Here is a 44504-nt window from a genome sequence, read left to right on the forward strand (position 1 = left end):
CGGCGCAAGATCCTCCGAATAGAGGAAGTTGCGGTCTTCCACGCCCCGCGTGAACTGCAGGTAGATGAGGCCTTCCACGAGATCGTTCTCGGCGATCAGGCGCTTTTCGATGGCGACGATCTCATCGGTCGAGACCGGAAGCCGGCCGCCGATCTCGCCGACGCTGCGTTCCAGCCGCGCCATGTGCAAAGGGCTGTCGATCAGCTTGCCGTCGAGTACGGCGGTCACCTCGTAAATGCCGTCGCCGAACAGGAAGCCACGGTCGAAGATGGAAAGATGCGCCTCGTTTTCGGGCAGGAAGGCACCGTTCAGATAGACGGTGCGGATCGTCTGGGTCGACATGGGATGCTCCGGACAGGAATGACAGGGGAAGGGATCAGCGGCCCGCAAGCGCCGTGCGGGAAATCGCGCGGATCGTCGCGGGCTTGCCGTTTGCGGCATTGAAGCCGGTCATGTTGGTGGCCATGGTGAGCGAATTCAGGATGGCTTCCTCGGTCGCCTCGATCGCCGCTTCGAAGAGGGGCGAGACGAGATCGTTCGGAAGGGTGGGCGTTGCGGCAAGGGCTGCGCGCCGGGCCGGGGTTCGTCGTACGACCTCGGCCGTGGAAAAGGCGAGCGCATAATCGCCCGAGCCGTTGCTGAGGGCAGCACCGGTGCGGGCGAGGCCACCGAAGCAGCGCTCCGCCAGCCGCGTCAGATTGCGCGACGAAAGCGGTGCATCCGTTGCAACGACGATGACGATCGAGCCGTCGCGGTCATGCTCCAGCAGTTGATCATAGGGGCGACCCGCAATGGTCAGGCGGCCGCCATAGTTGGACTGCACGAGAACGCCCAGCCGATAGGTTTCGCCATCCACAGGCACGAGACGCGAACTGGTGCCGATGCCACCCTTCAGCCCGAAGGCGACGGTTCCGGTGCCTGCACCGACGCAGCCTTCCACCACGGCGCCACCCTTTGCGGCCTCGAGCGCGGCCACCATCTCCTCGACGGAAGGGCGGGCGGCACGGATATCGTTGAGTCGGGAATCATTGGTTTCGCCGACCACGGCATTCAGCGAAACGACCCGTTCGTTGCCGGTTCGGGAGAGGGTGAAGCGGTTGATCGCCTCGATGGCGCGGCCCACGGCAAGCGTATTGGTGAGCAGGATCGGAGTCTCGATCTCGCCGAGTTCGTTAATCTGGGTGGCGCCCGCGAACTTGCCGAACCCGTTCAGCACGGCAAGTCCAGCCGGCACCTTGTCCTGAAACAGGTTGCCCGCATGCGGCAGGATGGCGGTTGCGCCGGTGCGGGTCCGGTCGCCCTCGATCAGCGTTACATGGCCGACCGCCACACCCTCCACATCGGTCATTGCGTTGAGCGGCCCGGTCTGGAAACGGCCGAGGCTGATGCCGAAATCGCGCAGGCGGGCGGGAGGTGTGTCAGTCATGGCAAAGCGGTCCGTGGCCTTCAGGTGGAGCCACTCTTAGCGCCTCGACCGCCCCAACGGCATCAGAAAAACGGAATAGTTTCAGACCGGTTTTGCAAGGCGGGCGGACGCTCGCCTCAGCCTTGGCGAGCGACCGCTGCGATCGGCGCTGTATCGGCAGCGCCGTTCTGCTTCAGCGCGTGGCCCTCATCGGCAATGTCGAGGAAGAGGCCGGTCATCAGGCGCATGCCCTCTTTCGCGATGGAAAGAAGCGCATGCTCGTTCGGGCCATGCTGGCCGCATTCGGCGTGGGAATGCGGGATCCAGATGGTGGGCAGGCCGAGAATGTCGGTAAAGGCGTCGTTGGGCAGCGAGCCGGCGAGGTTCGGCAACACATGCGGCTTGCGGCCGGCCGTGCGGCTCAGCGACTGTTCCACGAAGCGCACCCAGGGGTGATCGGGTGAGAAGCGCGTGGCCTTGAAGGGTTCACCTGCCGCGCGAACCTCCACCATCGAAAATCCCTTTGCATCCAGATGGCGCCGCAGCGCCGGGAGGATCGCGTCGATCTGCGTGCCGACGACGAAGCGCAGCTGGCAGGTGGCGCGTGCAGAGCCCTGAATGGCGTTTTGCGGCGCGGCAATATTTCCAGCAGAGATCGCCAGCACCGCCAGCGAATTCCAGCCGAACACGCGCTCCGACGGTGTCAGATCCGCCTGGCCCCAGTCTGCATCGTGGCGACGCGGCGGCAGATCCTTGAGTGCAGCGCGCACATCCGGCGTCAGACTGTCGGGCAGCCATTCGGGAAGCAGGATCTGGCCTCGCGCATCGACGATCGAGGCGATGGCATGCGAGAGCAGGATCACCGGATCGGCCAGCAGGCCGCCGAAATTGCCGGAATGGTGATCGCTGTCGCGCAATGCGACGATCAGGTCGAAAGAGAGGCCACCGCGCGAGCCCATGAACATGGTCGGCGTATCGGCGGCGAGGCGTGGTCCGTCCGAGGCGATCAGGACATCGGCATCGAGCGCGGCGCGCTGCTGCTCGAAGAATTCCCGCAGGCCGCGCGAACCGGTTTCCTCGGCCATTTCGAGAATGATGCGCGCATTGAAGCCGAGGCGTCCCCGGGCGCGGATCACCTGTTCCAGCGCCTTCAGGTTGATGAGATGCTGCACCTTGTTGTCGGCCGTGCCGCGGCCATAGAGGCGGTCGCCCTCGCGCACCAGCGTGAACGGAGAGAGCCCCTCGCGCCAGCGATGTGCCTCCCCATTGCATACGTCGCCATGGCCGTAGACGAGGATGGTCGGCAGGCTTTCGTCCTCGATCCGTGAGGCGATCATCAGCGGCGCGCCGCCCGGGCGCGGATTGTCGAAAAGGGTGCAGGTAAAGCCAAGTCCGGTCAGCATCGGACGCATGTCCTCGGCGAGGTAGGCCAGCAGGTCCTCCGGGCGACCTTCGGACTGGCTGACGGAAGCGCGTGCCACCAGCCGCGCCAGATCCCGCTCCAGCCCGCCGCCGGTGACATAGCCGGATGCCTGATCCAGAATGCGCTCTCTGTCCATGCCGAAGGCCTCCATGCAGTGATGGTGCTAGCGCTGTCACGAAGCGCAACACAGGTCAATTCTCATGGGTGAATTCTGTGCAGATTTTTCGACTGCACAAAATCTGGCGGCTTGGTCCATCGGCGCGATAGATGCCTCGGTCCGGCGATGCTCAGGCGACGCGGGTTCCGGCGCGCCAGACGGAGCGGACCACCGGCACGCCGGACTGGCGTCGGACGCGGACCAGGTCGGCGCGCAGGCCCGTCTCGATGCGGCCGCGGTCGTCAAGACCGACGGTGCGGGCGGGCGTTGCCGTGACCATGGCGAGTGCCTGCGGCAGCGAGACGCCGTCCACCTCGTCGGCGAGAACGAAAGGCGCATGCAGCAGGCTGAGCGGAACATAGTCCGACGACATCACGTCAAGAACGCCCCTGGCGGCGAGATCGCGCGCGGCGATGTTGCCGGAATGGGATTTGCCGCGCACCACGTTCGGCGCCCCCATCAGGACGCTCATGCCGGCCTTGTGCGAGGCTACGGCGGCCTCGACACTGGTCGGGAATTCCGCGAGCTTCACGCCGTGGCCGACCGCTTCCTCGACATGGTCAAGCGTCGCATCGTCATGGCTGGCAACCGTGATGCCGCGGCGCCGGCACAGCGCTGCCAGATGCTCGCGATGCGGGCCGGCATAGCGGGCCGAGGCTTCCTGCCTGCGTTCCACGAAGATGCGGAATGCGTCTTCCGAGAGGCCGCGCTTGGTTTTGTAGTAAAGCGTGTAGTGCTCCATCGTCTGGAACTGCCGCTGGCCGGGTGCATGGTCCATCAGCGAGACGAGCCGTACGGCCTCGTCCTCTTCGAAGGCTGCCACATGCTCCAGCATGTCGGGCGCCGAGACTTCGCAGCGCAGATGCAGCAGGTGATCCGCCCGCAGCCTCTCTTCGGTCTCGGCGAGCGCGATGGCATCGGCCATCTCGCGCATTTCGCCCGGCTTGAAGCCGCCATCCTCGTCGGAGCCCATGCGCAGGCAATCGAAGACGGTGGTGATGCCGGAGGTGACCACCTGCGCATCATGCGCCTGGATGGCCGAGATCATGTTCCAGCGCACGCCGGGGCGCGGCGAATAATGGCTTTCCAGATGGTCGGTATGCAGTTCCACGAGGCCGGGGATCAGGTAATCGCCACCGAAATCCTCGCCCACCGTGCTGTGGCCCTCGGAAATGTCGGCGATCCGGCCGTCCAGGATCTGCACGGAGCCCTGCAGGATCCTGTCCTCAAGGACGATGCGGGCATTGGAGAGAATGAGTTCGGGCGTCATGTTTTGTGGCCATTCCAAAAGTGCCGTGCGGCAGGAAGGGCACCGCGTGCCCCGATTGCAAGGCCGCGCAACCGGAGGTCATGCGCGGCGATAAGGATGGGGTCTCAGCCGCTGCGGTCGCCGATCAGGCGCGAGCGCAGCGCACTGGACGCCATGTCGAACAGGAAGACGACGATCAGGATCAGGAGCACCATGTAGCAGACATTCGCCCAGTTGGCGTTGGTGCGCATGGCCTCCCACAGCTTCAGGCCGATACCGCCGGCGCCGACCGCGCCGATGATCGTCGCGCCGCGCACATTGGATTCCCACTGGTAGAGCGTCTGGCCGACAATGACCGGCATCACCTGCGGCATGACGCCGTAACGATGGGTGAGAACGGTGGAGGCACCGGTCGACTGGATGCCCTCGCGCGGCTTGTTGTCGATGTTTTCCAGGCCTTCCGCATAAAGCTTGCCGAGCGTACCCCATTCGGTGAGGAAGATCGCGCCGCTGCCGGCCAGCGGTCCCGGGCCGAAGGCGCGGGTGAGGAACAGCGCCCAGATCAGCATGTCCACCGAGCGCAGGAAGTCGAAGAAGCGCTTCATCGCCTGATTGACGAGATGGCTCGAGGTCATGTTGCGTGCCGCCAGAAACGCGGCGGGGAAGGCAAATACGGCGCCGAGCAGCGTGCCGAGGAAGGCCATCACGATGGTCTGGAACAGCTTCACCCAGATATCGCCATGCTGCCACGCGGAATTGTTCCAGAAGTTTTCGAAGGCGAGCGACAGGTTCGACTGGCTCTTGTCCAGCCGCTCTCCGGAGACGATCAGGCGCAGCACTTCGCCGGCCGGTTTGTCGAAGAAGGGCGACTGGGTGTCGAAGATGAAGTTCGGCCAGCCGAGGAAGCGCTTGCGCACCTTCACCTGATCGCCGGAAATGCTGACATCGCCGGCAAAGCCGAGATCGACGCTGATGGTGTCTTCATAGGCGGTCATCCAGCCTGGCAGGGGGCCGTCCACCTTGGCGTTTTCCCCCTCGAGGCGCACCGGCGTCGTCACGCCATAGGCGGTGACATCCACCTGCTTGCGCGCGACATGCACCGTTTTGCTGCCCGAGACCTGAACGGTGACGCTGCCATCGGGATTGGCGCGGACCCAGTCGGGATGCGGATCGTCGCCCAGCGGGTTGAAGCGCGGATAGCGGGTGGCGATCGTGCCATCGGAGCCGATGCGGAATACCGGCTGCACGTCATAGCTGATCCACTGGCGCAGATAGATGCCGAGGCGCTCCCAGTGGCCTTCCGCCACCAGCTTCGGCAGGTCGAAGAACCAGGCGGAGTAGAGGCAATAGAGCAGGATGCCGCACAGCATCATCAGCCCGCCGAAACGCTGGCGGAAGGAGCGGTGCAGAAGATGGGCGTGGCGGCTTTCCAGATCGCGGAGGGCGCTTGCGTCGAGAACGGTCATGGTCTTGGCCTCAATGAACCGGAACGAAGGCGGCTTCGCCGACGAGACGACGGCGCAGCGCCGCCGAAACCTGGTCGACGACCACGATGGTGACGAACAGCAACAGCACCAGCGCCATGGTCTTGGCGCCGAAGCCGCGGGAGATGGAAAGCTTCAGCGCTTCCCCGATGCCACCGCCGCCGACGGCGCCGATGATGGTGGAGGCGCGCACGTTGATTTCGAGGCGCAGCAGGGCATAGGAGGTGAAATTCGGCAGTACCTGCGGCAGCGCGCCGAAGCGTACGCGCTCCAGCCAGTTGCCGCCGACCGCCGTCATGCCCTCGTCCGGCTTCATGTCGATGTTCTCGATCACCTCGAAGAACAGTTTGCCGACGGCGCCGATGGTGTGCAGCGTAATCGCGATGATCGCGGCGGCCGGACCGATGGACAGCACCGCCGAAAACAGGCCGGCAATGACGATTTCGGGAAAGGCGCGCAGGAATTCCATCAGCCGCTTCACGAGGATGCGCAGCGGGTTGGACGGAGCGAGGTTGCGGGCCGCGAAGAAGCTCAGCGGAACCGCGACGACGAAGCCGACCAGCGTCGAGATCAGGGCGATGTTGATGGTGACGATCATCAACTCGATGTAGTTCGGAATGTAGAAGCCGCCCCAGAGCGGCACGCGGCCAACGGTGAAGTTATGCTCTTCCCCGCCCTGATCGTTGGGGCTCGCGATGCCGAGAAGGGCCCGCCAGACATCGTTCCAGTCCTTCGGGATCAGCCAGCTCAGGAAATCGAAGAGATGCGGCAGGCGATCGAAGAAGTGGCCCGCATTGCTGTCGTCGGCGAAACGGACGGAGGCCACGAAGGCGGCAAACAGAATGGCAAGGCCAAGGATGGTGTAGAAGCGGCGCCGCGCAGCCAGCTTTTCCCAGGCATCCACAATGGCCACGGTGGAGGCAGTGTCCGCTTTGCTCTGGAGGCTCATGTTCCCGTCCGGTTCGAAGAAGGGCCTGTTGCGGGCATCCTGCCCTTTCGGCCGTCGGCCCTGGCTCTGAGGCCATGCCAACCCGTTGAATGGAAAGGGGCGACCGCGAAGGTCGCCCCGACCGTGATCGATGGGTGAAGGATCAGCCGCCGATGGCCTTCTTGCGAACGTCGATGATGGCCTGGTAGAATTCGTGCTTGACCGGAACGTAGCCGACGTAATCGCCGCCTTCGACAGCCGCGAAGCACTTGGCGTCGGTCTTCGGCAGCTTGGTGAAGAAGTCGGCGAGCTTGGTCTGCCACTCGTTGCCGAGGGCGGTGCGAACGACGAGCGGGCCGTTCGGGATCAGCGGCGAGCGCCAGACTTCAACCAGCTTGTTCGGGTCGACGGAACCCTTGGCGACGACCTTGTGGAAGGTGCCGGAGGTGAAGCCGTCCTTGAAATCGCCGATGCCCGAGGAGTCGTCCACAGCGATGTCGACCTTGCCGTCATAGGCGGCGAGCAGGTTGTTCTCGTGGCCGCCGTTGAACTGGGTCTTGGCGAAGAACTGGTCGTTCGGAACGCCGGTGGTCTTCGGGATCTGCGTCAGCGGAACGAGGTAACCCGAGGTCGAGTCCGGATCGGCGTAGCCGAGCGTCTTGCCCTTGGCGTCGGCAATCGACTTGATGCCGGAATCCTTGCGGGCGAGACCGATCGAGTAGTAGCCGGTCGAGCCGTCCTTCTGCTGTGTCGTCAGGATCGGCGTCACGGCCTTCGGATCCTTGAGGTAGGTTGCCGCGTAGCCGGAAGCGCCGAGTTCTGCGAAATCGAGCGTGCCGCCGAGGAGACCCTGGATGACGCCGTCATAGTCGGCGGCCGGGAACAGGGAGACCTTCTCGAAACCGAATTCCTTCTTCAGGTTGTCGGCGAGGCAGGCATAGTTGCGCAGACGGTCGGCTTCGTTTTCGCCGCCGAGGATGCCGATGCGGAATTCCTTCATGTCGGCAGCAGAGGCGATGTTCGATAGCGACATGACAGCCGCTGCGGCAAGCAAGATCTTCTTGAGCATGTGGGTCTCCTGGGTTTTCCGGATCATCCGGAAGGGGCCTTGGGGTGTTTCGCCTTCAGGGCGATCTCGTGGACGGCGTCTGTCTCAGGCGGGAGCCAGCGACAGATTGCCGGCGGGATGGGGATCGGCCGACATCTCTGTCGCGCCGGAGGTCGAAATCGCGGTCGACGTCATGGTCTCGTCGAACTGGGATGCGTGCTCGACGCCGTAGATCGAATGGATGGCGTCGGAGGTCAGCTCGTCCGGCGTTCCGTCGAAGACGACGCGGCCCTGCGACATGCCGATGATGCGTTCGCAATAGCTGCGGGCCGTATCCAGCGTGTGCAGATTGGTCAGCACCGTGATGCCCTCGTTGCGATTGATGTCGCGTAGCGAATCCATCACGATCTTGGCGTTCAGCGGGTCCAGCGAGGCGATCGGCTCGTCGGCGAGAAGCATCTTCGGACGCTGCATCAGGGCGCGGGCGATGGCCACGCGCTGCTGCTGGCCGCCGGAGAGCGTGCCGGCCGCCTGCAGCGCCGTCTGCTCGATGCCGAGCCGTTCGAGTGCCGCGATCGCCATCAGGCGCTCCTCGCGGGTGAAGAGGTTCAGCAGGCTGGACAGGGTGGAGCGATGGTCGAGGCGACCGAGCAGCACATTGGTCATCACGTCGAGGCGCGGCACCAGGTTGAACTGCTGGAAGATCATCGCGCAATCGCGGCGCCAGTGACGCAGCGCGCTGCCGCGCAGGCCAGAGACCTCCACATCCCCGAAATGGATGCTGCCGGCGGTCGGATCCGCCAGCCGGTTGATCATGCGCAGCAGCGTGGACTTGCCTGCACCCGAACGTCCGATCACGCCGACCATCTGGCCCGAGGGAATATCGACCGAAACGGCATCCACTGCCGTCTTCTTGCCAAACTGTCGGGTCAGGTCTTGCAACTTGAGACGCATCGCGGTCCCTCTGCTGTTATTCTTGTCGTTTCGCCGACGAGCTACACAGCCATTGTGAAGCACCGATGTAGGATTTGTTTAAGATTTGTGAAACGTTATAACGTACTGTTTCTTCTTGGCTATTTCCCGTATTTCCGGAGAAATGCGTCAGCCTCCAGCTCCCTGAAATCCAGGAGGGCGTCAAACAGGCGATCGTGATCCCAGTCCCACCAGGCAAGCTCTGTCATCCGCTCTGCGGTTTCGGCCGGAAAGCGTTCGCGGATCAGTTTTGCCGGCACGCCGCCGACGATGGTATAGGGCGCCACGTCCTTCGACACGACGGCGCCGGCGCCGATCACCGCACCATTGCCGATGGTGACACCCGGCAGCACGGTGGCCCCATGGCCGATCCACACATCATGGCCGATCGTGACCCGGTTCTCGCGACGCCAGGCGAAGAAATCCGTATCGTTTTCGGCGCCCTCGAAATAGTCGGCGGCGCGATAGGTAAAGTGGTGCAGGGTGGCGCGCCAGGTCGGGTGGTTCGGCGCGTTGATCCGCACCGCCGCCGCGATATTGGCGAACTTGCCGATCGTGGCGCACCAGGCGGAGCCATCCTGCATGATGTAGGAATAGTCGCCCATCTCGACCTCTTGCAGCCGGCAGCGCTCGGAGACTTCCGTATAGCGGCCAAGCGTGCAGTCGACGATGCTGGCGCTCTCGTGGATGAAGGGTTCGATCCCCAGCTTGCGGCTCATGCGGCGCTCCTTCGCGGTGAAAAGGCGGTGACATCGAGGATGCGGTCGGCGACGGCCTCGCGCACTTCCTCGTCATGGAAGATGCCGAGCAGGGCGACGCCCGCCATCTTCTTGGCCTCGATCATGGCGATCACCACGCGCCGGTTTGTGGCATCGAGCGAGGCGGTCGGCTCGTCGAGCAGCAGCACGGCGTGGTCGGTGATGAAGCCGCGGGCGATGTTGACGCGCTGCTGCTCGCCGCCGGAAAAGGTGGCGGGCGGCAATTGCCAGAGGTCGCGCGGCAGGTTGAGGCGGGAGAGAAGTTCCGCGGCCCGTTCGTGCGCTTCCTCGGGCGCAGTGCCGCGCGAGATCAGCGGCTCTGCCACCACGTCGAGGGCGGCGACACGCGGCACGGTGCGCAGGAACTGGCTGACATAGCCGAGCGCGCTGCGGCGGATCTCCAGCACGGTGCGCGGATCGGCGCTCGCCACGTCCACCGTGCGGCCGGCATGGCTGACGAGGATCTGGCCGGCATCCACGGCATAATTGCCGTAGAGCATTTTCAGGATGGAGCTCTTGCCGATGCCGGAGGGGCCGCCGAGCACCACGCATTCGCCGCTCGCAACCGCAAAGGAGACATTGGCGACGACCGGCAGGACGAGCCCGCCGCGCAGGTGCATGGTGAAGCTTTTGGCGACATCGGAGACGACGAGGGGAGTGGCCATGATGTTCTCCGTCAGACCTGCAGGATGGAGGAAACGAGCAGCTGGGTGTAGGGCTCGCGCGGGTCGTCCAGCACCCGGTCGGTCAGCCCGTGCTCGATCACATGGCCGCCCTTCATCACCATCATCCGGTGCGACAGCAGGCGGGCAACGGCGAGGTCATGGGTGACCACGATGGCGGAGAGGCCGAGATCGCTGACAAGGCCGCGCACCAGATCGAGCAGGCGGGCCTGCACGGACACGTCAAGGCCGCCGGTCGGCTCGTCCATGAACACGAGGCGCGGCGAGGTGACGAGGTTGCGGGCGATCTGCAGGCGCTGGCGCATGCCGCCGGAAAAGGCACGCGGCTGGTCGTCGATGCGGTCGGTGTCGATCTCGACGCGCGACAGCCATTCGGAGGCGGTGGCGCGGATGCGGCCATAATGGCGGTCACCAACCGCCATCAGCCGTTCACCGACATTGGCGCCGGCCGAAACCGTCATGCGCAGCCCGTCTGCCGGGTTCTGGTGCACGAAACCCCAGTCGGTGCGCATCAGCACGCGCCGTTCCGCCTCGCTCATCCGAAAGAGATCGCGATAATCGCCGTCGCGCATCCGGTACTGCACGTCGCCGGTCGAGGGCATCAGCCGCGTCGACAGGCAGTTGAGCAGCGTGGTCTTGCCGGAGCCGGATTCGCCGACGATGGCCAGCACTTCGCCCGGCCACAGATCGAAGCTCACATCATGGCAGCCGATGCGGTTGCCGTAGAACTTCGACAGGCTGCGCACCTTGAGGAGAGGCATGTCGCTCATTCCGCGGCCTCCCGATCCGTAGCCGTGGTGGCCAGCATCTCGCCCACATGGCCCTCGGCCTGGCGCGTCTCGCAGTAATCGGTATCGGAGCAGACGAACATGCGGCCTCCCCGGTCGTCCAGAACGACCTCGTCGAGATAGACATGGGTTGCCCCGCACAGCGCGCAGGGCCTGTCGAACTGCTGCACCTCGAAGGGATGGTCCTCGAAGTCCAGGCTCACCACGTCGGTATGCGGCGGCACGGCATAGATCCGCTTCTCGCGGCCTGCGCCGAACAGTTGCAGCGCCTCGGAGCGGTGCATTTTCGGATTGTCGAATTTCGGCGTCGGCGAGGGGTCCATCACATAGCGGCCATGCACCTTCACCGGATAGGCATAGGTCGTGGCGATGCGGCCGTGGCGGGCGATGTCCTCGTAAAGCTTCACATGCATCAGGCCGTATTCTTCCAGCGCATGCATCTTGCGGGTTTCGGTCTCTCGCGGTTCGAGGAAGCGCAGGGGTTCCGGGATCGGCACCTGATAGACCAGCACCTGGCCTGCCTGCAGCGTATGTTCCGGAATGCGGTGACGCGTCTGGATGATGGTGGCGTCCGCGGTATGCGTGGTGGCCCGGACGGCCGCGACCTTCTGGAAGAAGGCGCGGATGGAGACGGCATTGGTGGTGTCGTCGGCGCCCTGATCGATGACCTTCAGAACGTCCTCGGGGCCAATGATCGCTGCCGTCACCTGCACGCCGCCGGTGCCCCAGCCATAGGGCATCGGCATTTCGCGGCTGGCGAACGGCACCTGATAGCCGGGAATGGCGATCGCCTTCAGGATGGCGCGGCGGATCATCCGCTTGGTCTGTTCGTCCAGATAGGCGAAGTTGTAGGCGGCGAGTTCGGTCTCGCCGGCGCTGTCCTGTCCAGGGGCAGGTCGGGTGTCTGGCGCGCTCATTCTGCGGCCTCCTCGTGCTCGGTCGTCTCTTCGGCGGGCTTGTGGCGGGCGCGCATGCGCCGCACCAGGTCGAGTTCGGCCTGGAAGTCCACGTAGTGGGGCAGCTTCAGGTGCTCGACGAAACCGGTCGCCTGCACGTTGTCGCAATGGGAAATGACGAATTCCTCGTCCTGGGCGGGGGCTGTCACATCCTCGCCGAATTCGCTGGTGCGCAGCGCCCGGTCGACCAGCGACATGGACATGGCCTTGCGCTCGCTCTGGCCGAACACCAGTCCGTAGCCGCGGGTAAACTGCGGCGGCGCCTTGGCCGATCCCTTGAACTGGTTGACCATCTGGCATTCGGTGATGCGGATCTCACCGAGCGACAGGGTGAGGCCGAGTTCCGGTACCTCGAACTCCACCTCGACGAGGCCCATGCGGATCTCTCCGACGAAGGGATGCGTGCGGCCATAGCCGCGCTGGGTGGAATAGCCGAGCGCCAGCAGAAAACCCTCGTCGCTGCGGGCCAGCGCCTGCAGGCGCAGGTCGCGCGGCATCGGAAATTCCATCGGCTCGCGCGTCAGGTCGCCGGGGACATGGTCGTCCGGCATCTCGCCGTCCGGCTCGATCAGGCCCTCGCCGTCGAGGATGTCGGAGACGCGCATGACGGTTTCCGCCTCGCCGGCGCGGCGGGCGGGGGCCTCGACGTCTGCCGTCTCGTCAAGAAGGTCCGGATCAAGCAGGCGGTGGGTATAGTCGAAGGTCGGGCCCAGCAGCTGGCCGCCCGGCAGGTCCTTGTAGGTGGCCGAAACGCGACGCTCCACCTGCATGCGGCCGATCTCCAGCGGCACGGACGTTCCGAAGCGCGGCAGCGTGGTGCGATAGGCGCGCAGCAGGAAGATCGCCTCGATCATGTCGCCGCGCGCCTGCTTGAGGGCAAGGGCTGCAAGCGATGGATCGTAGAGCGAGGCTTCGGCCATCACCCGGTCGACCGCAAGGCCGAGTTGGGCGATGATCTGTGCAATGGTGAGGCCCGGCAGCGACCGGTCGCCGCGGCGACGGTCGGCCAGCAGGCGGTGGGCGTTGGCGATGGCCTTTTCGCCACCCTTGACGGCAACATACATGGATCAGCCCTCCGATGCCGGTGTCTCGGCCACGGCTGCGGCCGTGATCTTGCAGGTGCGCGGCAGGGCGACGAGCTGGCGGCCGGCCGTCAGCACCACGTCGACGCCGCGTGGAAACAGCGCGCCGTTCTCGTTCCACTGGCGCAGGAAGTCTGCCGGCAGTCCGCCTGGGGCGATCCCGGCGGTGTCGCGAATGCCGGGGCCGCGCAGCAAGAGCGGCTGTCCGTCCTTCAGGCTTGCCACCTCGATGATCAGCGTGGTGGAGCGGTCCGGGTACTCCTGTGTGCCGAGCGCAAAGGCGCCCAGCGCGGGGAGGGGAGCCTTTGTCTCGAAAAACGCGAAACGGGCGTCATGCCGTTCGGGGGTGACCGGTGCGCCGCCATGAAAGGCGAGCCAGCCCGGCACGGGCGATTGCGAGAGCTTCGGGCTCAGCCAGACGGGCGTGTCGTGGTCGCAGAGCGTCAGCATCACGGCGCCGGCAGCAATGCCGAGCGGGGCCGGTGGTGAGAGGGAAAGCGCCACCTCGCCGATCTCGCCCGGGCGCGCCATGCAGTCCATCAGCATGCGGAACGCCGTCTGGGCGTCGAAGACGGGATCGGCAAAGCCGCCGCAAAAGGTTTCGGTCCGGCTCAGCATCAGTCTTCTCCTCGCACCATGGTGAAGAAATCCACCTTCGTTGCCGCGGTTTCTTCCGCGCGGCCGGCGGCCTCGGCAGCCAGTCGTTCGGCAAGCGGCGTGAGAAGGCGGTCCGCGATCACCGCGCGGCGGCCGTCGTCGCGTGCCAGCGCATCGATGATGGCGGCCAGTTCGGCGGCGCGGCGGTCGGTGCCGAGGCGATAGGCATGGCCGACGGCCCCATCGGCGAGCTGGACGCTGGCGCGGCTGACGGTCGCCTCTCCGAGGTTGAAGGGTGCGCCGCCGCCGCCGATGCGGCCGCGCACCATCACCAGGCCGGTTTCCGGGCCGCGCAGCCGCGTATGCGCCGGCTTGTCATCAAGCCCGTTCCAGAGGTCTTCGAGTTCGGTCCGGCTGGCACGGGCCAGAAGATCAAGATCGCGCTTGCGGCGCGCCTCCTCTTCACCTCCACCGGCCGGCCCGGCGTGACCCGGATCTGCAAAAGCTGTGTTCATCCTGCACCTCATATTGTCTAGTAATATAGACAACCATACAATTTGCATTATGGATAGAGGCAAAGCATGACGCCGTTGTGACAGGAGGCCCAATGATTCAGCGCCAAAAGGGTGTCGCCGTGTGGCGGCAGATCGCCGACCGCATCCGCGCGCAGATTGCTGCCGGCGCCTATGATGCGACCGGCCGCGTGCCGCCCGAGACCGCACTTGCGGAAGAATTCGGCGTGAACCGCCATACCGTGCGGGCGGCGCTTTCGGCGCTTTCGCAGGAGGGCATCGTGCGCGCGGTGCAGGGCAGCGGCACGCTGATCGAGCGGCGCGACCGCTTCGACTTCCCGATCGGCCGCCGCACCCGTTTCACGGAAGGGATCGGCACACAGGCGCGCGACATCAAGGGCGTTCTGCTCTCCTCCTGCGAGGAAGTCGTGACGGCCGACCTTGCCGAACGGCTGGACCTTCCATCCGGCGCGCGCGTGCTCAGGCTGGATGCGCTGCGCACCGCCGACGGACGCGCCCTCTCCCGCTCGACCACCTGGTTTCCGGCCGAACGCTTTGCCGGCATCGATGAAGCCTTTCGCAAGACGCAGTCGATCACACGGGCGCTGGCCCTTCTCGGCGTGGCCGATTACCTGCGCGCCGTCACGGAAATTTCGGCGATCCATGCCGAACCCGACGATGTGGCCGATCTTGGCCTGGCGCCCGGCGCCATCGTGCTGGTCACCAAGGCGCTGAACACCGATCTGGCCGGCCTGCCGATCCAGTATGCGATCACCCGCTTCCCCGCCGACCGGGTTCAGTTTACCATCCGCAATGCCTGACGGCGGCGGCCGGATGCGTCCGTCAAACTCCTATGAGGACTTGCGCTTCACCGGTCTGGGGTGAGGGGCGGCGGGACTGTGTCCGGCTTCTGCAGCACGTGCGAGAGCGCTTGCCAAGGTCGTATTATAACTGTAGCAATGACGCCGCTGACCTGTCATATCTGTTGGCGTCTGACGCTGGAATGAAGACAGGTTCCGGACATCCGGTGCGGCCTCGCGCACCGGTCGCGGGCGGAGGCAGATCTCCGGCCCCGGACACAAGGAGGCACCGTTGCGCATCGGTATCATGCGTCCGCATGCCGGGAGAACGGAGGCTCCCGCGTGACGGTTCATGCCAGACTGAAGGAGGAGGATGTCATGGCGAAGATCGATTTCAGGTGTTTTCTGCCACGGCCCGACCATGCGGTCGGTGCGGTGGCGTTGCCGGCCATGACCCTTGATGTCTCGCCCGCTCAGGCCGGCGGGGCGGCCCCCCCCGGCCGACGCCGCGTTGCGGCCGCGCGCCGCTGAGCGCTCATGCCGGCGGGCGTTTGCCCACCCGCCGGGATCGACGGTGAATCCTCATAAAGGCCGTGTCATGAAACGCTTCATTGCCCGCAATGCGCCAGGTTACATTTTTCTGCTGCCCTGGCTGGTCGGCTTCTTCCTGCTGGCGCTGGGGCCGATCCTCGCCTCGCTCTACCTGTCCTTCACCCGCTATGACATGGTGAGCGCGCCGCGCTGGATCGGGTTCGGCAATTACGAATACATGTTCACCCGCGACCGGCGCTTCTGGAAGGCGCTGGAGGTGACCTTCCATTATGTCGTGCTGGCGGTGCCGGCGCGCCTTGCCATGGCGCTCGCGGTTGCCATGCTGCTCGACAAGGGGCTGCGCAGCATCGGCCTCTACCGGGCGATCTTCTATCTGCCCTCGCTGCTCGGCGCCTCGATTGCCATCGCCATCCTCTGGCGCCAGCTGTTCGATGCGCATGGCGTGGTCAATCAGGCGCTTGCCTATATCGGTATCCGTGGTCCGGAATGGCTGACCAATCCGGAAACCTCGATCTATGCGCTGGTGGCGCTCGCCATGTGGCAGTTCGGCTCGCCCATGCTGATCTTCCTGGCCGGCCTGCGCGGCATTCCGCGCGATCTCTACGAGGCGGCCGAGATCGACGGCACGCCGCGCTGGCGCCAGTTCACCCGCATCACCCTTCCGCTTCTGGCGCCGGTGATCTTCTTCAATTTGGTGCTGCAGACCATCGAGGCCTTCAAGACCTTCTCCAGCGCCTTCATCATTTCCAACGGCACGGGCGCCCCCGCCGACAGCATGCTGTTCTACACGGTCTACCTGTTCAACGAGGCCTTCAAGTTCTTTCGCATGGGCTATGCCTCGGCGCTGGCCTGGGTGCTGCTCATCATCATCGCGATCTTCACCGCCACCGCCTTCCTGACCTCGAAATACTGGGTGCATTATGAGAACGAGCGCGATTGAGCCGGAGGCCACACTGGGCCTCGACGAAGCGACGCGGATCGCCCACGAATTCAAGCTTCGCCGTCTGAAACGGGAACGCAATGGCCGCCTGCTGAAGCACGCCTTCCTGATCGGCGTCTCCTTCATCATGCTCTATCCGCTGTTCTGGCTGCTGTCGGCCTCGCTGAAGCCGGAGAACGAGATCTTTGGCAATGTCGACTTGTGGCCGAGCGTGTTCATGGTGGAGAACTATACCAAGGGATGGCACGCGCTGCCGGAATCCTTCACCGTCTTCTACGTGAACTCGGCAATCGTCACGGTGCTGTCGGTCATCGGCAACCTCCTGTCCTGTTCCTTTGCGGCCTATGCCTTTGCACGGTTGCGGTTTACAGGGCGCAATTTCTTCTTCGCGCTGATGATGATGACGCTGATGATCCCCTATCACGTGGTCCTCATCCCGCAATATGTGCAGTTCCTGCAGCTCGGCTGGGTGGATACCTATCTGCCGCTCGTCGTGCCGCGCTTCCTCGCCTCCGACACCTTCTTCATCTTCCTGATGGTGCAGTTCTTCCGGCAATTGCCGCGCGAACTGGACGAGGCGGCGATGATCGACGGCTGCTCGCCCTTCAAGATCTACTGGGCGATCGTCCTGCCGCTGTCGCTGCCGGCCATGGGCACGGCGGCCATCTTCTCCTTCATCTGGGTCTGGGAGGATTTCCTGGCACCCCTCATCTATCTGAACGACATCAAGAGCTACACGGTGCCGCTGGCACTGCGTCTCTTCCTCGATCAGGACGGCCAGTCCGCCTATGGGCAGATGTTTGCCATGTCGGTGCTGTCGCTGGTGCCCGTCGTCATCTTCTTCGTTCTGTTCCAGAAGCTCATCGTGCGCGGCATCGCCACGTCCGGCATGAAGTAAGGAAAGCAAAATGGCTGGTTTGACACTTCGCAATGTCGGCAAGAGCTACGGCGCGCTGCAGATCATGCAGGGCCTCAATCTCGATATACATGACGGCGAGTTCCTGGTGCTCGTCGGTCCCTCCGGCTGCGGCAAGTCCACGCTGCTGCGGATGATCGCCGGGCTGGAGGACATTACGGATGGCACCGTCGCCATTGGCGGCAAGGTGGTCAACGATCTGCCCGCCTCGAAGCGCGAACTGTCGATGGTGTTCCAGAGCTATGCGCTCTATCCGCACATGACGGTTGCCAAGAACCTCGCCTTCGGCCTGCAGAATTTCCGCATGCCGAAGGCGGAGGTGGAGCGGCGTGTGGCGGAGGCCGCGCGCATCCTGCAGATCGAGCCGTTGATGGCGCGCAAGCCGCGCCAGCTCTCCGGTGGCCAGAAGCAGCGCGTGGCGATCGGCCGCGCCATCGTGCGCGAGCCGAAGCTCTTCCTGTTCGACGAGCCGCTCTCCAACCTCGATGCGGAACTGCGCGTGCAGATGCGCGCCGAACTTGCCTCGCTCTATGCCCGTCTCGGCACCACCATGATCTATGTGACGCATGACCAGGTGGAGGCCATGACCATGGCCAGCCGCATCGTCGTGCTGCGCGCCGGCAAGATCGAGCAGGTCGGCACGCCACAGGAGCTTTATACGCGCCCGCAGAACCTGTTCGTCGCGGGCTTCATCGGTTCGCCGAAGATCAACATGCTGGCCGCCGAGGTGCGCGCGGAAGGTGGCCGTCCGGTCGCGCGGGTGGCGGGCTTTGCCGATTTCGCCCTGCCGGATCTTTCGACCCGCGACACCCGCCTGACGCTCTGCGTGCGCCCCGGCGCGCTGCATGTCGGCGAGGGCGAGGTGATGAGCGAGGGAACCATCCGGCTTGTCGAATATCTCGGCAACGAGACGCTGCTGCATGTGGCGCTTGCCTCCGGCCAGGTGGTGCTGCTGAGCGTGGTCGGTCCCGCGCCCTATCGCGCCGGCCAGACCATCCCGATCGGCTTTGACCTGGCCGACCTCCACTACTTCGATGCCGAAGGACGCCGCCTGGAACCGGCCTTGCCGGCACAGCCGCAGGCGGCCTTCGCCTGAGATTTCGAACTGCCAGCCGGGCGGCTCCGTCTCACTCCCGGGCGGGACGCCCCTTCATGAGGTGCCTCTACCGTGAAAATAGCCATTGTTGGATGTGGATCGCGTCACCAGATGTTTCGGGACGCGGTCCTTGAGGATTATGCCGATCGGCATGAGATCGTCGCGCTCTGCGATAGCAATCCCCACCGCCTCAACGAGGCGGCAAAAATCGTCTCGCAGCCCGGTACGAACGGGGTGGCGACCTATCTCGCCGCTGATTTCGACCGGCTGATCGCCGAGCAGAAGCCCGATACGGTGGTGGTGGCCACGCCCGATTTCCTGCATGCCGGTTACATCGTGCGTGCCTTCGAGGCGGGATGCGACGTCATCTGCGAGAAGCCGCTGACCATCGACCTTTCGCGGCTGAAGATGATCGTCGACGCGCAGGCCCGCACCGGCCGCCAGGTGAAGGTCACCTTCAACTACCGCTATTCGCCGGCCCGCACCCAGATCAAGGAGCTGATCTCCGCCGGCACCATCGGCACGATCACCGCCGTCGATTTCCGCTGGCATCTCGACCGGGTGCATGGCGCCGATTACTTCCGCCGCTGGCACCGCCAGAAGGAAAATTCCGGCGGTCTTCTGGTGCACAAGTCCACCCATCACTTCGATCTGTTGAACTGGTGGCTGGCCTCGGTGCCGCAGGAGGTTCTGGCGTCCGGCCGTCGCGTCTTCTACCGGCCGGAGACGGCGGTCGAGATGGGGCTTCAGGATCATGGGCCGCGCTGTGCCGACTGTCCCGTCGCCTCCTCCTGCCTGTTCCGGCTGGATCTGGCGGCCGACGAAAACCTGAAACGCCTCTACCGCGAGGCCGAGCATGAGGATGGCTACTATCGGGACCTCTGCGTCTTCGACGCGGAGATCGGCATTGAGGACACCATGCAGGCGCATATCCGCTATGCCTCCGGTGCCACCGCCAATTATACGCTGACCGCCTATTCCCCGTGGGAGGGGCTGGAGATCACCTTCCAGGGTACCAAGGGCGAGATCACCCATCGCCACGTGGAGGTACACGGCGTGTTCGGCGGCGTGCGCGCCCATGCGGATGAGGATGCGATCACCACCACGCTGCATCTGGCCGGGGAAGCGCCCCGCCAGCTGGAGGTGCCGAAGGCCGAGGGAAGCCATGGCGGGGCCGATCCGGTGATGCTCGGCTACATCTTCAACCCCGAGGGCATGGAGCCGGATCGCTATGGCCGCGCCTCCGACCATGTGGCGGGCGCCTGGTCGATCCTGACCGGCATCGCGGCCAATGCCTCGATCGAGAGCGGCTCGCTCGTGCATATTCCGTCCATGCTGAAGGCCCGCGGCATCCGGATCTGATGCGTTCGTCGGCAGGGGCGTTTATCCCCTGCCGACACGCCTGCCCTTGCTCCGAGTTCGTTTTCTTTTAAAGTGAAGAAAAAGCGAAAAGGAGGGGCGCATGCTGTTGTCCTCGCGTCAGACGGAAATCCTGGCCATTGCCAAGGAGCAGGGGCGGGTGCTGGTGGAGGAACTGGCGCAGCGCTTTTCCGTCACGCCGCAGACGATCCGCAAGGATCTCAACGATCTCTGCGATGCCCGCGTGCTGAACCGCATCCATGGCGGTGCCGTACTGCCGGCCGGCAAGGAGAATGTGAAATACGAGGCGCGGCGGTCGATGGCGGCTGCCGAAAAGCAGGCGATCGGCCGGGCCGCCGCCGCGCTCATTCCCGACAACGCCTCGCTCTTCATCAATATCGGCACGACCACGGAGGCTGTTGGCGAAGCGCTGACGGATCACCGTGAGTTGATGGTCATCACCAACAACATCAATGTCGCCAACCGCTTGCGCATCTTCCCCTCGATCGAGGTGGTGATTGCTGGCGGCGTCGTGCGCGGCGCGGACGGCGGCATCGTCGGCGAGGCGGCAGTGGATTTCATCCGCCAGTTCAAGGTGGATTTCGCCGTGATCGGCGTTTCCGCCATTGATCAGGATGGCGCCTTGCTCGATTTCGATTTCCGCGAGGTGAAGGTGGCGCAGGCGATCATTGCCAATGCCCGCCATGTGATCCTCGTCTCCGATTCCTCGAAGTTTGAGCGTACGGCGCCCGTGCGGATCGGGCATATCTCGCAGGTTCATACCTTCATTACGGATCATTGCCCCATCGCCCGTCTACGGACGATCTGCCAGGAGCGGGATGTGCGACTGATCGAAACCGCACCTGTCGCCGACAGGTCCGGTGTGGTCGCGGATTGACTTCGTTTGACATTCGTTTTGCTTTCACTTAAAACAAACGAAGTTTCGTAATTGTCTCACATGTGATGCGCGGCCCGGTCGCGCCCAGGAGAAGCCGATGTCCGACGCCCCCGTATTTGATCTTTTCGTTATTGGCGGTGGTATCAACGGATGCGGCATCGCGCGTGATGCGGCAGGGCGCGGCTATCGGGTTGCCCTGGCGGAAATGAACGATTTTGCTTCCGGCACCTCGTCCGGCGCGACGAAGCTCATCCATGGCGGCCTGCGGTACCTGGAATACTACGAGTTCCGTCTGGTGCGCGAGGCGCTGATGGAGCGTGAGGTGCTGTGGGCCATGGCGCCGCATGTCATCTGGCCGCTGCGCTTCGTGCTGCCGATCCAGAAGGGCGGCGTTCGTCCCGCCTGGCTGGTGCGGCTTGGCCTGTTCCTTTACGACAATCTCGGGGGGCGCAAGCTGCTGCCGGCCACGAAGACGCTGAACCTGATGCGTGACGAGGCTGGGCACTCGCTGAAGCCGGAATTTCGCCGGGCTTTCGAATATTCCGATGGCTGGGTGGATGATGCGCGCATGGTGGTGCTGAACGCCCGTGATGCCGAACAGCGCGGTGCAACCATCCTCAGCCGCCGCAAGGTGGTGTCCGCCAAGCGCGAAGGCGGCGTGTGGGAAATCACCACACGCGCCCAGCAGGATGGCCGCCTCGAAACCCATCGCGCCCGCATGGTGGTGAATGCCGCCGGTCCCTGGGTGGATCAGGTGCTGGCCGGCGCTATGGGTCGCAACAATGCGCACAATGTCCGCCTCGTGCAGGGCAGCCACATCATCGTGCGCAAGAAGTTCAACCATTCCAGGGCCTATTTCTTCCAGAACCCGGACAACCGCATCATCTTCGCCATCCCCTACGAAGGCGATTTCACGCTGATCGGCACCACCGACCGGGACTTCAAGGAAGACCCGAAGGACGTGCGCATCACCCAGCAGGAAGTCGATTATCTCTGCAATGCGGCGAGCGAATATTTCAAGGAGCCAGTGCGGCCGGATGACATCGTCTGGAGCTATTCGGCGGTGCGTCCGCTGTTCGACGACGGTGCCTCCAAGGCGCAGGAAGCGACGCGCGATTACGTGTTGAAGGTGGAATCGCCGGATGGTGCCGCGCCGCTGCTCAACGTGTTCGGCGGCAAGCTCACCACCTATCGTCGTCTGGCCGAGCATGCGCTGGAGAAGATTGGCGAGGCGATCGGCGCCAAGGGCCAGCCCTGGACGGCCGGCAGCCATCTGCCCGGCGGCGATTTTGCCGTGACCGAGGTGAAGGAGATGGTCGACAGCCTTGTGGCCTGGGCACCCTTCCTCGACCGGCGCCATGCGGAACGTCTGATCCGCTGCTACGGCAGCGATGCCCGCGCCGTTCTTGGCCGGGTGTGCAAGGCGGATGATCTCGGCCGCCACTTCGGCGGTACGCTCTATGAGGCGGAAGTGTCCTGGCTCATCGAGAAGGAATGGGCGGTGAGCGCCGAGGATATCCTGTGGCGTCGCACCAAGCAGGGTCTGTTCCTGAGCCGCGAGCAGGCCGCTGATCTGGACGCCTATCTGACCGAGCGATTCGCGGCCGTGGCCTGACCTTCATCCGATGGGGAGCCAGGCCTGACGCGGCGGCGGCAGGCTTTTCCCGTTTCATTTGTCTGCCAGATGGGCAGTTCAAGCCTGCGCCAGCCCCCCTCGATCTGTATCCCGCTGCGTGATCCGCTTGCCATGAGCGCCGGCTGACTTCCCCGTTCAGGTTGCACACTCATACGCGGTATCTACATTAATTATTGCGAAAATTATATTTTGCTTATGTCGAAACTCTTCATGGTTGCAGGTCGTCCGCCTTGTGATGATGTCAATAACCTCCGCAAGAGAGACGCAATAACCCCTCACTTCTGAGTGACTTTACTCATTTTGACGATGTTATTCTGAGAATATGTCGTCTTTTGCCTACGTTATGCCGCATAGCTGTTTAAACTTTGAGTTAAGAACCTTCTTGCTTACTATTTGATAAACTGACTATAGAAGTGACTGGAAATGAACATGCCGCAGGCATTGAAAGTGTGAAGCTTGATGAACGCATCCCCGAATTACGAGAAGATCGGTCTGCTCGTCGTGGCAGGCGCTTTTGTGGTCTATTTCCTGCTGTCCGGCGGTATTCTCTAAGGCATATATGAAACCGCCACGGCATGCGACACGTGCTGGCGCGCGGATCATGGCGGCAACGGCACCAAATGGAGCGTTGCCGGCGAAAGCAGGATCGCCCGATACGCGTTATCCTTTTGTTGTCAGGCAATTCCGGACGCAAAACTGGTTCCCGCTTTTGCGGGAATTGCTGCAAACCTCGGTTGAGGCGAGAGAGAGGCGGTTTCGCCGGGCTGCTGCTGGGACGCTGACAGCGGCTTGTCAGCCGTTGTGATCGTCCATCGATCGAATTTCCTCGACACCCTTCATGGCATCCCCGTTGCCGACCTCCGCCAGCACACGGAAGATCTGCAGGGCACTCGCCGTATCCCCCAGCGCGCGATAGGCATTGGCGCGCAGGATCATCAGGTCCGTCGTTTCGGCCTTCAGCGCTGCTCGCTGGTCAAGATAGATCAGCGTTTCCCGGTAGCGTTGGGCCGAGAATGCCGCAAGCGCCCGGTTTGCCAGGATGGCCACCTGCAGTTCGGCGGCACGCGCTGGCCGCAATGGTGATTTTGTCGCGGCGACGGCGGCGCTGTCGGTCAGGCCGAGCCGGAGGTAGGCAAGCGACTGGCCGTAGGCGGCATCTTCACGAATGGCGACAGTCGGGCTCTTCAGGGCTGCCTCGAAGGCCTCTGCCGCTTCAAGCGGACGCTGAAGATCCATCAGGCACCAGCCCTGCATCAGTTGCTGCTGCGCCGTGGCGGGTGCAGCATTGATGGCGGTTGCCTGGCAGGCCGACTGGCGCGCGGGTCTGCGTGGTTCCGAAGCCGTCCGCACCGTCTGGCTCGCGGGCCTTGGCGGCATGGGCTGGCGGGTCGCTTCCTCCCGTTCGACCCTTTCAACAGGTGCCGGGGCTCTGGCCATGCGGGGCTCCCGCGGCACGGTCGCGGTGGCCACACCTTCGAAGTAGGCGGCAATGCGCGGCGACTTGTCTACCCAGTTGCGCTGGATCTCCGCAACGCCCGGGCGATCATTGAGCGAGTCCCGTGCGATCAGAAGGCCATAGGCGGAGGGCTCGTCTTGCGGATCCCATCGCAGGGCCGTTTCGAACCAGCGCGCCGCCACCTGCGGCTGCTTGAAGGCTTGCGCATACCAGCCAAGCTGCTGCGCGCCGGGCACGTATTTGGCATTGAGGATTTCGCTCGCCATCCGTGTCAGGATTTCCGGCGCAATGACGGGTGCGGGCGTCAACGCAAGGAAATTCGTGGCGGAGGCCAGATAGGTCGCCTGGGCATCGTCCGAATCGGCGCGCCAGGGGAATATCACGGCCTCGGCCTCGCCGGGCCTGCCGCGGGCAACCAGAATGAGGGCCAGCCCCTGCGCCGCCGAGGCCGAAGGTTCGCGGTCGATTGCCTTGCGAAACCAGGGCTCGGCGCGGTCGAGATCGCCCTTGCCCCTCAGGTACCAGCCGAGCAGCAGCATGTCGGCGACATCATTCCCGCTTGTGGCCAGCGCCTCCAGCCGGTCGACATCGGCCGGGTCGACGTCCGTTCGCTTCGCCTTGTTGGCTTCCGCAACGGCGCGCCGTGCCAGTCCGTCACGCAACGAGGCAAATTCCGGCTGTCCGTCAGGCAGGGTCCGCTCAAGGGCGAGAAGCGGCTTCACATCCGCCAGCGGCAGCAGATCGAGCGCCTTCTGTGCGGTCGCCAGCCGTTCCTGCGGATTGTCGCAATGCTGTAGGATGTAGCGATAGGCATCGACGCCGCGCTGCCTGCGCTCGGTGCGCACGAAGGATTCGGCAATCCGCCAGAGCACGTCGACATCGCTGCAGTTGAGCAGGTTCGGATTGCTGGCACCCAGTTCGATGACGGTCGCATACTGCTTCTGGTCCGAGGCATTGATGAGGCGCGTGCGTGCTTCCCCAAGCGCCAGGCGGTTCAGAAGATCGGCTGGCGGCGTCCAGCCCGGCTCACGGGTCTGCCGGTCAGTGATCGCAGCCCTTACCTCGGCATAGCGCCCCTCGGAATAGAGCTGCCAGAGTTGCTCCAGTTGCCGGTCGACATTCTGCGGGACGGCGAGAGGATCGGCCGGCGGCGTCCAGTTCGGATAAAGGGCGCGAAGGCGTGCGATCTCGGCCTGCAGGCGCGCGGTATCGCCGCGGCTTGCGAAGTAACGCAAGGCGCTGAGATCGGGTTCGCCGCTCGGGGCGGCGACCGGCTGTGGCTGGGTGGTGGGCGTATCCTGCACCGTGCGGACCTGCGCCACGCGGCTGCCGGTCGCGCTGCGTGCGTCGTTGGCGACGGCGTCATCGATCGCGCGGAGCCTGCCCTGTCGCTCAAGCGAGAGCAGAGGCGTCGATCCCGCATGGGTGTCCTGCGCGGCGGAAAGATCCGGCACGGCGGCGAGAAGGCCGATGGCAAGCGGCACAGCGGCGAGCGCCGCCTTCCTGTGCGTCATAGACATGCCGCATGCTCCTCACGCAGGAAGGACAGCGCCAGCAGTTGCAGGGTTGCCGGGAAATAGAGATTTGGCTGGAACTGCTGCAGGGTTTCCGGCACCTTCGTTCCATCCGTCAGGCAGTCGAGCAGGCTGAGGATGATCATGTAACCCTTGTCCGTCAGCGGTTGCAGCCGCTTGCCGGTGGTGAGGTCGATGGTTGCCATTGGCTGGTCATCCGAGGCAAGCGACTGCCGCAGGCGGCCGAGCATCGAGGCTTCGGCAACGCCGGAGCGGGCGAGGTAGAGGGGAATGCGGACGGAGTTGTAGCCGAAGATGCGTTCAAAGCCGGGGGCGGGGCGGGGCGCAGTGCGCAGGCTTACCCATTCTGCCGGAAGCTTGGCCGGTCCGAACTGCAGCGACTTCATGAAGTAAAGCCCGTCGGTGGTCAGAAGCTCCCAGGCATCGGACGGTGCGAGCGCATTCATCACCGGAAAGGCTTCGAAGATCCAGTAGGACGGATTGATGATCGGCCCGTCCTCGCGGTCCCTGGCGGAAAAACCGTTGGCGCCCGGCAGAAGAATGGTGCGACCCGCATGCTTGACAACCGCTTCCTGGAGGATTGCCTTGGCGATCCGCGTGGCTGCGGCCACATATTCCTTGTTGTTCCAGGACGCGCCGGCAAGCGCAAGCGCATAGGCGATCAGCATGTCGCCGTCGGTGGCGCTGTTGATGTCGGTCACGTGCGGGCGCGCCTCCGGATCCCATTTCCAGGCAGCCAGCCCGTCGTCACGCAGCAGAAGCTCGGTGCGCGTGAAGTGCCAGATGAGTTCGAAATCCGAACGGTTGTCCGCGAGATAGGCGAGCAGCAGGCCGTAACCCTGGCCTTCGCTGTGGCTGATGCCATGATTGCCATTGTCGATGATCCGGCCGCCGCGATCCAGGAACCGTGTCTTGTACTGCGTCCACTCCTCCTCATTGATCGAGGCGTCGGCATGGGCCAACGACGCCTGCACGAGGATAACGAGTGTCATGATGATCGACAGCCAAGGCTTCACGTACGGCGTCCCATTTTCGAGAGCATAAGGGTTGTCGCCACACCCAGAATCGCGCAGAGGACGACAACCACAATAGCATATATTAGAATATTGCTGGACAACCAATTGGTAGCAATCAGACGCATATTTGCCAGCGAAAAGGGAAGCGTCTGGGTGAACTTCACATCCGTGGCCGGGCGTACGATCACTTCGTCGGTCTTGGCCCGATAGACCGTCTGTCGACCTGCCAGATAGCGCCACTTCTCCTGTTCCGTCAGTCCGACCACGCCGTCGCGCAGGTCGGTGGAGGTCGAGGCGATGGCTGCTGTCCAGCGAGCGCCGCCGCCGGGGCTCAGCGTCTGGCTGATGAGGACGGTGTCGTGGACGCTCGGCTCCATCAGCCCGACGCGCCGGTGCAGGATGTCGAAGGATTCAAGCGATAGATCGAAGCTGCGGCGCAGCCACCGCTCGAGGGCGGCAAGCCTGTCACCGAACAGGGATCCGCTTACCTGTGAGCGCCATTTGCTCATGCTGGCGGGGGTGTCCTCCTTGGGTGTGGAAATGCCGCCCACCTGCGGATGCCAGGTGGTGATTGCGACCGGATCGATGCCGAACTGCGTCAGCAGCTTCGGCGGGATCTGCGAGACCGTTCCGACGAACAGCGTCTCGCGCTCGGCCGTCGGTTGCGAGGTGGTCCCGATCTCGATGCGGCTCGTGCGTCCGTCGGCCATTGCGCGCTTGCCGAGCAGGGTCGTGGCGGCGCTCAGCGTGTCCGGCTCCAGACGATCGACGGAGAGAATGAGCGGTGTCGTCGTTTCGCCGAAGGGTACGGTCCCCCTCAGCGCCGAGAGATTGGGGATCTGTCCCAGACGGGCAAAGTGCGGCATCACCCAGCGTGAACTGTCGAAGATGGCAAAGCGCGGCTTGTTGGCGGCCGGCGTTCCCGGCAGGCAGACGGCATCGGTGGCCGTATCGAGCATCACCTCCACCCGGATCCGGTTGTGGCCCGGCTGGATGTGGCGCAAGGGGACCTTGATCGGCAGCTGGTTGAAGATGCCGCCGTCGGTTGCCTTGATCGGCAGCGTGGAGGCGATGTTGTCGTTCACATAGACGTCGATATGGCTGCCGGGCAGCACCTCGTCGGTATAGGCGGCATCGAGCAGCAGCGTCGCCTCGCCATAGGCATTGGCATAGAAATCGGAGGGAATAGCAATCGAGAAGGCGGTGCGCAGGCGCCGGCCGCTGAATTCCACGGTCTGCACGCCGAACTGCGAGAGCGGAATGTTTTCGCCCCCCAGCATCATCAGCGGATCGGGTGCAATCCAGCGCTGCGTCGTCATGCTTTCCTGGCCGGTGCCGTCGCGGCGTTCGACGGTGCCGATGATGGTATCGACCGCGCCGCGGATGCTGTCCCAGGTCGGGCCCGTGACGAGAAGGGTTTCGCCGGCCTCGCCGTGTCCGGGCAGGATGGTTGCAATCGCGGCCTGCCGGGCGGATTCGGGGATCTGCGGATAGAGCGGCTGCAGTTCGTTCCAGGTGCCGATGATGAGGCCAAGCTGGCCGCGTCCCGGAGTTGGAACATTGGTTGGCGAAAACCGGAAGGAGAGGTTCGGCATCGCGGCCATCAGCGAGAGGCCCTCCGACAGCTGGATCACCGTCGTTGCCGCGCTTGTCTGGCCAAGCGCAGGCATCAGGACCTGGAACTCCGAACGACCTTCCCCGTCAACGCCGATGGCCCGCACGGTTTCCTGAAGCGAATCGGGCGTCTGTCTTTCGCCGTTGAGAACGAGGAAGGTTTCGCTTGGGTCGATTTCCGTCCACAGATCATAGGTCGAGCGCAGGTCGCAATCGGTGCGATGCCGCTGCGTCGCGAGGAGCCGGACGCGGTTCGTGCCGGCCTGCAGCAGCCCGGGCGGTATGTGGACGCGCACGGTACGTGGCGCATCGGCTGCGCCGATCGCCTCGTCGACCAGCAGGTTGCCATTGATGAACACCTTGAGCATGGAGGCTTCGGGTGCCACGACCACGGCATTCTGGAAGGTGAGCTGCAGCTCGGTCTGTCCGGATGCCTCGTCGTCTTCCAGATAGATCGACCAGTTGCGTTCCGCATATTCTCCGTCCAGCACCAGACGATGCATCGGCACCAGATAGCGCCGCCGTCCCTTTTCCGAGACCTCCGCCGCCGCGGCAGGTTTCTGTTCCGCTTTCTGTTCCGCGACTGGTGTCGTGCGCGGTGTTTCCGGGCGTGCGGGGCCGGAGGGGGCGGGGATACGCTGGACCGGCTGCTGTGGTGCCTGTGCCGGAGACGGCGTCGCCGGTGTCGCGGCCTGCGCCGTGGGGGGCGTCGCGGTGCGGGCCGGTGTCGCGGATGCGGGAGCCTGCGGCGGTGCCGCAGGCGTTGCCGCTGGCTGCTGCTGGACGGGCACCTTGCGCGCCGGGATCTGCGGAACCGTCACGGAAGGCGCTGGCGCCGTCAGCGTGGAGCGCTCCGGCGACATGTCGAAGGGGGCGATTTCCTGGCCGATGGCCGGGGTGATAAGGGCTGCCATGCTCATCAGCAGCGGCAGCGCCGTGCAAGAGGACCTGGTCATGCCGGCCTCCCGCGGATGCTGCGGATGAAATAGCTAAGGCCGCGGCTGGTCTGGTAGAGAGCGAGCCCCAGGAACCAGATGCTGCCCCGCAACAAGCCCGGATTCTTGCGCCGTCCACGCTGGAACTGCTCCCATTGCGAGGAATTGGCAAAGATAAGGTCGGCGATCCAGCGGTGGTCGCGGGCATTGGTGGGCATGTATTTGCAGCCGAGCGTCGCCATTTCGCCGCTCGACTGAACGCTGCGCACGAGAAGCGACAGGTGCGCCATGTCCTCGCCGCCATGCGGCTTGAAACGGATTTCCACCGCGCTGTCGTGCGTGAGCGTGCCAAGATCCTTGCCATAGGCCTGCAGGCGCATGCCGCCGACGGACACGTCCTCGATGGAGGCAGGATACCACTGGCCCTCGAAGCCGAGTTCGCAGCGCCGCCGCACCCGGAACCTGCGCGAGGAGGCGCGATCGCGACGTTCTGACACCACCCCCAGCGCACAGCCGGCAATGATGATGTTGAGCAGGTTCCAGCCGCCCACGACCAGGATCACGTCCGCGTTGTAAGGCTCCGTGTATATCCGGTAGATGGTGACGATGAACGCCGACACCAGCACGGCAAAGATCACGAAGAAGGGGCGTCCGAGCTCCGACACGTGGTCGGCGGAGACCGTTTCATCCTTTGCCGTCACCTTGAAGGTGGGCTTGCGCGGATTGAGCATGACGGAGACGACTGCTGGCAGCAGGTGGACCGTCTGGATGTATTCATAGAGTTCCGAGATCCACGGCCAGCGGAACGACCCGTAGAGATAGTTCTGCAGCATCATGTTCACGAGCATATAGGCGCTGGTATAGGCGAGGAACTCGCCCCCCGACGAGGTGAAGATCTCAAGCCCGAAGAACAGATAGGCCAGCGGCGCCAGCAGGAAGGTGATGCGGGTGAAGGGGAACAGCCAGAACAGCGTGGACGACATGTAGCACAGCCTCTGCGGCAGCGAGAGGCCGCGCCTGAGCAGCGGGGCCTTGAAGCGCAGGATCTGCATCATGCCCTGTGCCCAGCGGCTGCGCTGCGCGATGAAGCTTGCGAAGGTCGCCGGCTGCAGGCCGGCGATCAGCGGCTTGTCCACGTAAATGCTGTTCCAGCCCGCGCTGTGCAGGACGATCGCCGTTTCGCAGTCCTCAGTGATGCTGACGCCGTTGAAACCGTTGGATTCCTGCAGCGCCGCGCGGCTGAGGACGGCGGCCGAGCCACAGAAGAAGGCCGCATTCCAGCGGTCGAGGCCCTTCTGGATGATCCCGTAGAACATTTCGTTCTCGCTCGGCATCTTCTCGAAGGTCTGGAGGTTGCGTTCCAGCGGGTCCGGATTGATGAAGAAATGCGGGGTCTGCACGAGGAAGAGTTTGGGATCATCCTGGAAATGCCCGACGGTCTCCAGCAGAAAGTTGCGGGCCGGCGCATGGTCTGCGTCGAAGACGGCAATCAGTTCGCCTGTGGAATGGGCAAGACCATTGTTCAGATTGCCGGCCTTGGCATGTTCATTGCGCTCGCGGGTCAGGTAGTTGACGCCCAGCATCTCGCAGAGTTGGCTGAGCGCCCGCGAGCGGGCGATCGCCGTTTCCGCTTCGCGTACGTCGTGCGAATGCTGCTTCTGCAGGGTGCCCCCATCGTCGAGCAGCCAGATCTGTAGCCTGTCTTCGGGGTAATCCAGAGCCTTTGCCGCCGCCAGCGTGTTGGCGAGAAGATCATGGTCCTCGTTGTAGGAAGGAACGAAAACGTCGACACGCGGCAGTGCCTTGCGATCAAGGCTGTGCTCCTGCCGGTTTGGCAGCGGCAGGGCCACGATGAACAGGCTGAGGCCGAGCATCATCACGCTGTACATTTCCGCGAGATAGACGAGGAAGCCCGGGATGAAGTTTTCCAGCTGGCTGATCGGCGGAATGGTTTCCGTCGTGCGCCAGAAGACGTAGCGGATGACGATCGAGGTGCCGAGTGCCAGCGTCACCAGTCGCCATTTGCCCTCCGGTGCGGTGATCTTCAGCACCGTGATCAGCACGATAATGGTGAAGCTGAGGACAAGCTGCGTCTGCATGCTGACCGGCAGAGTCAGCACGGCAATCACGAGGGCTGATGAGAACGCCCAGAAGGCGACATTGCGGGCCATGTCCATGCTGTCCCTTGGAAACGAGATACGCGATCGTGGCATGTCATCACTGCCTTGCAGAGCAGCCGGTGCCGCCGGGCTCTGATGCCAGGCAATCCGGCATGGGCACGAGCGGCAGGGGCGCTTGTGCCGCATTCGGCCGCGCGAAAGGTTGCGTCTCCGCAGGGCCGGCCTTCGTGTCGGCCTTGCCGGTGGTCCCGGTGGAAGATCCGGTCAGCGCATCCGGCAGGGGAATTGTTATCTCCGGCCGCTGCGGTTCCTTAACAGCGGCCGGTGTCTTTCTTGATGTGGTGCGGACCGTGGCCGTGGTCGCGGCCATGGCCGGCTGTCTTGCGATTGCCCGTTCCATCGACGTGTTGACGCCGAAGGCGTAGGTGGCGGGGACCACGGGGTCCGGAGGCAGCACCTGGCGTCCGGCATAGGCCATCAGCGGCGATACCGGCTCTGCCGAACCATAGGGGTTCCAGATTTCTCCCGGAAAGGTCCCCGTCACGGTGTATCCATACATGACGTGTAGCAGATCTCGTTCGCTCGCGGTATGATCGCACAGGCGTGCGCGAACCTGGATCATGCCGAAATCGCGCCCTATCCCGCTTGGCGCGGCGCGCGAACGGATCTGCTGCCAGCCGTAAAGGCAGGTATCGCCTGAACTGCTGCGGCCGCTGGCATAGCCGATCGGGCCATAGGCATTGCGCAGGAAATTGGTGTTGGCGGCCAGCCGGACGCCGGGGGCTGCCACGATCATCTCGCGGCGCAGCGTCTGCGGCGTGATCGGGCTGTAGTCCATGCTGGGGCGGCCTGCCTTGCTGATGCCGCCGGTGTAGCGGACCTTCAGGTAGTTCTGTCCCGTCACCGAGGAGGAGGTCGTCAGCCAGACCGTCTGTTCCAGCCCATTGCTGTAATCCTGCTGAACCACGCCAACCATGGCGAATGAGCCAGGTGGTGGCATGATGAGTGCAGATTCCCGTTGAACGAGTGCTGGTGCGCGTGGTGCCGCGATCTCACCGCTCGTCTGGCATCCCGCCAGAAGGGCGCACGCGGCCACGGCCACGGCACCTGCGCAGTTGAAAGAGACTGCCTTCGTCACATCGTTTCCCCGAAACTCATCCACGGGCGCTTCGAATCATGAAGCTTTACCAAACGCTCACAGATAACGAACGTGATGGTTAAGGAATGTTTAATTATTTGAAGATCTTATATAACTCGTTGCAAAATGATGCGGATAAGGCCGCATATGTCCAGGCGCTTTCGCGCCGGCGATCGACTTTTGTTATGCTTTTGAGTGTGTCGGGGAGGAGGGCGCAACCGAACCGATCCGGCCTGTTTTGGCAGGAGGCCGGGGCAGTGCTATCGGCTGAGGCCCTGCCTTGGGGAGCTTTCGCTCAGGATGTCAGTGCGCTCGTGTGTGCGGCGGGCGGGGGCGATAGCCGCGCCGCCGCTTGCTTGCCAGCAGTCGCAGAAACAGTCTGAGGGCATCTTCCTCGCGGGCAAACAGGTGCACCCGCGTCTGGCCGCCGGTACCGATACGGCCCCAGCATCGGATCAGCGAGAGATCGCCGAACAGCGTCGGAGCAATGGCAAGCGAATAGTAGCGCGCCATGTTTTGCTGCGGATCGATGCGCTCGATGTAGATCTGGTAGAGGTGCGTTCCCATGACCCTGAGCATCGGGCGGGGCGCTTGTCCTGTCCAACGAGAGATTTGAATCGGTCCGTACCGACCGATTCACGACGTTGATGGAAGGGTCAGCCGGTCGCGGCAAGGGCCGGCCGCATGCGGCGGCGGTACTGCACGGGCTTTTCCTTGAAGCGCCGCTGAAAGGCCTCGTAGAAGGTGGACAGCGAACCGAAGCCGGATTCGTAGGCCACTTCTGTGATCGGCAGGTCGGTGGCGATCAGCAGCGATTGCGCCGTATCCAGCCGGTGGCGGATGATCGCCTGGTTGATCGTCATGCCGACGGCCTTGCGAAACAGCGTCATGGCATAGTTCGGATGCAGGCCGGCGGCGCGCCCGACATCTTCCGCGGAAATATCGCTGAGCGCGCCTTCGCCGATGAAGCGCAGCATGTTTTCCACATGCAGCACCCAGTCCGCGTCGCGCTGGCCGGAGGTGGGGATCGCGGCACCCTGTTCGCGCAGGTCACGCCAGCCCTCGCGCTCGATGCGCATGACGCGGGCGGTCAGTTCCGAACGCACGATCTCCATCACTTCCGGATCGCCGGACAGCAGTTCGTCGCGCCAGCGCAGAAACACCTCGCGGTCCCAGGGCCGGATGTCGAGCGCCTCGATGACGGCGCCGCGGAATACCGCGTCGCGAAAGCGGCTGAGGCTTGCAAAGCCCAGAAACACCGACATCGGCACGTAAAGACAGACGAAGCGCGTGCCTTCCGCCCGGTCGATCACCTGGTGCGGGATCATTCCCCAGAACAGGCAGAGGCGGTTCTCGTCCACCGTCAGCGCGCGGCCATCAAACCAGTACGTCATGCGTCCCGACAGCACGAAGTTCAGCTCGATCTGGCTGTGCATGTGTGGACCCGCCATCTTCTGCACCTCCAGTTGCGCGCCGGCGCAAAACCGGTGATCGCCGAAGATGACCAGCGGATGGCGCGGGTCGTGATCGGGATGAACGGGCACGGATTCATCCTGAATGTGAAGGGACTGCAGGTTCATGTCTTAGGATTCCGGAAAACTTCCCCTGAAATTCGGTAGAACATTACGGATTTGAATTTGATGATCAAGCCGAGTTCAAGATCGTCCACCGGCAGTCGGGGCTGTGCGGTGACTTGGCTCCCTCAATTGTCCACGCGACTGCATACCGGTCATAGGGAGGAAATCATGACCTTTATTCAAGGCCTGCAAGGGCTTGCGCTGTCTGCCGCCTTCATCTCCTCGGCGGCGTTTGCAGGTGAGATCACCATCAATTCCGACCACTCCGATCCCGTGCCGAAGAAGGCGATGGAAGAGCTGATCGCCGATTTCCAGAAGGCGAACCCTGACATCAAGGTGAAGTGGAACAATTTCGACCACGAGGGCTACAAGTCCGCGATCCGCAACTTCCTGACGGCCGATGCGCCGGATGTCGTTGCCTGGTATGCCGGAAATCGCATGGAGCCCTTCGTCAAGGCCAACCTGTTTGCCGATGTCACCGACGTCTGGACCGCCAATGGTCTTGACGATCAGCTGAAGTCCGCGTCCACCTCGATGACCATCGACGGCAAGAAGTGGGGCGTGCCCTATACCTACTACCAGTGGGGCATCTATTACCGGAAGGACATTTTTGCCCAGCAGGGCATCACCCCGCCCAAGACCTGGGACGAACTGGTGGCCGCCTGCGCAAAGCTGAAGGCTGCCGGCATCACCCCCTTCACCATCGGTACCAAGGCGCTTTGGCCGACCGCCGGCTGGTTCGATTACCTCGACCTGCGCGTCAACGGCTACGACTTCCACATGCAGCTGACCTCCGGCAAGGTTCCCTACACGGATCCGCGCGTGAAGGCTGTGTTCGAGAAGTGGGGCGAGCTGGTGAAGCCCGGCTATTTCGTCGCGAACCACGCCGCCATCGATTGGCAGGATGCGATCCCGCAGCTGGTGCAGGGCAAGGCCGCCATGTATCTGATGGGCAATTTCGCCGTCGCGACCATGAAGGATGGCGGGCTCAAGGAAGACCAGATCGGCTTCCTGCAGTTCCCGCAGATCACGGCCGGTCTCCCGGTTTCGGAAGAGGCTCCGACGGATACCTTCCACATCCCGGCTGGCGCCAAGAACAAGGACGATGCGAAGAAGTTCCTCGCCTATGTCGCCTCGCCGGCCGCCCAGTCGAAGATGAATGCGACGCTCGGCCAGCTGCCGGTCAACAACAAGGCGGACAAGCCGAAGGACGTGTTCCTCGAGCAGGGCTTCGAGATGCTCTCCAAGGCGCAGGCGCTTGCACAGTTCTATGACCGCGATGCCAATGCCGAGATGGCCAAGGCCGGCATGGAAGGCTTCCAGGAATTCATGGTGAAGCCGGACAAGGTCGATGCCATCCTGGCTCGCCTCGATAAGGTCCGCCAGCGCGTCTACAAATAAGACATCCTCCCCGGCGCCGGATGCTGGTTCCCTTCCCGGGGAGCCGGCGTCCGGTGCTTCCCATTCCGAAAATTTCCCGAGGTGTTGCCGTGACTCAGGCCGTCTCTCCGCAGCCGGGCTTCTGGAAGAAAAACCAGCAGAAGCTCGCGCCCTGGCTGTTCCTTGCGCCAGGCCTGCTGATGTTCGTCATCTACGTGCTGGTGCCGATCTTCGAATCCATCTGGATCAGTTTTCACGACTGGGACGGTCTCGGCGCCAAGGTCTGGATCGGGCTTGGCAACTATGCGGAACTGCTGCAGGACGACGCCTTCTACACCTCGCTGAAGAACAACATCATCTGGCTGGTGCTGTATCTGCTGTCCATTCCGGCCGGTCTGGCGGTGGCGCTGTTCCTCAACCAGACGGTTCCCGGCATCCGCCTCTACAAGTCGCTGTTCTTCTTCCCCTTCGTCTTGAGCCAGGTCGTCGTCGGCCTGATGTTCACCTGGTTCTATGCGCCCGACTTTGGCCTGTTCTCCAAGCTGATCGAGGAGATCACCGGTCAGCAGATCGCGATCCTCGCCGACGAGCGCTTCGTGACCTACGGCATCATCGTCGCCGGTCTCTGGCCGCAGACGGCCTATTGCATGATCCTCTACCTGACGGGCCTCAACAACATCAATCCGGAACAGGTCGAGGCCGCCCGCATGGATGGCGCCAAGGGGCTGAAGCTTCTCTGGTACGTGATCCTGCCGCAACTGGCACCTGCCACCTTCATCGCCATGGTCGTCACCGTCATTGGCTCGCTGCGCTCCTTCGACCTCGTGTCGATCATGACCGCCGGCGGTCCCTACGGCTCCAGCCAGGTCCTCTCTTACTTCATGTATGAACAGGCGCTGTCGGAATACGGCTTCCGCATGGGCTATGGCGCGGCGATCGCGGTGGTGCTCTTCCTCATCATGATGATCTTCATCACGCTCTTCATCGTGCGGATGATCGCCCAGGAAAGGAACGCCTGATGTTCCCCACACCCATCGAGAAGGCTTCGCCCTTCGTCCAGACGGCCTACAAGGTGGTGCTGCCGATCGCGCTGATCCTCTGGCTGCTGCCGCTGATCGGGGTCGCCATGACCTCGGTGCGGCCGGCGAGCGATCTGGCGGCCGGCAACTATTTCGGCATCCCCTCCGGTTTCGCCGGCATCCAGAATTACACGGCCGTGTTCCGCGACTCGCCGATCGGCCTCTACATCCTCAATTCGTTCAAGGTAACGATCCCGACGGTGATCGGCGCGGTGGCACTGTCCTGCCTCACCGGTTTCGCGCTGGCCGTCTACAAGTTCAAGGGCAATCTCGTCCTGTTCTTCCTCTTCGTCGCCGGCAATTTCATTCCGTTCCAGATCCTGATGGTGCCGGTGCGCGACATGACGCTGCGGGCCGGGCTCTATGACACCACGCTCGGCCTCGTGCTGTTCCATGTCGCCTTCCAGACTGGCTTCTGCACGCTGTTCATGCGCAACTTCATCAAGGGCCTGCCGTTTGCACTGATCGAATCCGCCCGCGTCGAGGGCGTCTCCGAATGGCGGATCTTCCGCTACATCGTGCTGCCGCTGATGCGCCCGGCGATTGCAGCACTTTCGGTGCTCGTCTTCACCTTCGTCTGGAACGATTACTTCTGGGCAACGGTGCTGGTGCAGGGCCAGCACGCCATGCCGGTAACCGCCGGCCTCTACTCGCTGAACGGCCAGTGGGTTGCCGCATGGCACCTGGTCTCCGCCGGTTCGATCGTCGCGGCGCTGCCGCCGGTCGCCATGTTCTTCCTGATGCAGCGGCATTTCATTGCCGGCCTGACGCTTGGAGCCACCAAGGGATGAGTGACATCGTAACCATCGGCGCGGGCGCCTTTGCGCTCAGCCTGCGCCTGCCGGATCTCGGCATGCCGGAAATCCTGAGTTTCGGACAGGCCGCCGTTTCGGCCGAGCCGCTGTTCGACATCGAGCGTTCCAGCCGGGTCAACGGCATGGATATCGCCGTTCCCTCCGCCGTTCTGTTGCCGACCGGCGGCATGGGCTTCTTCGGCTGGCCGGCGATCGCAGGCCACCGGCAGGGCCGCGATTTCGTTGCACAGTTCGGCGCCTGGCGTATCAGCCGCGAGGGCGCGCGCACTGTGCTCCTTGGCACCGATCCTGTCGCGAAGCTGGAGCTTGCCATCGAGATCACCGCCCATGCGAGCGGGCTTCTCTCCATGGCCACAACACTCACCAATCGCAGGGAGAGCGATTACCAGCTCGACCGCTGCATGGCCGGCACCTTCCTGGTGCCGCAGGGTGCTGTCGAGGTGATGAGCTTCACGGGCATCTGGGGGCGTGAGTTCCAGACCCGGCGTGATGCACTCGGCAACGGCATCTGGAGCCAGGAAAGCCGGCGCGGGCGCACTTCGCATGACCGTTTTCCCATGCTGTTCATCGAGGGGGCGGACCTCCGCTTCGGCGTGACCCTCGGTTTCAGCGGGAATCACCAGATGGTCATCGACCGCACCGATGACGGCCAGCGGCTGATCCATCTCGGTGAGCTCTTCGAACCCGGCGAGATGATTCTGGGCGCCGGCCAAAGCTATCAGAGCCCGGTTGCCTATGCGGGGCCGGATACGGCGGCCTTCCACGCCTTCGTACGCGGCGAACTGCTCGAGTGGCCGGGTGGCCACATGTCGCCCCGACCGGTGACGTTGAACACCTGGGAAGGCAATTATTTCGATCACCGGATGGATTCGCTGAAGGCACAGGCGACGGCCGCAGCCGAGCTCGGGATCGAGCGTTTCGTGCTGGACGATGGCTGGTTCGGCAAGCGGGACGATGACACCACCAGCCTTGGCGACTGGGATATCGACGCCCGCAAGTATCCCGAGGGCCTGAAGCCGCTCGTCGACCACGTGACCGGGCTCGGCATGCAGTTCGGCATCTGGTTCGAGCCGGAAATGGTCAACCCCGTCTCCGAACTCTACAAGGCGCATCCGGACTGGGCGCTTTCCATCGAGGGCCGCCCGATCCTTGAATCGCGCACCCAGCTGGTGCTGGACCTGACGCGGCCGGAGGTGTCCGACTACCTCTTCGCCAAGATCGATGCGGTGCTGTCCCGCCACGCCGTCTCCTACATCAAGTGGGACATGAACCGTGACCTGACCCATGCCGGCGGTCTGGACGGCAAGGCCAAGTTCGCCGCCCAGACGCGGGCGGTCTATGCGCTGATGGACCGCGTGCGCGCCGCCCATCCCCAGGTCGAGATCGAAAGCTGCGCCTCCGGGGGCGGCCGCATCGACTACGGCGCGCTGAAGCGCACCCATCGTGTCTGGACCTCCGATTGCACCGATGCGCTGGAGCGGCTGGAAATCCAGCGTGGCGCCTCCCGCTTCGTGCCGCCGGAAATCCTCGGCAGCCATATCTCGGCCGTGCCGAACCACCAGACCGGCCGACGCCATACGCTCGCTTTCCGGGCGCTGGTGGCGATTGCCTATCATCTCGGCGTCGAGCTGAACCCGCTGGAACTGTCCGAGGATGAGCGCAGCGATCTGAAACTCTATATCGAGACCTACAAGCGGCTGCGCGGTCTTTTCCATGCGCCGGGCGCCAATTTCCAGCTGGAACCTGTCGACGGACGCTATGTCTGGGGTGCGGCGAGCGCGGAGAAGATCGTGCTGATCGTCGCGCAGGGGCCGCAGATGGTGGGCGAACAGCCGGCGCCGCTGAGGCTGCCGGATAGCGTCACGCGTTTCGGTGGTGATTGGACCATCGAGCGCGTGCTGCCGGCCGAACCCGAATTCATCCGCATCTCCGAGGGGCAGAAGCGCTTCCTGGCTGGTGAGGTCTCCTTCTCGCTCGCCGCCGCCGGCCGCGCCGGCCTGCCGCTCCCGATGCTGAAGCCGGAAAGCGCGATGCTCCTCGAACTTACACCTTTCAAGGGAGGCAAATCCCATGGCTGATGTCAGCCTTCGCAATGTCAAGAAGCAGTTTGGCGCGCTCAGCGTCATCAAGGGCGTCGATCTCGAGGTCAAGGATGGCGAGTTCTGCGTCTTCGTCGGCCCCTCCGGCTGCGGCAAGTCCACCCTTTTGCGGATGATCGCGGGCCTTGAGGACATCACCTCCGGGGCGCTTGCCATCGGCGGCAAGGATATGACCAGTGTCGGCCCTTCCGAACGCGGTGTTGCCATGGTCTTCCAGTCCTATGCGCTCTATCCGCACATGACGGTCGCCGAAAACATCGGCTTCGGCCTCAAGATGACCGGCCATCCGAAGGAGCTGATTGCCGAGCGCACCGGAAAAGCGGCGAAGATGCTGCAGCTCGAGGCGCTTCTGCAGCGCAAGCCTGGCCAGCTCTCCGGCGGCCAGCGCCAGCGTGTCGCGATCGGCCGCGCCATCGTGCGCAATCCGGAGGTCTTCCTGTTCGACGAGCCGCTGTCGAACCTCGATGCGGCGCTGCGCGTGCAGATGCGCACCGAGCTTTCGAAGCTGCACCAGGACCTCAAGGCGACGATGATCTACGTCACGCATGATCAGGTCGAGGCCATGACCATGGCCGACAAGATCGTCGTGCTGTCGGCCGGCAAGATCGAACAGGTCGGCTCGCCGCTCGAACTCTATCATCGCCCGAACAATCTCTTCGTCGCCGGCTTCATCGGCTCGCCGAAGATGAATTTCCTGAAGGTGAAGGTTACGGCAGGCGAGGGCGGTTCGGTCCGCATCGCCCTGCCGGGTGCCGATCTTCCGCTGCCGACCCATGGCGCCGCCGTCCCGGCCGGCGAGTTGACGCTCGGCCTGCGTCCCGAACACATCGACGCCAGCGGCAAGGGGGACGTGACGATCACCGCCACCGTGAAGCTCGCCGAATATCTCGGCTCCGAGACGCTCTTCTTCGTCACGCTGGCGGATGGGTCGGAACTCGCCGTCAAGGCCGATGGCCTTGCCACGCAAAAGCCGGGCGAGACGCTGACGCTCGGCATCAATGCCAAGGCCTGCCATCTGTTCGATGGACAGGGGCTCGCCGTCATCAATGGGGATCTGACACGATAATGCTGGGCGTCTGCTATTACCCGGAACATTGGGACGAAAGCCGCTGGGAGAGCGATGCGCGCCGCATGCGCGAACTCGGCATCTCCTTCGTGCGCATCGGCGAATTCGCCTGGTCGCGGCTGGAGCCGCGCCGCGACAGCTTCACCTTCGACTGGCTTGACCGCGCGATCGACGTGCTGACGGCTGCCGGCCTGAAGATCGTGCTCGGCACCCCGACCGCCACGCCGCCGAAATGGCTGGTGGACGAATGCCCCGACATTGTTCCCTATGACGAGCAGGGCCGTCCGCGCGGCTTCGGCTCGCGCCGGCACTACACCTTTTCCTCGCAAACCTGGTGGAAGGAAAGCGCCCGCATCGTCGAGATCGTCGCGAAGCGCTACGGGGCGCATCCCGGCATCGTTGGCTGGCAGACCGATAACGAATATGGCTGCCACGATACGACGCTCTCCTGGGGGCCTGAGGATCTGAAGAGCTTCAGGCGCTGGCTGCGGCTGCGTTACCAGTCCACCGACCAGCTGAACGAGGCCTGGGGTACGGTGTTCTGGTCGATGGAACTGCAGAGTTTCGACGACGTGGCGCTGCCCAACCTGACCGTGACCGAGCCCAACCCGGCGACGCGCCTCGATTTCTGGCGCTTCCATTCCGATCAGGTCGCGGCCTATGACAAGATGCAGTGCGAGATCATCCGCAAGCATTCGCCGGGCCGCTGGATCACCCATAACTTCATGGGTTTCGTCTCCGATTTCGACCACTTCCAGGTGGCCGACAATCTCGATCTCGCCTCCTGGGACAGCTATCCCATCGGCTTCGTCGAAAAGTTTCCCTTCACAGAGGCGGAGCGCAACCGCTGGGCCGAGACCTCGCATCCGGACATCGCCTCCTATCACCACGATCTCTACCGCGCTGTCGGCAAGGGGCGGTTCTGGGTGATGGAACAGCAGCCGGGTCCGGTGAACTGGGCGCCGTGGAATCCGGTGCCGAAGCCCGGCATGGTGCGGCTGTGGACCTGGGAGGCGCTCGCGCACGGGGCCGAGGTCGTCAGCTATTTCCGCTGGCGCCAAGCGCCCTTTGCCCAGGAGCAGATGCATGCCGGCCTGAACCTTTCCGGCCTCGATGAATGGTCGCCGGGCGGGCTGGAAGCCCGCACCGTCGCGGAAGAATTGTTAAGCCTCGGCGATCTGCCGCAGACGGACAAGGCGCCGGTCGCGCTCCTCTTCGACTACCAGAGTTACTGGACGACGATGATCCAGCCGCAGGGCCGCGACTTCCGCTACGAGGAGCTGTGCTTCCGCTGGTACGAAGGTCTGCGCCGCCTCGGACTGAACGTTGACTTCGTGCGCCCCGGCGCTTCGCTGGAGGGCTATCCGCTGGTCGTGGTACCCTGCATGACGGAGGTGGACGAGGCAACCCGCGCTGCGCTCGAAAAGGCGGAAGGCACCGTGCTCATCGGCGCCCGCACCGGTTCGCGCGACCGCAATTTCCGCATTCCGCAGAACCTGCCGCCGGGTCCGCTGGCCGATCTCACCGGCAACCGCGTCGTGCAGGTGTCGAGCCTTCGGCCCGGTCTGTCCGATAGCGTTTCGGGCGATGTTTCCGGGGCGGGCATTCGCTGGCGGGAATATCTGGAGACGACGGCAGACGTGCTGGCGCGCTTCGCCAATGGCGATCCCGCGCTGACGCAAAAGGGCAACGTGCTCTATCTCGCCTGCTGGGCCGATGAGGCGCTGCTGGGCGCCGTGCTGACGCAGGTGGCGGAGAAGGCCGGCCTCGACACGCTTCCCGTACCGGACTTCATCCGCATCCGCCGTCGCGGCAATCTGGTCTTTGCCTTCAACTATGGCACCGAAGACTGGCCCCTCCCAACTGGCGTCGAACGCGTTCAGGGTGAGGCCGTGCTGAAGCCGCAGGCGGTAGCCATCTGGCGCGGCTGATCGCGCCGTCGCGCAAGCAAGGTGCAAGGCCCGCGGTCCGGATGGTCCGCGGGCCTTTTCCGTTCTCACCCTGGCTTGGCGGCAGGCCGCTGCCGTGCATGAAAATCTGATTCGCCTTGCAGGGTTGTGCCGCGGTACCCGAAGCGATCGAAGTGCCCTCGCCGGGGGATTTCGTTAACGGCTGATCGCGAAAAACGCGCCGCCGGTAAACCTGCAGAAATCCTAAAAAAACAATGTTTGTCGGCTGTTTACGCCAGGACGCAAGCTTCGCCCATGCTTCAGCGTTAACCCTCTGTTAACCACGCCGGGGATAGGCATGGTCAACGATTTGTTTACGTAGATGACTGAAGTGCTAACAGATTCTCGCTCCATCCGGATCAAGGGCCGCTCGTTTCTGGCGGTGGTTCTGTCGCCGGATCTGCCCCTCGATGACTGGCTCGCGCGCCTTGACGATCTGGCGAAGCGGTCCGCCGGCTTCTTCCTGGGGCGTCCGGTCGTTCTCGATGTGACGGATCTCGGGCTCGACCGGATCCAGCTGAAGGATCTGATCGCATCGCTTGGCGAACGCAATGTCAGCGTGATGGGCGTCGAGGGCGCAAGGCCTTCCGCCATCGGTCCAGGCATGCCGCCGGCGCTGAAGGGCGGCCGTCCTGCCCCCGATGTCGAAGTGACCGAAAGCGAAGCGACGCTTGAGGCGCCGCAGCCGGCCGCGGCCCAGCCGATCATCACGGAAGCGCCCCGCCAGACGCTGCAATCTCTGGTGATCCGCGAGCCGGTGCGCTCCGGCCAGTCGATCGTCTTTACCGAAGGCGATGTGACCGTGGTCGGTTCGGTCGCCTCCGGTGCCGAGGTGATCGCCGGCGGATCGGTTCACATCTACGGCGCCCTGCGCGGGCGCGCCATGGCGGGGGCCGTCGGCAATGCCGGCGCCCGCATCTTCTGCCGCAAGCTCGAAGCCGAGCTGGTGGCGATCGACGGCGTCTACAAGATGGCCGAGGATCTCGACCCCGCGCTGTTGGGCCAGCCGGTCCAGCTGTGGCTGGATGGGGATGCGATCATCGCCGAGAAACTAATTTGAGCCGGAACCGGCGAGAACAGGAGAGCAAGATGGGCAAGGTCATCGTCGTTACATCAGGCAAGGGCGGGGTCGGCAAGACAACCTCCACCGCCGCGCTCGGCGCAGCACTTGCGCAGCGCAACGAAAAGGTCGTCGTTGTCGATTTCGACGTCGGCCTGCGCAATCTCGATCTGGTGATGGGGGCGGAACGCCGCGTCGTCTACGATCTCGTCAACGTCATCCAGGGCGATGCCAAGCTGCCGCAGGCGCTGATCCGCGACAAGCGTCTGGAAACCCTGTTCCTGCTGCCGGCCTCCCAGACGCGCGACAAGGACAATCTGACGCCGGAAGGCGTCGAACAGGTCATCAACGAGCTGAAGCGCTATTTCGACTGGGTGATCTGCGACAGCCCTGCCGGTATTGAACGGGGTGCGACCCTTGCCATGCGTCATGCGGATGTCGCCGTGGTTGTCACCAATCCCGAGGTTTCCTCGGTTCGTGATTCCGACCGCATCATCGGCCTGCTGGATTCCAAGACGCTGAAGGCCGAGCGCGGCGAACGCATGGAAAAGCATCTGCTGCTGACCCGCTACGATGCCACCCGCGCCGAGCGCGGCGACATGCTGAAGGTCGACGATGTCCTGGAGATCCTGTCGATCCCGCTGCTCGGCATCATCCCGGAAAGCACCGATGTGCTGCGCGCCTCCAATATCGGCGCGCCGGTCACGCTGGCGGATGCCCGTTCAGCGCCCGCCATGGCCTATTTCGAAGCGGCCCGCCGGCTGGCCGGCGAAGCCCTGCCCGTGTCCATCCCCGGCGAGAAGCGCGGCCTTCTGTCCAAGATCTTCACGCGGAGGGCCGCATGAGCCTCTTCAAGCTGTTTCGCAAACCCGTCTCCGCCCCGTTGGCGCGCGAGCGTCTGCAGGTGCTGCTCGCTCATGAACGTGCATCTGCCGGATCCGATCTGGTCGCCGTGTTGCGCGAGGAAATCCTCGCCGTCATCGCCCGCCATGTGCAGGTCGACAGCGAGAAGGTCCGCATCAAGGTGGATCGTGACGAACACGTCTCGATCCTCGAGATCGATGTAGAGATCCCGCGCGACGCCACCATGCTCGCGGCCTGACAGGGACATGTTTGCCGGTCCTGTCCGGCGTGGCGTTATCCAGAACAATCTCGGGGCTGCCCATGCGGGCGGCCCCGTTTTGCGTTTTCTCCAGCATCCGATGCCGGCCCACAGAAGCCCCTTCGCCGTGTGTGTATTTTGGGATTGTTTGGGTCTGGTTTTGGGGTGATTTTGGAATTTTCTTTTGTAATCAGTGTGTTGTGATTTTCTTTCCGATTTTTTGCGATTGCGGATTGACGCTTTGTGTGGTGGCTCGTATAAGCCGGTTCATCAACGAGGGCGGCGGCGCTGCTGGCGACGGTGTCTCTTGTTCTGGCGGGTTAG

At 63.8% G+C, this 44504-nt stretch carries 39 protein-coding genes (1 of these 39 cut by a window edge); 17 read left to right on the forward strand and 22 right to left on the reverse strand.

Going from position 1 to position 44504, the window contains the following annotated elements; translation table 11 throughout:
• From F3H95_RS18720 to phnG, 15 genes are all read right to left on the reverse strand, one after another.
• Positions 1–342, reverse strand: partial view of a D-amino-acid transaminase gene (locus tag F3H95_RS18720; protein ID WP_149747099.1) — the 5' portion only. Its footprint begins 525 nt before the window's first position; the window shows 342 of its 867 coding nt (coding positions 1–342); it begins with the start codon at positions 340–342; its stop codon lies beyond the left edge, outside the window.
• Positions 343–376: 34 nt separating this feature from the next.
• Positions 377–1426 carry a P1 family peptidase gene (locus F3H95_RS18725; RefSeq protein WP_149747100.1) on the reverse strand — a complete coding sequence of 350 codons (1050 nt, stop codon included), beginning with the start codon at positions 1424–1426 and terminating at the stop codon, positions 377–379.
• A gap of 116 nt (positions 1427–1542) precedes the next feature.
• Complete coding sequence (locus F3H95_RS18730) at positions 1543–2964, reverse strand: M20 family metallopeptidase (RefSeq protein WP_149747101.1); 1422 nt, start codon at positions 2962–2964, stop codon at positions 1543–1545.
• Positions 2965–3115: 151 nt separating this feature from the next.
• On the reverse strand, positions 3116–4255 hold the full coding sequence (locus F3H95_RS18735; RefSeq protein WP_149747102.1) for an alpha-D-ribose 1-methylphosphonate 5-triphosphate diphosphatase: 1140 nt from the start codon (positions 4253–4255) through the stop codon (positions 3116–3118).
• A 104-nt stretch (positions 4256–4359) separates the two neighbouring features.
• Positions 4360–5700 carry a phosphonate ABC transporter, permease protein PhnE gene (phnE, locus tag F3H95_RS18740; RefSeq protein WP_149747103.1) on the reverse strand — a complete coding sequence of 447 codons (1341 nt, stop codon included), beginning with the start codon at positions 5698–5700 and terminating at the stop codon, positions 4360–4362.
• Positions 5701–5710: 10 nt separating this feature from the next.
• The gene (gene phnE, locus F3H95_RS18745; RefSeq protein ID WP_149747104.1) at positions 5711–6667 is read right to left on the reverse strand and encodes a phosphonate ABC transporter, permease protein PhnE; all 957 of its coding nucleotides are present in this window, start codon (positions 6665–6667) and stop codon (positions 5711–5713) included.
• A gap of 142 nt (positions 6668–6809) precedes the next feature.
• Positions 6810–7715 (reverse strand): phosphonate ABC transporter substrate-binding protein, encoded by a 906-nt coding sequence (phnD, locus tag F3H95_RS18750; RefSeq protein ID WP_142880531.1) that lies wholly within the window; start codon positions 7713–7715, stop codon positions 6810–6812.
• Positions 7716–7799: 84 nt separating this feature from the next.
• Complete coding sequence (gene phnC / locus F3H95_RS18755; RefSeq protein WP_142880530.1) at positions 7800–8648, reverse strand: phosphonate ABC transporter ATP-binding protein; 849 nt, start codon at positions 8646–8648, stop codon at positions 7800–7802.
• Positions 8649–8767: 119 nt separating this feature from the next.
• The gene (locus F3H95_RS18760; protein ID WP_142880529.1) at positions 8768–9385 is read right to left on the reverse strand and encodes a DapH/DapD/GlmU-related protein; all 618 of its coding nucleotides are present in this window, start codon (positions 9383–9385) and stop codon (positions 8768–8770) included.
• Entirely contained in the window at positions 9382–10089 is a 708-nt protein-coding gene (gene phnL, locus F3H95_RS18765) for a phosphonate C-P lyase system protein PhnL (protein WP_142880528.1), read from the reverse strand. The genes F3H95_RS18760 and phnL overlap by 4 nt, the downstream gene beginning before the upstream one ends.
• A gap of 11 nt (positions 10090–10100) precedes the next feature.
• Positions 10101–10877 (reverse strand): phosphonate C-P lyase system protein PhnK, encoded by a 777-nt coding sequence (gene phnK, locus F3H95_RS18770; RefSeq protein WP_142880527.1) that lies wholly within the window; start codon positions 10875–10877, stop codon positions 10101–10103.
• Positions 10874–11812 carry an alpha-D-ribose 1-methylphosphonate 5-phosphate C-P-lyase PhnJ gene (locus tag F3H95_RS18775; RefSeq protein ID WP_149747105.1) on the reverse strand — a complete coding sequence of 313 codons (939 nt, stop codon included), beginning with the start codon at positions 11810–11812 and terminating at the stop codon, positions 10874–10876. Before F3H95_RS18775 ends, phnK begins: the two co-directional genes overlap by 4 nt.
• Complete coding sequence (locus F3H95_RS18780) at positions 11809–12915, reverse strand: carbon-phosphorus lyase complex subunit PhnI (RefSeq protein ID WP_149747106.1); 1107 nt, start codon at positions 12913–12915, stop codon at positions 11809–11811. The genes F3H95_RS18775 and F3H95_RS18780 overlap by 4 nt, the downstream gene beginning before the upstream one ends.
• Positions 12916–12918: 3 nt before the next feature.
• Positions 12919–13551 carry a phosphonate C-P lyase system protein PhnH gene (phnH, locus tag F3H95_RS18785; RefSeq protein ID WP_149747107.1) on the reverse strand — a complete coding sequence of 211 codons (633 nt, stop codon included), beginning with the start codon at positions 13549–13551 and terminating at the stop codon, positions 12919–12921.
• Positions 13551–14045: a phosphonate C-P lyase system protein PhnG gene (phnG, locus tag F3H95_RS18790; protein ID WP_142880523.1), complete on the reverse strand. Its 495-nt coding sequence runs from the start codon at positions 14043–14045 to the stop codon at positions 13551–13553. The genes phnH and phnG overlap by 1 nt, the downstream gene beginning before the upstream one ends.
• A 92-nt stretch (positions 14046–14137) precedes the next feature.
• Between phnG and phnF the strand changes: the two genes are divergently transcribed.
• The 8 genes from phnF (at position 14138) to glpD (ending at position 22218) form a co-directional block, all read left to right on the forward strand.
• Positions 14138–14863, forward strand: coding sequence for a phosphonate metabolism transcriptional regulator PhnF (gene phnF / locus F3H95_RS18795; RefSeq protein WP_149747108.1), 726 nt, complete (start codon positions 14138–14140; stop codon positions 14861–14863).
• Positions 14864–15220: 357 nt separating this feature from the next.
• Positions 15221–15373 (forward strand): hypothetical protein, encoded by a 153-nt coding sequence (locus F3H95_RS27200; RefSeq protein WP_188134424.1) that lies wholly within the window; start codon positions 15221–15223, stop codon positions 15371–15373.
• Between the two features lie 67 nt (positions 15374–15440).
• A complete protein-coding gene (locus F3H95_RS18800) occupies positions 15441–16334 on the forward strand; it encodes a sugar ABC transporter permease (RefSeq protein WP_142880521.1) in 894 nt (297 codons plus the stop codon).
• A 127-nt stretch (positions 16335–16461) separates the two neighbouring features.
• Positions 16462–17232, forward strand: a complete 771-nt coding sequence (locus tag F3H95_RS18805; protein WP_244618075.1) for a carbohydrate ABC transporter permease — start codon at positions 16462–16464, stop codon at positions 17230–17232.
• Positions 17233–17242: 10 nt separating this feature from the next.
• On the forward strand, positions 17243–18346 hold the full coding sequence (gene ugpC / locus F3H95_RS18810) for a sn-glycerol-3-phosphate ABC transporter ATP-binding protein UgpC (protein ID WP_149747110.1): 1104 nt from the start codon (positions 17243–17245) through the stop codon (positions 18344–18346).
• Positions 18347–18418: 72 nt separating this feature from the next.
• Entirely contained in the window at positions 18419–19708 is a 1290-nt protein-coding gene (locus F3H95_RS18815; protein WP_149747111.1) for a Gfo/Idh/MocA family oxidoreductase, read from the forward strand.
• Between the two features lie 100 nt (positions 19709–19808).
• Complete coding sequence (locus F3H95_RS18820) at positions 19809–20603, forward strand: DeoR/GlpR family DNA-binding transcription regulator (RefSeq protein ID WP_142880517.1); 795 nt, start codon at positions 19809–19811, stop codon at positions 20601–20603.
• Positions 20604–20700: 97 nt separating this feature from the next.
• Entirely contained in the window at positions 20701–22218 is a 1518-nt protein-coding gene (gene glpD, locus F3H95_RS18825) for a glycerol-3-phosphate dehydrogenase (RefSeq protein ID WP_149747112.1), read from the forward strand.
• A gap of 813 nt (positions 22219–23031) precedes the next feature.
• Here glpD and F3H95_RS18830 read toward each other — a convergent pair.
• The 7 genes from F3H95_RS18830 to F3H95_RS18860 form a co-directional block, all read right to left on the reverse strand.
• Entirely contained in the window at positions 23032–25215 is a 2184-nt protein-coding gene (locus F3H95_RS18830; RefSeq protein WP_149747113.1) for a tetratricopeptide repeat protein, read from the reverse strand.
• Positions 25206–26222: a glycosyl hydrolase family 8 gene (locus tag F3H95_RS18835; protein WP_149747136.1), complete on the reverse strand. Its 1017-nt coding sequence runs from the start codon at positions 26220–26222 to the stop codon at positions 25206–25208. Before F3H95_RS18835 ends, F3H95_RS18830 begins: the two co-directional genes overlap by 10 nt.
• Positions 26223–26242: 20 nt before the next feature.
• A complete protein-coding gene (locus F3H95_RS18840; protein ID WP_149747114.1) occupies positions 26243–28816 on the reverse strand; it encodes a cellulose biosynthesis cyclic di-GMP-binding regulatory protein BcsB in 2574 nt (857 codons plus the stop codon).
• Complete coding sequence (gene bcsA / locus F3H95_RS18845; protein ID WP_149747115.1) at positions 28813–30972, reverse strand: UDP-forming cellulose synthase catalytic subunit; 2160 nt, start codon at positions 30970–30972, stop codon at positions 28813–28815. Before bcsA ends, F3H95_RS18840 begins: the two co-directional genes overlap by 4 nt.
• A gap of 40 nt (positions 30973–31012) precedes the next feature.
• Positions 31013–31915, reverse strand: a complete 903-nt coding sequence (gene bcsN / locus F3H95_RS18850; protein WP_149747116.1) for a cellulose biosynthesis protein BcsN — start codon at positions 31913–31915, stop codon at positions 31013–31015.
• Between the two features lie 441 nt (positions 31916–32356).
• Complete coding sequence (locus F3H95_RS18855; protein WP_149747117.1) at positions 32357–32620, reverse strand: WGR domain-containing protein; 264 nt, start codon at positions 32618–32620, stop codon at positions 32357–32359.
• A gap of 89 nt (positions 32621–32709) precedes the next feature.
• A complete protein-coding gene (locus F3H95_RS18860) occupies positions 32710–33633 on the reverse strand; it encodes a helix-turn-helix domain-containing protein (RefSeq protein ID WP_142880510.1) in 924 nt (307 codons plus the stop codon).
• 165 nt (positions 33634–33798) lie between these two features.
• On the opposite strand from F3H95_RS18860, the gene F3H95_RS18865 reads away from it, so the two are divergent.
• From F3H95_RS18865 to minE, 9 genes are all read left to right on the forward strand, one after another.
• On the forward strand, positions 33799–35031 hold the full coding sequence (locus tag F3H95_RS18865; RefSeq protein WP_142880509.1) for an extracellular solute-binding protein: 1233 nt from the start codon (positions 33799–33801) through the stop codon (positions 35029–35031).
• A gap of 89 nt (positions 35032–35120) precedes the next feature.
• Positions 35121–36029 (forward strand): sugar ABC transporter permease, encoded by a 909-nt coding sequence (locus F3H95_RS18870; RefSeq protein ID WP_149747118.1) that lies wholly within the window; start codon positions 35121–35123, stop codon positions 36027–36029.
• On the forward strand, positions 36029–36880 hold the full coding sequence (locus F3H95_RS18875) for a carbohydrate ABC transporter permease (RefSeq protein WP_149747119.1): 852 nt from the start codon (positions 36029–36031) through the stop codon (positions 36878–36880). The genes F3H95_RS18870 and F3H95_RS18875 overlap by 1 nt, the downstream gene beginning before the upstream one ends.
• Positions 36877–38982 (forward strand): alpha-galactosidase, encoded by a 2106-nt coding sequence (locus tag F3H95_RS18880; protein WP_149747120.1) that lies wholly within the window; start codon positions 36877–36879, stop codon positions 38980–38982. The genes F3H95_RS18875 and F3H95_RS18880 overlap by 4 nt, the downstream gene beginning before the upstream one ends.
• Complete coding sequence (ugpC, locus tag F3H95_RS18885; RefSeq protein WP_149747121.1) at positions 38975–40069, forward strand: sn-glycerol-3-phosphate ABC transporter ATP-binding protein UgpC; 1095 nt, start codon at positions 38975–38977, stop codon at positions 40067–40069. Before F3H95_RS18880 ends, ugpC (F3H95_RS18885) begins: the two co-directional genes overlap by 8 nt.
• Positions 40069–42000 (forward strand): beta-galactosidase, encoded by a 1932-nt coding sequence (locus F3H95_RS18890; protein ID WP_149747122.1) that lies wholly within the window; start codon positions 40069–40071, stop codon positions 41998–42000. Before ugpC (F3H95_RS18885) ends, F3H95_RS18890 begins: the two co-directional genes overlap by 1 nt.
• A gap of 340 nt (positions 42001–42340) precedes the next feature.
• Positions 42341–43078, forward strand: a complete 738-nt coding sequence (gene minC / locus F3H95_RS18895; protein WP_142880503.1) for a septum site-determining protein MinC — start codon at positions 42341–42343, stop codon at positions 43076–43078.
• A gap of 29 nt (positions 43079–43107) precedes the next feature.
• A complete protein-coding gene (gene minD / locus F3H95_RS18900) occupies positions 43108–43923 on the forward strand; it encodes a septum site-determining protein MinD (RefSeq protein WP_142880502.1) in 816 nt (271 codons plus the stop codon).
• Positions 43920–44180: a cell division topological specificity factor MinE gene (minE, locus tag F3H95_RS18905; RefSeq protein ID WP_142880501.1), complete on the forward strand. Its 261-nt coding sequence runs from the start codon at positions 43920–43922 to the stop codon at positions 44178–44180. The genes minD and minE overlap by 4 nt, the downstream gene beginning before the upstream one ends.
• The last annotated feature ends 324 nt before the right edge of the window (positions 44181–44504 follow it).

Source organism: Rhizobium sp. RU35A, from assembly GCF_900156005.1.
Classification (GTDB): domain Bacteria; phylum Pseudomonadota; class Alphaproteobacteria; order Rhizobiales; family Rhizobiaceae; genus Neorhizobium; species Neorhizobium straminoryzae.

What these genes read in the sequence shown, in the direction of transcription:
- F3H95_RS18725 (WP_149747100.1), bottom strand. Translation starts at nt 1,426, where the DNA reads ATGACTGACACACCTCCCGCCCGCCTGCGCGATTTCGGCATCAGCCTC.
- F3H95_RS18730 (WP_149747101.1), bottom strand. Translation starts at nt 2,964, where the DNA reads ATGGACAGAGAGCGCATTCTGGATCAGGCATCCGGCTATGTCACCGGC.
- F3H95_RS18735 (WP_149747102.1), bottom strand. Translation starts at nt 4,255, where the DNA reads ATGACGCCCGAACTCATTCTCTCCAATGCCCGCATCGTCCTTGAGGAC.
- phnE (WP_149747103.1), bottom strand. Translation starts at nt 5,700, where the DNA reads ATGACCGTTCTCGACGCAAGCGCCCTCCGCGATCTGGAAAGCCGCCAC.
- phnE (WP_149747104.1), bottom strand. Translation starts at nt 6,667, where the DNA reads ATGAGCCTCCAGAGCAAAGCGGACACTGCCTCCACCGTGGCCATTGTG.
- phnD (WP_142880531.1), bottom strand. Translation starts at nt 7,715, where the DNA reads ATGCTCAAGAAGATCTTGCTTGCCGCAGCGGCTGTCATGTCGCTATCG.
- phnC (WP_142880530.1), bottom strand. Translation starts at nt 8,648, where the DNA reads ATGCGTCTCAAGTTGCAAGACCTGACCCGACAGTTTGGCAAGAAGACG.
- F3H95_RS18760 (WP_142880529.1), bottom strand. Translation starts at nt 9,385, where the DNA reads ATGAGCCGCAAGCTGGGGATCGAACCCTTCATCCACGAGAGCGCCAGC.
- phnL (WP_142880528.1), bottom strand. Translation starts at nt 10,089, where the DNA reads ATGGCCACTCCCCTCGTCGTCTCCGATGTCGCCAAAAGCTTCACCATG.
- phnK (WP_142880527.1), bottom strand. Translation starts at nt 10,877, where the DNA reads ATGAGCGACATGCCTCTCCTCAAGGTGCGCAGCCTGTCGAAGTTCTAC.
- F3H95_RS18775 (WP_149747105.1), bottom strand. Translation starts at nt 11,812, where the DNA reads ATGAGCGCGCCAGACACCCGACCTGCCCCTGGACAGGACAGCGCCGGC.
- F3H95_RS18780 (WP_149747106.1), bottom strand. Translation starts at nt 12,915, where the DNA reads ATGTATGTTGCCGTCAAGGGTGGCGAAAAGGCCATCGCCAACGCCCAC.
- phnH (WP_149747107.1), bottom strand. Translation starts at nt 13,551, where the DNA reads ATGCTGAGCCGGACCGAAACCTTTTGCGGCGGCTTTGCCGATCCCGTC.
- phnG (WP_142880523.1), bottom strand. Translation starts at nt 14,045, where the DNA reads ATGAACACAGCTTTTGCAGATCCGGGTCACGCCGGGCCGGCCGGTGGA.
- phnF (WP_149747108.1), top strand. Translation starts at nt 14,138, where the DNA reads ATGATTCAGCGCCAAAAGGGTGTCGCCGTGTGGCGGCAGATCGCCGAC.
- F3H95_RS27200 (WP_188134424.1), top strand. Translation starts at nt 15,221, where the DNA reads ATGGCGAAGATCGATTTCAGGTGTTTTCTGCCACGGCCCGACCATGCG.
- F3H95_RS18800 (WP_142880521.1), top strand. Translation starts at nt 15,441, where the DNA reads ATGAAACGCTTCATTGCCCGCAATGCGCCAGGTTACATTTTTCTGCTG.
- F3H95_RS18805 (WP_244618075.1), top strand. Translation starts at nt 16,462, where the DNA reads ATGCTCTATCCGCTGTTCTGGCTGCTGTCGGCCTCGCTGAAGCCGGAG.
- ugpC (WP_149747110.1), top strand. Translation starts at nt 17,243, where the DNA reads ATGGCTGGTTTGACACTTCGCAATGTCGGCAAGAGCTACGGCGCGCTG.
- F3H95_RS18820 (WP_142880517.1), top strand. Translation starts at nt 19,809, where the DNA reads ATGCTGTTGTCCTCGCGTCAGACGGAAATCCTGGCCATTGCCAAGGAG.
- glpD (WP_149747112.1), top strand. Translation starts at nt 20,701, where the DNA reads ATGTCCGACGCCCCCGTATTTGATCTTTTCGTTATTGGCGGTGGTATC.
- F3H95_RS18830 (WP_149747113.1), bottom strand. Translation starts at nt 25,215, where the DNA reads ATGTCTATGACGCACAGGAAGGCGGCGCTCGCCGCTGTGCCGCTTGCC.
- F3H95_RS18835 (WP_149747136.1), bottom strand. Translation starts at nt 26,222, where the DNA reads ATGACACTCGTTATCCTCGTGCAGGCGTCGTTGGCCCATGCCGACGCC.
- F3H95_RS18840 (WP_149747114.1), bottom strand. Translation starts at nt 28,816, where the DNA reads ATGACCAGGTCCTCTTGCACGGCGCTGCCGCTGCTGATGAGCATGGCA.
- bcsA (WP_149747115.1), bottom strand. Translation starts at nt 30,972, where the DNA reads ATGGACATGGCCCGCAATGTCGCCTTCTGGGCGTTCTCATCAGCCCTC.
- bcsN (WP_149747116.1), bottom strand. Translation starts at nt 31,915, where the DNA reads ATGCCACCACCTGGCTCATTCGCCATGGTTGGCGTGGTTCAGCAGGAT.
- F3H95_RS18855 (WP_149747117.1), bottom strand. Translation starts at nt 32,620, where the DNA reads ATGGGAACGCACCTCTACCAGATCTACATCGAGCGCATCGATCCGCAG.
- F3H95_RS18860 (WP_142880510.1), bottom strand. Translation starts at nt 33,633, where the DNA reads ATGAACCTGCAGTCCCTTCACATTCAGGATGAATCCGTGCCCGTTCAT.
- F3H95_RS18865 (WP_142880509.1), top strand. Translation starts at nt 33,799, where the DNA reads ATGACCTTTATTCAAGGCCTGCAAGGGCTTGCGCTGTCTGCCGCCTTC.
- F3H95_RS18875 (WP_149747119.1), top strand. Translation starts at nt 36,029, where the DNA reads ATGTTCCCCACACCCATCGAGAAGGCTTCGCCCTTCGTCCAGACGGCC.
- F3H95_RS18880 (WP_149747120.1), top strand. Translation starts at nt 36,877, where the DNA reads ATGAGTGACATCGTAACCATCGGCGCGGGCGCCTTTGCGCTCAGCCTG.
- ugpC (WP_149747121.1), top strand. Translation starts at nt 38,975, where the DNA reads ATGGCTGATGTCAGCCTTCGCAATGTCAAGAAGCAGTTTGGCGCGCTC.
- F3H95_RS18890 (WP_149747122.1), top strand. Translation starts at nt 40,069, where the DNA reads ATGCTGGGCGTCTGCTATTACCCGGAACATTGGGACGAAAGCCGCTGG.
- minC (WP_142880503.1), top strand. Translation starts at nt 42,341, where the DNA reads ATGACTGAAGTGCTAACAGATTCTCGCTCCATCCGGATCAAGGGCCGC.
- minD (WP_142880502.1), top strand. Translation starts at nt 43,108, where the DNA reads ATGGGCAAGGTCATCGTCGTTACATCAGGCAAGGGCGGGGTCGGCAAG.
- minE (WP_142880501.1), top strand. Translation starts at nt 43,920, where the DNA reads ATGAGCCTCTTCAAGCTGTTTCGCAAACCCGTCTCCGCCCCGTTGGCG.